At 72.8% G+C, this 56195-nt stretch carries 54 protein-coding genes (2 of these 54 only partly in view); 23 read left to right on the top strand and 31 right to left on the bottom strand.

Annotated elements, in window-relative coordinates; genetic code table 11:
* Together ACGH2B_RS28580 and ACGH2B_RS28585 are read right to left on the bottom strand one after the other, a co-directional pair.
* A protein-coding gene (locus tag ACGH2B_RS28580) for an SGNH/GDSL hydrolase family protein (protein WP_399096053.1) crosses the window boundary here: on the bottom strand, positions 1-60 show its 5' end (the start). 603 nt of this gene lie to the left of the window's left edge; only the first 60 of its 663 coding nucleotides appear in the window; its start codon is at positions 58-60; its stop codon lies beyond the left edge, outside the window.
* A 10-nt stretch (positions 61-70) separates the two neighbouring features.
* Positions 71-511: a hypothetical protein gene (locus ACGH2B_RS28585; protein WP_399096056.1), complete on the bottom strand. Its 441-nt coding sequence runs from the start codon at positions 509-511 to the stop codon at positions 71-73.
* Positions 512-605: 94 nt separating this feature from the next.
* Here ACGH2B_RS28585 and ACGH2B_RS28590 point away from each other — a divergent pair, with 94 nt between their 5' ends.
* Positions 606-992 carry a hypothetical protein gene (locus tag ACGH2B_RS28590; RefSeq protein WP_399096059.1) on the top strand — a complete coding sequence of 129 codons (387 nt, stop codon included), beginning with the start codon at positions 606-608 and terminating at the stop codon, positions 990-992.
* On the opposite strand, the gene cynR is transcribed toward ACGH2B_RS28590, so the two are convergent.
* From cynR to ACGH2B_RS28610, 4 genes are all read right to left on the bottom strand, one after another.
* Positions 946-1854 carry a transcriptional regulator CynR gene (gene cynR, locus ACGH2B_RS28595; RefSeq protein WP_399096062.1) on the bottom strand — a complete coding sequence of 303 codons (909 nt, stop codon included), beginning with the start codon at positions 1852-1854 and terminating at the stop codon, positions 946-948. The genes ACGH2B_RS28590 and cynR overlap by 47 nt on opposite strands.
* 123 nt (positions 1855-1977) lie before the next feature.
* Positions 1978-3156: a GDSL-type esterase/lipase family protein gene (locus ACGH2B_RS28600; protein WP_399096065.1), complete on the bottom strand. Its 1179-nt coding sequence runs from the start codon at positions 3154-3156 to the stop codon at positions 1978-1980.
* A gap of 92 nt (positions 3157-3248) precedes the next feature.
* Positions 3249-3818, bottom strand: coding sequence for a TetR/AcrR family transcriptional regulator (locus ACGH2B_RS28605; protein WP_399096068.1), 570 nt, complete (start codon positions 3816-3818; stop codon positions 3249-3251).
* Between the two features lie 188 nt (positions 3819-4006).
* Entirely contained in the window at positions 4007-5497 is a 1491-nt protein-coding gene (locus ACGH2B_RS28610) for a class I adenylate-forming enzyme family protein (protein WP_399096071.1), read from the bottom strand.
* A 640-nt stretch (positions 5498-6137) separates the two neighbouring features.
* Here ACGH2B_RS28610 and ACGH2B_RS28615 point away from each other — a divergent pair.
* Complete coding sequence (locus tag ACGH2B_RS28615) at positions 6138-7712, top strand: FMN-binding glutamate synthase family protein (protein WP_399096074.1); 1575 nt, start codon at positions 6138-6140, stop codon at positions 7710-7712.
* 136 nt (positions 7713-7848) lie between these two features.
* On the opposite strand, the gene ACGH2B_RS28620 is transcribed toward ACGH2B_RS28615, so the two are convergent.
* Positions 7849-8175 (bottom strand): plasmid stabilization protein, encoded by a 327-nt coding sequence (locus tag ACGH2B_RS28620; protein WP_399096077.1) that lies wholly within the window; start codon positions 8173-8175, stop codon positions 7849-7851.
* A 675-nt stretch (positions 8176-8850) separates the two neighbouring features.
* On the opposite strand from ACGH2B_RS28620, the gene ACGH2B_RS28625 reads away from it, so the two are divergent.
* The 3 genes from ACGH2B_RS28625 to ACGH2B_RS28635 are packed head-to-tail and all read left to right on the top strand — an operon-like array spanning position 8851 to position 10824.
* A complete protein-coding gene (locus ACGH2B_RS28625; RefSeq protein WP_399096080.1) occupies positions 8851-9525 on the top strand; it encodes a HemK2/MTQ2 family protein methyltransferase in 675 nt (224 codons plus the stop codon).
* A complete protein-coding gene (locus tag ACGH2B_RS28630) occupies positions 9509-9760 on the top strand; it encodes a CDGSH iron-sulfur domain-containing protein (RefSeq protein WP_399096083.1) in 252 nt (83 codons plus the stop codon). The genes ACGH2B_RS28625 and ACGH2B_RS28630 overlap by 17 nt, the downstream gene beginning before the upstream one ends.
* On the top strand, positions 9757-10824 hold the full coding sequence (locus tag ACGH2B_RS28635; RefSeq protein ID WP_399096086.1) for an iron-containing redox enzyme family protein: 1068 nt from the start codon (positions 9757-9759) through the stop codon (positions 10822-10824). Before ACGH2B_RS28630 ends, ACGH2B_RS28635 begins: the two co-directional genes overlap by 4 nt.
* Here the strand turns inward: ACGH2B_RS28635 and ACGH2B_RS28640 are convergent.
* From ACGH2B_RS28640 to ACGH2B_RS28690, 11 genes are all read right to left on the bottom strand, one after another.
* Positions 10770-11702: an SRPBCC family protein gene (locus ACGH2B_RS28640; RefSeq protein ID WP_399096089.1), complete on the bottom strand. Its 933-nt coding sequence runs from the start codon at positions 11700-11702 to the stop codon at positions 10770-10772. The two genes, ACGH2B_RS28635 and ACGH2B_RS28640, sit on opposite strands and share 55 nt — an antisense overlap.
* Before the next feature lie 5 nt (positions 11703-11707).
* On the bottom strand, positions 11708-12292 hold the full coding sequence (locus tag ACGH2B_RS28645) for a hypothetical protein (protein ID WP_399096092.1): 585 nt from the start codon (positions 12290-12292) through the stop codon (positions 11708-11710).
* A gap of 105 nt (positions 12293-12397) precedes the next feature.
* Complete coding sequence (locus ACGH2B_RS28650; RefSeq protein ID WP_399096095.1) at positions 12398-12802, bottom strand: gas vesicle protein K; 405 nt, start codon at positions 12800-12802, stop codon at positions 12398-12400.
* Positions 12792-13037, bottom strand: a complete 246-nt coding sequence (locus tag ACGH2B_RS28655) for a gas vesicle protein (protein WP_399096098.1) — start codon at positions 13035-13037, stop codon at positions 12792-12794. The genes ACGH2B_RS28650 and ACGH2B_RS28655 overlap by 11 nt, the downstream gene beginning before the upstream one ends.
* Positions 13034-13849 (bottom strand): GvpL/GvpF family gas vesicle protein, encoded by an 816-nt coding sequence (locus ACGH2B_RS28660; protein ID WP_399096101.1) that lies wholly within the window; start codon positions 13847-13849, stop codon positions 13034-13036. The genes ACGH2B_RS28655 and ACGH2B_RS28660 overlap by 4 nt, the downstream gene beginning before the upstream one ends.
* Complete coding sequence (locus ACGH2B_RS28665; RefSeq protein WP_399096104.1) at positions 13846-14286, bottom strand: gas vesicle protein; 441 nt, start codon at positions 14284-14286, stop codon at positions 13846-13848. Before ACGH2B_RS28665 ends, ACGH2B_RS28660 begins: the two co-directional genes overlap by 4 nt.
* 31 nt (positions 14287-14317) lie before the next feature.
* The gene (locus ACGH2B_RS28670) at positions 14318-14581 is read right to left on the bottom strand and encodes a gas vesicle protein GvpG (protein ID WP_399096107.1); all 264 of its coding nucleotides are present in this window, start codon (positions 14579-14581) and stop codon (positions 14318-14320) included.
* Between the two features lie 9 nt (positions 14582-14590).
* Positions 14591-15304, bottom strand: a complete 714-nt coding sequence (locus ACGH2B_RS28675; RefSeq protein WP_399096110.1) for a GvpL/GvpF family gas vesicle protein — start codon at positions 15302-15304, stop codon at positions 14591-14593.
* A gap of 3 nt (positions 15305-15307) precedes the next feature.
* Positions 15308-15769, bottom strand: a complete 462-nt coding sequence (locus ACGH2B_RS28680) for a gas vesicle structural protein GvpA (RefSeq protein WP_399096113.1) — start codon at positions 15767-15769, stop codon at positions 15308-15310.
* Between the two features lie 106 nt (positions 15770-15875).
* Complete coding sequence (locus ACGH2B_RS28685; protein ID WP_399096116.1) at positions 15876-16265, bottom strand: gas vesicle protein; 390 nt, start codon at positions 16263-16265, stop codon at positions 15876-15878.
* Between the two features lie 354 nt (positions 16266-16619).
* Positions 16620-17651 carry an isopenicillin N synthase family dioxygenase gene (locus ACGH2B_RS28690; RefSeq protein ID WP_399096119.1) on the bottom strand — a complete coding sequence of 344 codons (1032 nt, stop codon included), beginning with the start codon at positions 17649-17651 and terminating at the stop codon, positions 16620-16622.
* A gap of 369 nt (positions 17652-18020) precedes the next feature.
* Between ACGH2B_RS28690 and ACGH2B_RS28695 the strand changes: the two genes are divergently transcribed.
* From ACGH2B_RS28695 to ACGH2B_RS28705, 3 genes are all read left to right on the top strand, one after another.
* The gene (locus ACGH2B_RS28695) at positions 18021-18593 is read left to right on the top strand and encodes a GNAT family N-acetyltransferase (RefSeq protein WP_399096122.1); all 573 of its coding nucleotides are present in this window, start codon (positions 18021-18023) and stop codon (positions 18591-18593) included.
* Between the two features lie 400 nt (positions 18594-18993).
* Positions 18994-24057, top strand: a complete 5064-nt coding sequence (locus tag ACGH2B_RS28700) for a DUF6531 domain-containing protein (RefSeq protein WP_399096125.1) — start codon at positions 18994-18996, stop codon at positions 24055-24057.
* Between the two features lie 41 nt (positions 24058-24098).
* Entirely contained in the window at positions 24099-24896 is a 798-nt protein-coding gene (locus ACGH2B_RS28705; protein WP_399096128.1) for a DUF4253 domain-containing protein, read from the top strand.
* A 231-nt stretch (positions 24897-25127) separates the two neighbouring features.
* On the opposite strand, the gene ACGH2B_RS28710 is transcribed toward ACGH2B_RS28705, so the two are convergent.
* The gene (locus ACGH2B_RS28710) at positions 25128-26246 is read right to left on the bottom strand and encodes an FAD-dependent oxidoreductase (protein WP_399096131.1); all 1119 of its coding nucleotides are present in this window, start codon (positions 26244-26246) and stop codon (positions 25128-25130) included.
* Positions 26247-26297: 51 nt separating this feature from the next.
* On the opposite strand from ACGH2B_RS28710, the gene ACGH2B_RS28715 reads away from it, so the two are divergent.
* Complete coding sequence (locus ACGH2B_RS28715) at positions 26298-26984, top strand: TetR/AcrR family transcriptional regulator (protein WP_399096134.1); 687 nt, start codon at positions 26298-26300, stop codon at positions 26982-26984.
* A gap of 178 nt (positions 26985-27162) precedes the next feature.
* On the opposite strand, the gene ACGH2B_RS28720 is transcribed toward ACGH2B_RS28715, so the two are convergent.
* Entirely contained in the window at positions 27163-27492 is a 330-nt protein-coding gene (locus ACGH2B_RS28720) for a hypothetical protein (protein ID WP_399096137.1), read from the bottom strand.
* Between the two features lie 179 nt (positions 27493-27671).
* Between ACGH2B_RS28720 and ACGH2B_RS28725 the strand changes: the two genes are divergently transcribed.
* The gene (locus ACGH2B_RS28725) at positions 27672-27848 is read left to right on the top strand and encodes a hypothetical protein (protein ID WP_399096140.1); all 177 of its coding nucleotides are present in this window, start codon (positions 27672-27674) and stop codon (positions 27846-27848) included.
* A gap of 174 nt (positions 27849-28022) precedes the next feature.
* On the opposite strand, the gene ACGH2B_RS28730 is transcribed toward ACGH2B_RS28725, so the two are convergent.
* The 3 genes from ACGH2B_RS28730 to ACGH2B_RS28740 form a co-directional block, all read right to left on the bottom strand.
* Entirely contained in the window at positions 28023-30266 is a 2244-nt protein-coding gene (locus tag ACGH2B_RS28730) for a molybdopterin-dependent oxidoreductase (RefSeq protein ID WP_399096143.1), read from the bottom strand.
* 88 nt (positions 30267-30354) lie between these two features.
* Positions 30355-31026: an enoyl-CoA hydratase-related protein gene (locus ACGH2B_RS28735; protein WP_399096146.1), complete on the bottom strand. Its 672-nt coding sequence runs from the start codon at positions 31024-31026 to the stop codon at positions 30355-30357.
* Between the two features lie 60 nt (positions 31027-31086).
* Entirely contained in the window at positions 31087-31704 is a 618-nt protein-coding gene (locus ACGH2B_RS28740; protein ID WP_399096149.1) for a TetR/AcrR family transcriptional regulator, read from the bottom strand.
* A 728-nt stretch (positions 31705-32432) separates the two neighbouring features.
* Between ACGH2B_RS28740 and ACGH2B_RS28745 the strand changes: the two genes are divergently transcribed.
* Positions 32433-33509, top strand: coding sequence for a family 43 glycosylhydrolase (locus ACGH2B_RS28745; protein ID WP_399096152.1), 1077 nt, complete (start codon positions 32433-32435; stop codon positions 33507-33509).
* A 109-nt stretch (positions 33510-33618) separates the two neighbouring features.
* Entirely contained in the window at positions 33619-34626 is a 1008-nt protein-coding gene (locus tag ACGH2B_RS28750) for an arabinan endo-1,5-alpha-L-arabinosidase (RefSeq protein WP_399096155.1), read from the top strand.
* 331 nt (positions 34627-34957) lie between these two features.
* Here ACGH2B_RS28750 and mmsB read toward each other — a convergent pair whose 3' ends face one another.
* The 6 genes from mmsB to ACGH2B_RS28780 all read right to left on the bottom strand — a co-directional run bounded on the left by mmsB (position 34958) and on the right by ACGH2B_RS28780 (position 42345).
* On the bottom strand, positions 34958-36256 hold the full coding sequence (gene mmsB / locus ACGH2B_RS28755; protein ID WP_399096158.1) for a multiple monosaccharide ABC transporter permease: 1299 nt from the start codon (positions 36254-36256) through the stop codon (positions 34958-34960).
* Between the two features lie 8 nt (positions 36257-36264).
* Entirely contained in the window at positions 36265-37800 is a 1536-nt protein-coding gene (gene mmsA / locus ACGH2B_RS28760; RefSeq protein ID WP_399097392.1) for a multiple monosaccharide ABC transporter ATP-binding protein, read from the bottom strand.
* 50 nt (positions 37801-37850) lie between these two features.
* Positions 37851-38975, bottom strand: a complete 1125-nt coding sequence (gene chvE / locus ACGH2B_RS28765; RefSeq protein WP_399096161.1) for a multiple monosaccharide ABC transporter substrate-binding protein — start codon at positions 38973-38975, stop codon at positions 37851-37853.
* Position 38976: 1 nt separating this feature from the next.
* Entirely contained in the window at positions 38977-39945 is a 969-nt protein-coding gene (locus ACGH2B_RS28770) for a hypothetical protein (RefSeq protein ID WP_399096164.1), read from the bottom strand.
* Positions 39946-40162: 217 nt separating this feature from the next.
* On the bottom strand, positions 40163-41194 hold the full coding sequence (locus ACGH2B_RS28775) for a zinc-binding dehydrogenase (RefSeq protein ID WP_399096167.1): 1032 nt from the start codon (positions 41192-41194) through the stop codon (positions 40163-40165).
* Entirely contained in the window at positions 41191-42345 is a 1155-nt protein-coding gene (locus tag ACGH2B_RS28780; protein WP_399096170.1) for a mandelate racemase/muconate lactonizing enzyme family protein, read from the bottom strand. Before ACGH2B_RS28780 ends, ACGH2B_RS28775 begins: the two co-directional genes overlap by 4 nt.
* Before the next feature lie 211 nt (positions 42346-42556).
* Here ACGH2B_RS28780 and ACGH2B_RS28785 point away from each other — a divergent pair, with 211 nt between their 5' ends.
* On the top strand, positions 42557-43330 hold the full coding sequence (locus tag ACGH2B_RS28785) for an IclR family transcriptional regulator (protein ID WP_399096173.1): 774 nt from the start codon (positions 42557-42559) through the stop codon (positions 43328-43330).
* Positions 43327-44175, top strand: coding sequence for an SMP-30/gluconolactonase/LRE family protein (locus ACGH2B_RS28790; protein ID WP_399096176.1), 849 nt, complete (start codon positions 43327-43329; stop codon positions 44173-44175). Before ACGH2B_RS28785 ends, ACGH2B_RS28790 begins: the two co-directional genes overlap by 4 nt.
* Positions 44176-44208: 33 nt before the next feature.
* Here ACGH2B_RS28790 and ACGH2B_RS28795 read toward each other — a convergent pair whose 3' ends face one another.
* A complete protein-coding gene (locus ACGH2B_RS28795; RefSeq protein WP_399096179.1) occupies positions 44209-44664 on the bottom strand; it encodes an SRPBCC family protein in 456 nt (151 codons plus the stop codon).
* 180 nt (positions 44665-44844) lie between these two features.
* Positions 44845-46335 carry an alpha/beta hydrolase gene (locus ACGH2B_RS28800; protein ID WP_399096182.1) on the bottom strand — a complete coding sequence of 497 codons (1491 nt, stop codon included), beginning with the start codon at positions 46333-46335 and terminating at the stop codon, positions 44845-44847.
* A gap of 166 nt (positions 46336-46501) precedes the next feature.
* Here ACGH2B_RS28800 and ACGH2B_RS28805 point away from each other — a divergent pair, with 166 nt between their 5' ends.
* The 9 genes in view from ACGH2B_RS28805 to ACGH2B_RS28845 are tightly spaced (at most 26 nt apart) and all read left to right on the top strand, a layout consistent with a single transcriptional unit that may run on beyond the window.
* The gene (locus tag ACGH2B_RS28805; RefSeq protein WP_399096185.1) at positions 46502-47758 is read left to right on the top strand and encodes an ATP-grasp domain-containing protein; all 1257 of its coding nucleotides are present in this window, start codon (positions 46502-46504) and stop codon (positions 47756-47758) included.
* Positions 47755-48630, top strand: a complete 876-nt coding sequence (locus ACGH2B_RS28810; protein ID WP_399096188.1) for a Rossmann-like domain-containing protein — start codon at positions 47755-47757, stop codon at positions 48628-48630. Before ACGH2B_RS28805 ends, ACGH2B_RS28810 begins: the two co-directional genes overlap by 4 nt.
* Positions 48627-49724: a PLP-dependent cysteine synthase family protein gene (locus ACGH2B_RS28815; protein WP_399096191.1), complete on the top strand. Its 1098-nt coding sequence runs from the start codon at positions 48627-48629 to the stop codon at positions 49722-49724. The genes ACGH2B_RS28810 and ACGH2B_RS28815 overlap by 4 nt, the downstream gene beginning before the upstream one ends.
* Complete coding sequence (locus tag ACGH2B_RS28820) at positions 49721-50779, top strand: mandelate racemase/muconate lactonizing enzyme family protein (RefSeq protein WP_399096194.1); 1059 nt, start codon at positions 49721-49723, stop codon at positions 50777-50779. Before ACGH2B_RS28815 ends, ACGH2B_RS28820 begins: the two co-directional genes overlap by 4 nt.
* Entirely contained in the window at positions 50776-52035 is a 1260-nt protein-coding gene (locus ACGH2B_RS28825) for an MFS transporter (protein ID WP_399096197.1), read from the top strand. The genes ACGH2B_RS28820 and ACGH2B_RS28825 overlap by 4 nt, the downstream gene beginning before the upstream one ends.
* 14 nt (positions 52036-52049) lie before the next feature.
* Positions 52050-52862 (top strand): class I SAM-dependent methyltransferase, encoded by an 813-nt coding sequence (locus ACGH2B_RS28830; protein WP_399096200.1) that lies wholly within the window; start codon positions 52050-52052, stop codon positions 52860-52862.
* Positions 52863-52888: 26 nt separating this feature from the next.
* Complete coding sequence (locus tag ACGH2B_RS28835; protein WP_399096203.1) at positions 52889-54496, top strand: ABC transporter substrate-binding protein; 1608 nt, start codon at positions 52889-52891, stop codon at positions 54494-54496.
* Complete coding sequence (locus ACGH2B_RS28840) at positions 54493-55446, top strand: ABC transporter permease (RefSeq protein ID WP_399096206.1); 954 nt, start codon at positions 54493-54495, stop codon at positions 55444-55446. Before ACGH2B_RS28835 ends, ACGH2B_RS28840 begins: the two co-directional genes overlap by 4 nt.
* Positions 55443-56195: the 5' portion of an ABC transporter permease gene (locus tag ACGH2B_RS28845; protein WP_399096209.1), read on the top strand. Its footprint extends 105 nt past the window's final position; 753 of the gene's 858 nt are visible here — the first part of the coding sequence; it begins with the start codon at positions 55443-55445; its stop codon lies off the right edge, out of view. Before ACGH2B_RS28840 ends, ACGH2B_RS28845 begins: the two co-directional genes overlap by 4 nt.

Genomic DNA, 56195 nt, shown 5'->3' on the forward strand with positions numbered 1-56195 from the left:
GTCGGTTATCGAATCGCCGGTGAACATCACGGTGGTTCCCGGGCGGAGGGTGAGCGTCATCGGTACTCCTTCAGATATGAGGTGAGGTGGGGAAAGGGAGTGCGGGGTGTTCAGCGCTCCGCCGGGCCGAACCACGTCGTGGCGGCCCGCTCGCACGCCTCCGGGTCGCACCGGGGCCGTCCGCCCGGGCGACGACGGAGTCCGGCCGGACGAGTACGGCGCCCGGCCCCAGGCCGTTCCGGGCGGTCCCCACCGCGTACCGCAGCCGCCCGGACCGGCCCGCCGCAGTATCCCGCAGCCGGTGCCCGGCGCCGAGATCGAGGCGGACGCCCTGCACGCCGCGCAGCAGACCGGCGAGGCGGACGCCGTCCGTCAGACGGAACTCCGCGGCGGTGCGGCCGACCCCGATCGGCATACGGGACCTGACCGCCGCCACGTCACCGCGCCGCCCGCCCGCCGGGACCCGCTGCTGCGCGGCCCGGAGCGGCTCGCCGCGCTCCGCGTGCCGCACGCCGAGTACGACAACGGCCTCACCGCGCTGCGCCAGTTGACCGCCACCGCCACCGCCACCGCCAGGCGAAGCCGATCGCGCGACCGTGCTCGCGGTGCACCTGATCCGGTGCCGGCGCGTACTCGGCCGGCACGCCGACGCGGTCCACCGGCCCGGCGAGGTGATCGCGCTGCCGGACGGGCGGCCGGGCGTGGCCCGCGACATCGCCGAGGGCGTGCTGCTGCTGAACTTCTTCGGCACCCCGAGCGACCCGGCAGGCGACGCCCCGCGGGAGCGCCACGCGGAGCTGCGCGCGCTCACCGACCGCCGGGGGAGCCGCCCCGGACTGCCGGGCTCCGGCCGCGCACTGCTCGCGAGCGGGCCGGCCTCCCTGGAGGGCGGCGGTGCGCCGAGGGCGGTCCTCCAGGCCCTGACCTGCGCCGATCCCCGGTGCGCTACGGAGCGGGCGCGTAGCCGCGGACCCGGACGAGGTCGTGGGTGAGCCGGGTGAAGGCGTGGGCGGCGGCGCTGCGGTAGGCGCCCTCACGGTGCAGGAGGGTGACCGTCCGGGCGGGCAGGGGCGGGTCGAGGGGGACGGGGGTGAGGTGAGGGTGGTCGTGGGTGATGGCGTCGGGCAGGACGGTGGCCAGGCCGGTGCGCCGGACGATCTCGGTGAGCGCCTGGACGGAGTTGGCCTCGACCGCGATGCGCGGGGTCGCCCGGTGGCGGGCGAAGTAGGAGTCGATATGGCCGCGGGTGGCGAAGTCGGCGCTGAGCAGGGCGAGTTGCTCCTCGCTCAGGGCGTGGACCGGCACGGGCCCGGACGCGGCCCGGGTGTGCGGGGCGCCGGTGACGAGGCTGAGGGTCTCGGTGAACAGCGCGGTCGCGGTGACACCGGGCAGGTGGGTACCGGCGAAGGCGATGCCCAGGTCCAGTTCGTCGGCGAGCAGCGCCGCCTCGATCCGGTCCTGGGTCAGCTCCGCCAGGGTCAGGCGGACGCCGGGGTGACGGGCGTGCAGTTCGGCGGTGAGCGGGCCCACCAGATAGGCGGAGAAGGTGGGGGTGACGCCCAGGCGCAGATGGCCGCGGGAGAGGTCCTGGACGTCGTGGACGGCGCGTTCGGCGGCGGCCAGGTCGCGCAGGGCGCGCCGGGCGTGGTCGGTGTAGACGGCCCCGGCGTCGGTGAGCCGCACCGTACGGCCGGTACGGTCCAGCAACTGCACGCCCAGGGTCCGCTCCAACTGTTTGATCTGCTGGGAGAGCGTGGGCTGCGAGATGTGCAGTTCCTCGGCGGCGCGGGTGAAGTTGCCCTGCTCGGCCACGGCGAGCAGATAACGCAGATGACGCAGTTCGACGAGGGCCATGAGACCAAGCATAGGCACGGGCGATGAAACCCGGGCCCCACCCCTCGTGCGCGCTATAGGCGCAGGTCACGCACGAGGTGCCGGGTTGCGGGCGGCGCCCCCGGCCGGGTCGGGGGCGGCCGGTCAGGCGGTCGTGGCGGCGAAGGGCCCGTTGTCCGCGAACGCGAGCCGGGCGAAGTTCTCGCCGATGCGCCGGTGCGCCTCGGGGCTGGGGTGGATGCCGTCCGGCAGGGGAATCTCGTCGTGGTCGCGCTCGCCGTACAGGTCCAGGCCGTCCACGTAGTGCAGATGCGGGTCCTCGGCGGACCGCTGCTCGACGATGTCGGCCAGGATCTCGCGGATGATCGTGAGCGTCAGCCGTCCGGCGGCGGTTTCGGCCGGGTCGCCGGTGGCCTTGAACCGGAGCGTTCCGCCGGAGAAGTCCGGCATCAGGGGGCCGGGGGTGTGCTCCTGCGTCGGGCACAGGAGGGGGGAGACGACGAGCAGCGGGGCCGTCGGGTGGCCGTCGCGGATCGTGTCGAGGAAGCCGTGGACGGCGGGGGCGAAGGTGCGCCGGCGCATGGCGTCGCTGTTGGCGACGTTGAGGCCGAGTTTGACGCTGATCAGGTCGGCGGGGGTGTCACGCATCGCGCGTGCGGTGAACGGATCCACCAGGGAGCTGCCGCCGAACCCGAGGTTGATCAGCTCCGCACCGCCCGCGGACGCTGCCAGGGCGGGCCAGGTCGCGCTGGGGGAGGCGGCGTTGGAGCCCTGGCTGGCGGAACTGCCGTGGTGCAGCCACACCCGGCGTCCGCCGGCCGGCGCCGGCTCGACGGGGGCGTCGGTGCGCAGGGCTATGACCTCGGTGATCTCCGTGTGCGGGAGCCAGATCTCGATGTTCTTCCCACCCGCCGGGAGGCCGGTGAAGTGCGCGGTGCCCGCCGGTCCCGGAACGAACTCTGCGGCCTGGGTCCGCATGTCGGTGATCGTGCGGAGGTTCCCGCCGTCCACGGTGGCCTGGGCGGTGAGCCGGCCGTCGACCAGCAGGTCGTACACGCCGTCCGGAAGGGGCGGCACGCCCACGTAGGCGCGCTTGGTGGCCAGGGCGTCCAACGCGATGGTGGTGGCGCTGGTACGGAAGGCCAGCCGCACCCCGGAGGGCTGGGCCTCGGCCACGGCCAGCAGGTCGTCGGGGATCTGGCGGCGCGCCCGCGGCGGCAGCCGGTGCGGCAGCAGACCGTGCGCGGTCTCCTCCACGTCGAGGTGTCCGCGCAGGAAATCGGCGGTGATCGGGGTGGTGATCAGGTTCTGTTCGGTGCTCATGACCTGAAGCCTCTGGTCCGTTCGGGGGCGGAAATGGGTGCGGGGGAGCGGGGGCGGTACGGGGATGCGCCGGTCCGGTGGCACGCGGAGGGTCAGGAGGCGGACCGGCTCCGCAGTGCGAGGTCGAGGGAGTCCAGGGTCCAGGCCCAGGACTGCTCGGTGGCGACGTCCGTGTGGTCGAAGGCGCCGGACGCCTCCAGAGCGGCATAGCCGTGGAAGACGCTGCCCAGCATGCGGACCGCGTGCGTCTGGTCGGGCCCCGCCAGGTCGTAGCCGCGCAGGATCGCCCGTGTCATCTGCGCGTGCCGGACGCCGGCACTGGCCGCGGCGGTCTCCGGATCGAGCCGGTACCGGGCCGCTTCGTACCGGCCGGGATGTGCGCGGGCGTAGTCCCGGTAGGCGTTGGCGAAGGCCGTCAGGGCGTCCTTGCCCGCGCGGCCGGCCACGGCGTCGGCGACCCGGTCGGCGAGTTCCTCCAGCGCGAACAGTGCGATCCGGGTCTTCAGCTCGTGGGAGTTCCTCAGGTGCGAGTACAGGCTCGCGGGCTTCACCTCGAAGCGCCGGGCGAGCGCCGACAGGGTCACCTCGTCGAAGCCGGTCTCGTCGGCGAGTTCCGCACCGGCGAGCGTCAGCCGCTCCGGGTTCAGTCCTGCCCGGACCACAACCATCACCTACTCTCGATTGCCCTATCGGGAGTATGTATCTGCCTACGACCTATAGGCAAATCGGCAGGTGGGTAAGGTGCGGTCCGCGGCGCCTCCGCTTCCGGACCTCGCTTCGCGCCCGGCCGGCGGTGAGGCGCTTCCCGCCGTGCCGCGGCTCACCGCAGCTCCGAGGTGATCAGGGCTGGTCAGGCGTATTGACCGCCGTCCGCGCGGAGCTTTCGGCGAAGGACCTTTCCGTTGCCGTTCCGGGGGAGCGCGTCCAGCCAGACGACGTCGTGGGGGACCTTGTACCAGGACAGGTGCGAGCGGGTGAGGCCGATGAGTTCGCCGGCCAGCTCTTCGGGGTCCGTGGCGCCGTCCGGGCCGTCGTCGGCGATGCGGACCACGTAGGCGCGCAGGTTCGTGTCCCCGGCCGGGCGCCGGACCGCGCTGACGGCTGCTTCGAGGACGCGCGGATGGCTTTCCAGGAGCCGTTCGATCTCGCCCGGCACCACGTTCTGCCCGCCGATCACCTCGATGTCGTCGAGGCGGCCGTGGACGTGCACGGTCCCTTGTCCGTCGAGCGAGGCCAGGTCCCCGGTCGGCCACCAGGTACCGGCCAGCGGCGCGGGCCCGAGGCCGCCCCGGGCGACGCCACGCGTGGCGAAGGGAACCCGTATGTGCAGTTCGCCCCGCCCGCCCTCGGGCACCTCGCGGCCTTCGGGGTCGACGACGCGCACCCTCAGACCCGTGATCGGCACGCCGACGGCCGCGGGGGCGTCGTGAACCACCGGCCGGCCGACGAGGGCGAAGCCGCAGATCTCGGTGATGCCGTAGGTGTTGAACAGCCGGTCGCCGAGGACCGGCAGCAGCTTGGCGCGCAGCCCCGACGTGAGGACCTCCCCGGCGCTCATCGCCCGGCGCAGTTGTCCGAGCGCCTCGGCGTGCCCGGGCTCCAGGAGCAGCCGCGCCAGAAAGCTGGGCTGGGCGAAAAGGGTGGTGACCTCGTGCCGGCGCATCAACGCGATCGCCGCTGCCGGGGTGGCACGCGGCCGGGAGAGCACGGCGGTCCGCCCGGTTTCGAGCGTGGCGAACAGCGTGATGCTCAGCCCGCCCAGGAAGTACATCCGTGAGACCGACATACAGACGTCGCCCCAGGTGTCGAGCCCCTCGGGGAGGCGCATCGCGACGAGGTCGCCGTGGCGGAAGAAGCACAGCTTCGGCGCGCCTGTCGTACCGGAGGTGAACAGCGCGAGTGCCGGCGCGTCCCCGCCCTCGCCGAAACGGGTGTCGGGCTCCGCCGCGACCAGCGTCCCGGCTCCGGTGGTCGGCGCGAGCCCCGCGTCGTCGAGCCAGCCGGCGGTGCCGGGGTCCACCACGATCAGCGCCGGCTCGGCGGTCGCCACGTCCCGCGTCAGGTCCTCGCGGCTCATCTGCACGTTGACCGGCACCGCGACGAGTCCGGCCTGCCAGGCGCCCAGCAGACACCAGACCAGCTCGACGCTGTCGGGCAGTGCGAGCAGCACCCGGTCGCCGGTCCGCAGACCCGCCGACCGGTATCCGCTCGCGGCGCGCGCCGCACCGTCGAAGACCTGGTCGTACGTCCAGGCGTCCGCATCCGCGAGGAAGGCGACACGATCGCCCCACCTCTGCTCACGGACCCGCTCGGCCCAGCGTCGGGTCAGGTTGATGGGCATAGGGGTGAGTCCCTTCGTCGTGGCGGCGATATGGCGGAGGCGGGGACGCGGAAGGGGAAAGGCTTTGCGGCCCCCCGGCCTGCTCGACGGTGGGGCCTTTTCGGCTGTCGGGAGGTGTTTCAGCGATCCGGCGGGCGGCGCGATCCGCGGCCGTGACCGGCGGAACGCGCTACGTTCGCGGATGGGGCTCTTTCCTCGTGAGGGTTCCCCGGAGCTGTCCGCGTATCAGGTGCGTGGTGTGTGGTCAGGACGCTCTTTCCCGTGCGTACATCATTTCTATCGCGGGGCCGGTCACAGCCAGTTCGATGGAATGTCCGGTTCCTGTCACGATCCCCTTCCGCGCGACCTGAATAATTGTCAATACCGGGAAATCTGCAGGGAGTTCAGTACAAGCCCCTTGACGGGCTATCCGCTCGATGCCTGGCCAGGGGGAAACAGGCCCCCTGGGTCACGGGCTTCTCGTAGGGGCACCTCACCCGACGGGAGCGGATTCCCCTCGCCGCCTGCTCGCGTACCGGCGCCGGATTCGGTCCCTGTGGCGGAGCCGACGGGCCGTCTCACCGACCGGCACGGCAGGCCGAAGGGGCGAGAATTACGCCACCCGGTGACTGGAATGCGATTGACTCGGCGGGTGTTCAGAATGATGAGCGTCGCAATGACCGTGCTGGCCGCGGTGGCGTCCGGGATCCTGGCTCTGGTGTCCTCGCCCTGGTGGTGGGTGCCGGCCGGGCTGCTGCTGCCGCCCGCGCTGCTCGGGGTGGGAGATGTCGTGCAGCGCAAGCATTCGGTGCTGCGCAACTATCCGGTGCTGGGACATCTGCGCTATCTGATGGAGTACATCCGCCCGGAAATGCAGCAGTACTTCATCGAGCGGAACTTCGACGGCCGCCCCTTCGACCGCGATGTCCGCAGCATCGTCTATCAGCGCGCCAAAGGCACCGAAGCCGAGGAGGCATTCGGCACCGAACGTGACGTCTACCTCGCCGGATACGAATTCCTCGTCCCGTCGATGGCCCCGGTACCCGTACCGGAGGAGAAGCCGGTGGTGCGGATCGGAGGTCCGGACTGCACCCGCCCGTACGACATGGCGCTGCTCAACGTCTCCGCGATGAGCTTCGGTTTGCTCTCCTCGAAGGCGATCCTCGCCCTCAACCGCGGCGCGGCACAGGGAGGATTCGCCCACGACACCGGCGAGGGCGGGCTGTCGGAATACCACTTGCGGCACGGCGGCGACCTGGTCTGGGAGATCGGCACCGGATATTTCGGCTGCCGCACCCCGGAAGGCGACTTCGACGAACGGGACTTCGCCGGTAAAGCGGCGCACACCCAGGTGAAATGCGTGTCGCTGAAACTGTCACAGGGCGCTAAACCCGGCATCGGCGGAGTGCTCCCCGGCGGCAAGGTCAACGCCGAGATCGCCCGGGTACGCGAGGTCCCCGAAGGCCGCACCGTCATCTCGCCCCCCTACCACCGGGTCTTTCGCACACCCCGTGAACTTGTCCGGTTCATCGCGCGGATGCGGCGGCTGGCGGACGGCAAACCCACCGGATTCAAACTCTGCGTGGGCTCCCGGCGGGAATTCCTCGCGGTCTGCAAGGCGATGTGCGAGGAGGGAGTCACCCCCGATTTCATCGTCGTGGACGGCGCCGAGGGCGGCACCGGCGCGGCCCCTCTGGAGTACGCCGACCATCTGGGGACCCCGCTCACCGAAGGGCTGATCACCGTCCACAACGCCCTGGTGGGCACCGGGCTGCGCGAGCGCATCAGGATCGGCGCGAGCGGAAAGGTCGCCACCGGCGCCGATCTGGTCAAGCGGCTGCTCCAGGGCGCCGACTACACCAACGCGGCGCGCGCCATGATGTTCGCCCTCGGGTGCATCCAGGCCCAGCGCTGCCACACCAACACCTGCCCCGTCGGCGTCACCACCCAGGATCCGTGGCGCACCCGGGCCCTCGACGTCGACGACAAGTCCGCACGGGTCCGCCGCTACCAGGAGGCCACCGTGCGCAGCGCCCTGCAGATCATGGCGTCCATGGGCGTGCGGCACCCCGGCGAACTCGCCCCGCACCAACTCCGCCGCCGTCTGGACCCGCGCACCGTCCTGTCGTACGGCGAGCTGTACACCTGGCTCGAACCCGGGCAGTTGCTGACCGGGCCGCCGTCCGCATGGCGCCGCGACTGGGAGGCGGCGGACCCGGACAGCTTCCGGGGGTGACGCGCCGCGGCGGCCCGCCCGAACCCCGCGGTGCGGGAGAAGGGCGTACCGCGTTCAGGGCGCTCCGGGGCGCGGGACGTACGGCGAAGCGGCGCCCGGCCCCGCGCTCCCGGCGGCGGGCCCTTCCCCGGGGAAGCTACTTACCGACGGCCTTGCGCAGTTCGGCCTTGTTCATGTTCGAGCGGCCCTCGATGTTCTTGCGTTTCGCTTCCTCGTAGAGCTGGTCGCGGGTGGGCCCCTGCGGGCCCTTGTGCGACCGTTCGCCGCCGCGTTGCGGTGCGGACTTCGGGTCCTGGGTGGAGACCTTGCTCGCGGACTTCGCCTCGCCGGAGCGGGCGCGTTCCTTGTTGACGGTGCGCGCGGCGATCTCCTTGGCGCGCCGCGTCGAGGTGCCGCGTTCCTCGGCCTGTTCCTTGATGTGCTCGTACTGCCGCTCGCGCTTCTTGCTGGAACCTGCGGGCATGGGTCCTCCTCGGTCAGGGGCGGGATCTCCTTCGCGCCGTCGTCCGCGCGGGGCGACGGCCGTGCGCCGGGCGCTGCGGCCGGTCAGGCGCCGGGGCCGTACGGGCTGCCGGGCGAGCGGCACCGTCCGTGTGCCGTGCCGGAGTCCGGCGGCGCGTCCCCACGGTCGGGCCCGGGCGGCCGGGGCGCCTCCGGGTCGGGCGGGAAGAGCGGGCGCCGGGGCGGTGGCGGCGTGTCCGGCGGCGGAGGCCGTGGCGCCTCGGGGTCCGGTGGGAACGGCGGCTCACGCGGGGGCGCGGGCCGGGAGGGCGGTTTCGGCCCGATGCCGCGCGCGGTCGGGCCGGGCGAGCCGAAACGCATGCGCTTTCCTGTCCCTCGGGGGCGGTGGCAGGTACCGGACCGTGTCCGGCGTGCGGAATGTCCGGGGGCGACGGCGGAGCGCCGATCACGGCGGCTCCCGGGCTCCCGGCGGTGTCTTCCACGGCGGGAGCCGGCCCCTCTTCCACTGTGCGGCATACGGCGGGTGGGCGCGACGGGGCCCGGGCCGGGCCCCGGCGCCCGCACGGACGGCCGAGTGGCCCGGGAGCGCTGCCTTCCGCACCATGGGAGGAGTGTGACCGCCGGACCGGCAGCCCTCCGGCGCAACTCTCCCCGGTCGCAGGACGCGGAGGTGCAGATGAGCGCGGAGATCCGGCTTCCCGGCCTTCCCCTGGTGGCGCTGCCCGGCGTCTACACGCCCCAGGACGACACCCGCCTGCTGCTGCGGGCCCTGGAGCGGGAAGGGGTACGCGCCGGGAGCACGGTGCTGGACCTGGGGTCGGGCACGGGGGCGCTCGCGGTGGCGGCGGCGCGGTACGGCGCCCAGGTCACCGCCGTCGACATCGCCTGGCCCGCGGTCCTCTCCACCCGCCTCAACGCCTGGCTGTGCCGCCGCCGGGTCCGCGTCCACCGCGGCGATCTGGCCACCGCACTCGACGGCCGCACCTTCGACGTCCTCGTGACCAACCCGCCCTATGTGCCCGCGCCCGGCAGCCGGCCCGCCCGTGCCGCGGCCCGTGCCTGGGACGCCGGACGCGACGGGCGGCTGCACATCGACCGCATCTGCGACGCGGCCCCCCGCGCGCTGCGCCCCGGAGGCGTCCTGCTGATGGTGCACTCCGCCCTCTGCGGCACCCCCGCGACACTCGCCCGCCTGACCTCGGCGGGCCTCCGGGCCACGGCGATCGACCGGACGGCGGTCCCGCTCGGCCCGGTGCTGCGCTCCCGGTACGCCTGGCTGCGCCGCGAAGGGCTGCTGAGCCCCGCGCAGGAGACGGAGGAGTTGGTGATCATCCGTGCCGAACAGCGCTGAACGCCCCCGCCGCGTCACCCTCACCCGCAACGGCCCGGTCCTGGTGGAGGGCCCGGTCGAGGTGACCGGCGACGACGGGGAGGTGGCCGTCTCCGACCGCTTCACCGTCGCCCTGTGCACCTGCCGCCGCAGCCGCGACTACCCGTGGTGCGACACCAGCCACCGGCGGCAGCCGAAGCCGCCACCCGGCACGGACCGCACACCACCGGCGGCGCCCGGGAGCGGCCCCCGATGACCACGGACCCCGCCGCCCCGCCCCTGCCCCGGCCGCGCGGACCGCTGTCGGCCGCGGTCATCTCCCGGCTGCGCGAGGGACGCGGCCGCCTCCCCTCCGACGACGAGATCCGCCGCGCCGACCCCTACGGCGCCGACCCGCAGACCGCCCTGTACGTCCTCTACGAACTCCACTACCGGGGCTTCGACGGCGTCGACGACGACCTCGAATGGGAACCGGAACTCCTCGCCGTGCGGCGCCCGCTGGAGGAGACCTTCCTCGCGGCCCTGCGTGCCGACGTCCCCACGACCGGCCTGGCCGCCGCACTGTCCGCCCTGCTGACCGAACCGTCCGCCGACGACGGCACCGACGTCTCCCGCCACCTCCACCACCGGGGCGGCCTCGGCCAGTTGCGGGAGTACGCGGCGCTGCGGTCGCTGTACCACCTCAAGGAGGCGGACCCGCACGCCTGGGCCCTGCCGCGGCTGCGCGGGCAGGCCAAAGCCGGCCTGGCGGCCATCGAGTTCGACGAGTTCGGCGCCGGCCGCGCCGAGGACATCCACGCCCGGCTCTTCGCCGGCCTCATGACCGACCTCGGCCTGGAGACCCGCTACGGCCACTACGTCGACCTGGCCCCGGCCGCCGCGCTCACCACCGTCAACCTGATGTCCCTGCTGGGCCTGCACCGGTCGCTGCGCGGGGCGCTCGTCGGCCACTTCGCCACCGTGGAGATCACCTCACCGCCCGGCGCCCGCCGCCTGGCCGAGGCCATGCGCCGCACCGGCGCCGGACCCGCCGCCGAACACTTCTACGCCGAACACGTCCTGGCCGACGCCGTCCACGAGCAGGTGGTCCGCCGCGAGGTGATCGGCGGCCTGCTGCGGGACGAACCCGCGCTCGAAGCCGATGTCGCCTTCGGCATCCACGCCACCGGACACGTCGAGGACCGGCTCGCCCGCCATCTCCTCACCGCCTGGCGGGCGGGCCGCAGCGCCTTGCGCGAGCCGCTGCCGCCCGCCGCGCGGCCGCGTCACGACTCCTCGGGCCCGTCCCCGGCGTCGCGCTCCTCGTCGTCGGCCTCGTAGTCGTCGTCCGCCTCGGGCGGCTCACCCTCCTCCTCCGTCCCGCCGGCCTCGTCCTCATCGTCCCGGAGCCCTTCCTCGTGGGTGCGGACGACCTCCCCGTCACGGATCTCACCGCGCCAGCCCTCGGCCTCCCCGTCCTCGGCGAAGGTCACGTACCGCTGGAAGTGCTTGAGGTCCAGACGCAGACGACGGCCCTGTGCGCGCCAGATGTTGCCGGTCTTCTCGAAGAATCCGGCGGGGGTGTATTCGACGACGGCGATGACCCTGGTCAAGGTCGGCGCGAGTTCATGGAAGCTGACCGCGCCGTGGGTCGTCCCTTTGGCACCCTCGGAGGTCCACACGATCCGGTCATCGGGTATCTGCTCCGTGACCGTGGCCCGCCAACTGCGCTGGGAGAAAGCGATTTTGGCTTTCCAGTCGCTGTCGGTCTCGTCCTTCCGCGAAACGCCGGTGACCCCCTTGGTGAAGGAACTGAACTCCTCGATCTCGGTCCACCGGTCATACACCGTCCGCAGCGGAACACCGATATCCACGGACTCCACGATATTGGTCACCTTCGCCTTCCCGGACTTTCCGCCACCGCCCCCGAAGGCGTTCTTGACCGAGTCCACCACCTTGTCCTTGACCGTGCCGGCCTTCTCACCCACGAATGCCTTGACCGGATTCTCGCCGCCGAGCACCCGTTTTCCGATCTCGACGAGATCGCCCCCGCCGCCTTCGGCCGTGTTCTCAAGCCCTTGCGTGAGATCGGTCAGCTTCCCGGCGGCCGAATCGATCATCCGCCGGCCCTGCGCCGTGAGGTAGGCGGACAACTGCTCCTTGACCTGGTCCAGACCGGATGCGTTCCCGTCCGCCGGATCGCGCTCGTTCTTCGTCATGAGAGCTACCTCCTACGGCTGTGACGGGCCGGAGCCTTCTTCGCGGCCGCTTTTTTCGCGGCGGGCTTCCTGTCCGTGGACTTCTGTGCCGCCCCCTTCTTCGCAGCGGCCTTCCCCGCCTCATCAAATTCGGCCCGCCTCTTCTCCGAACGGCCTCCTTGCGCCCCCTCCGCCTTCTTCTCCTTTTCTCCGGCCTTTTCTCCGGCCTCCTCCTCGCCTTCCTCGGCCGTGACTTCCGCCGCCGCGTCCTCCTGCTCCGCACCGTCGTCCTCCACCGGCTCCCGCAGGGCGTTGGTGCGCTGTTCCAGCGCGCCGGCGAGGGATTCGAGGCTGCGGTTGGCGGTGGCCGACAGAGCGGTGCGCCCGGCGTCCAGCACTTCGCCCCGGGCCTGTTCGATCAGGGGCGCGAACTGCGGATTCTGTGCCAGCTTCCGCATACCCAGACCGACGGCCTCCCGTGGGCTGAGCGGAATGTGCCGGCCCGCCACCAACGAGGCGAGGCCGATGGCCAGCTTTCCCTTCCTGGTCCTGCCCAGGAGGTATCCGGCCGCCATGGCGGCGGTGAGAGAGACTTTCGTGCCGTTGTCCATGAGTGCCTCTCAAGAATGGAGGGAAACGGTCCCGGGACCTGGCGCACGCATATGCTCCGTCCGGCCCCGGCCCGGCTTCTGTGTCTTCCGGCCCTCCTTTCCCCGCTATTCCTGCGGCGGCAGCAACGGTCCGAGAGGCCCCAGATCCACATTGAGGTCCCGCATCGACAGGCCGTACCGGTCGCAGAGTTCCACCATGCGGCTGTGCAGGATCATCAGCGTCGAGCCCAGCCGCTCCTCCTGCTCCTCGGTGAGGTCCCCGGCGTCCACCCGCCGCAGCGCCTGGCGCTCCATGAGCTGCCGCAGCAGTTCGACGAGGGTGAGGACGAGCCGGATCAGATCCCGTTCGACGGTGTCGGGGTCGGCGGTGACCCGGTGGGCCGCGCGGTGCGCCCGGTCACCGGCGGGGGCGGTGTCCCCGGGTGCCGCGGGCAGCAGCCGGAACGCGCGGGTCGCCGCGTCGGCGACGTCGTCGAAGCGTTCACGCGGGTCGCGTCCTTCACCCCTCATGGCCGTCACGTACGGGTGGGAGGGACGCCCACGGAACGGGCGCCTGTTCGCTGACGGAGGCGATCAGCGCGTTGAGCGAGACGCGGACCAGATCGATGTCGGCGATCGAGAGCACCAGATCGCCGGTGAGGACCACACCGCCGCTGAGCAGCCGGTCCAGCAGATCGATCAGCGCGACCTGCCGGTCGGGCAACGGCCCTTCCGCCGCGGCCGGTGTCCCGTCCACCGCTCTCATGGCCCGGCCCCCGTCTCCGGCCCGGCGCCGGGGGAGGTGGCGAAGGAGTACGGGGCCCACGGCCCGGTGACCTCGACGCGGACGCCGGGCGCGCCTTCCGCGGCCCGCAGCACGTCGGCGCGGAAGGCGTCGGCGGCCCGCCGGGGGACGAGATAGGCGTCGTTGACGACGTTCTCCCCGGGGCCGCGGGCCAACTCGCCCTGTTGCGGCCGGTGCCGGGCCCGGCCGGCCGCGTGGCGGTGCGCCGCGCTCTCCACGTCGCGCGCCACCCGCCCGGCCTCCCGGTACGCGTCCTCGCGGGCGTGCCGCTGTGCTCTGCGGTGGCTGAGGTAGGCGCGCCCCGGGCTCAGCTCCGCCCCGGCGGACGGCGTGGGCGGGGCCGTGGTATCCGGGGACCCTTCGACGTAGATCTTGACGCCCCACTCGACCTGACCGGTCAGTTCGGACAGCCGGGCGGCGAACGCCTCCCGGCCGGCCGCGAGCATCCGCCGTACGCGTTCCTCGTCGAGGTAGACCGTGGCCAGCCGGAGCGGCAGGACGGTGCCGCGGCAGGCCAGCGCCTCGATGACGCGGTGGTGGGCGCGGGCGACCTCCGCCAGCCACTCCAGATCCTCCAGACGGTCCCGGAGCGCCTCCTCGCGGAAGTCCCGCGCCGGCACCGGACTCACCGCGACCACGGTGTCATCGCCCCGCGCCGCCCGCACCAGCCGCACCGGCGCGCCCGCCACCCCGGTCACCCCGGCCAGTTCCGTCGCCGGCGTGCCGTCGGGGTCCCGCGCGACGGCATACGCGTACAGGAGGTCCCCGGTCATGCCTCATCCCGCCTTCTGCCGCGGGGCTCGGGTGCGGCCGCCCGTCCGCCGCGCGGGGCCCGGGACGGGAGGGCGCCGCGCTGCCGGGCCCGGCTGCTCCGAGCGGGCTCGTCCGGCGGCAGCTCGGTCCGCTCCCGCAACGCCTCGACCTCGGCACGCAGCCGCGCGTTCTCGTCGGCGAGCGCCCGGGAGCCGTCGGACGCCCGTGAGGAGAGCGCGGGATCGTGCTCCCACCAGTCGATGCCCATCTCCTTCGCCTTGTCCACCGAGGCGACCAGCAGGCGCAGTTTGATGGTGAGCAGTTCGATGTCGAGAAGATTGATCTGGATGTCGCCCGCGATGACGATGCCCTTGTCGAGAACCCGCTCCAGGATGTCGGCGAGATTGGCCGACGACCCCTGTCCGTACGGGGCGGCCCTGGACGGGGATTCGCTCATTCTGCGGGGGACGGGTGCGGTCACGGCGGCATCACCCTGTATCGCGGTACGGGTCGGGCTGGAAATGGGCCCGGATTTCTTCGAGCCGGTCCAGCAGGTCGTCCTCACGCCGGTCGAATTCCGCCTCGTCGATATCGCCGGCCAAGAGCCGTTGCTCCAGGGCGGCGAGTTCCCGCTCGACGGGCTCGGGGTCGTAGTAATGCTCCTCCGCGGCCTCGACCGCGCGTTCCACGACCCACACCACGCCGCGCACCGGCGCCAGCGGAAGGGTGGCGATCTGCGTCAGCAGGCCCATGGGTGCTCCCTAGACGAAACTGTAGGCGGGCAGCGGGCCACGGAGCCGGAGATCGACGTCGTCGCCCATGTCGGCCGAGAGTTTCCGCACCGCACTACGGAGTTCCTCTTCGTTCTCCCGGTCCACCAGGAAGGACACATTCAGGAAGTCGTCGCCGGCCGGCGGTGAGACGCTCTCCTCACGGGCGAGGGGGCGCAGCGCCTCGGTCACGGTGGCGGCGAGCCGGTCCTTGCGTATCTGCACCTCCCGGGCGACCAGTTCACCGAGGGCGAGCGGCAGGTCCGGCCCGCCCGTGCCGTTTCTGATGCGCTCGTTGAGCGCCCGCGCCTCGTCGGATTCCGCGAGCACCTCACGCAGCAGCGCGTCCTCCTCCCGGGCGGCCTTGAGGTGGTACTCGGCACGGCCCGCCACCACCCGCAGCCGTTCGGCGAACGTCTCGGCGTGCTCCTGGAGCACCGCGCGGACGGCTTCGTCGTCCTCGGCCGTGAAGCCGAACTGCAGGGGCAGGACCGGGCCTTCGGCCCTCAGGTGTTCCTGGACGTCCTGGTGCGCGGCGAGGTCGCGGCGTTTGGGGCGCAGACCTTCCGGGGCGTCGCTGACCACGGCCGACAGCTCGCCGCCGCGCACCGTGCGCAGCGTGGCCGGCGGGTCGCCCACCCCCGGCAGACCGTCCAGGCGCTGCGGATGCGCGGCCGGAACGACGGAGTAGACGTAGACGGTCATGGCTCAGCCCCCTCGGCGCGGGCTCGGCCGAGGCGCCGGCCGGGACCGCTTCCGTACGGGTTCCCTCTCCGGCTCCTCCTCGGGCTCGTCCCCGCGGTCCGAGCCGCCTTCCTTGAGAGCCCCGGTGATCGCTTCCGCGGCTCCGCTCAGGGCGCCCTTGGCCTTGCCGCGCGAGCCGCCCTCCGTGATGTCGCCGACGAGATCCGTCAGCTCCTCGGGCTTCTTGGCTCCGGCTTCCAGATCGAGGCGGTTGCAGGCTTCGGCGAAGCGCAGATAGGTGTCGACGCTGGAGACGACGATCCGGGCGTCGATCTTGAGGATTTCGATGCCCACCAGCGAGACACGGACAAAGGCGTCGATGACCAGGCCACGGTCGAGAATCAGATCGAGAATGTCGTAGAGATTTCCGGAATTCGCCCCACCTCCTCGCGCCACGGCTCCTCCGCTTTGCGGCACCACAGTCACGGTGGCTCCCTTCAGGGGCCGCTCCCGGTCGCCCGGCGGCGCGGGGCCGCTCGGCGGCGAACGCCGCCCGTAGGCGTACGGACCGCCGCGGTGACCAGGTCAGGTCCTACATTCGCGGATCGATTTGTCCTCGGGTGTAGCGGCGGACGCGCTCGTAGGCGACCAGTCCGCCCTCCTCGTCCAGCGCCACCCGGTAGCTCGCCATCACGCTGGTGGTGTCGGGAACCCGCGCCACCTCCACGACCTCCACGGCCGCCTCCCAGCCCTCCTCGGTCGGCTTGACCGTGGAGACGCTTTCGGGGGCCCGCCCCAGCAGTTCCCGCAACTGCTCGACCGCGTACCGCATGGCACGCGCGGCCGTGACGCGGTTCTCCGCGTGGTTCCCGCCGGCGTCGTCCGCCCGGTGGCTGTCCGGGGCGTCGCCGGGCTCTTCGGCGGTCCGCCCGCCGGAGGAGCGCCGGGCCCGCTCCGTCTCGTCCTCTTCTTCTGCGCCCATACTTTCCGCTCCGCTGTCGGGGACGGCAGGATATTTCTCCCGAAATACGCAAAGCGCCATTCCATCGTACTCCGGCGCACGCCGCGGTTCTCCGGCGGTTCGAGGCCGCGGATCGGGAGCGATCTCCGGTGATTCACCGGTCAGTTCGGCACGGGTGACCCCCGCGCCGCGCACAGCGACCGTGATCGTCCCCGGTGCCTCGGGTACCGGCAGGACCGTCCGCCCGGAGAGGCACCTCACACCGGTACGGGCCGGAGCGCCGCCGCGTGGCCGCGCCCCCGCGCGACCCTGCTGGGACGGCCTCCGCCTCACCCGCCGGGCGGGACGAAGGCCGTCACCCCAGGAGAACGCTCCTCACGCCGGTGTCAGAAGCTCCGCGTGGTGCCGCCGGGCGACCAGGGGGTGGGCCCGGAGCTTGCCCTTCAGCTCGTTGTAGCCGTACTCGGCGAAGAGCGGGTTGTCCGGCGCCTCCACGACGCCGGGAGCCGCCGCGGCGTACGGGAAGACGAGGGGCCGGACATGGGCGTCCAGCCGGGGGTTGTAGAAGAACGGCACGGAGAACCGCTCGGTGGTGCCGGGAGGCGAGACGACCCGGTGGTTGGTCGCCCGCAGGTAGCCGTTGGTGGCGACCTCCAGCAGCTCACCGAGGTTGACGACGAAGGCGCCGGGGAGCGGCGGCACGTCGTGGAAGAGTCCGTCCTCGCGCTGCACCTGGAGACCCCCGATCCGGTCCTGGAGCAGCAGCGTCAAAAAGCCGTAGTCCTTGTGGGCGCCAACCCCCTGACCTGCGCCGTCACCGGCGCCGCCCGGGTAGCGGACGAGTTTCAGATGGGGGTGGGCGTGCGCGCCGAAGATGCCGTCGTAGAAGGCGGGGTCGGCGCCGATCGCGGTGAGCAGTTCGCGCAGCAGCTTCTCGGCGACACCGCTGAGCCGCTCGACCCAGCGGAGGGCGGCCGTCCGCAGCTCCGGCAGCGCGGCGGGCCACTGGTTGGGCCCCTGGAGCCACCAGTACGCGGGCTCGCCGGGCCCCGGTGCGCGGGCCGGACGTTCGGCGCCGATGTCCAGCTGATCCCGCCAGTCCTGCCGGCCGCCGGTGCGCTCGTCGCCGGTCCGGGTGTAGCCGCGGAAGTGCGGCGAGTGCACGTTGTCGATCGCCAGCCGCTGCTCCTCGGGCAGCGCGAAGAACCGCCGCATGGCGGTGAGCAGCCGCCGCGTCTCGTCGTCGGTGACCCCGTGCCCGGTCAGTTGGAAGAACCCCACGTCATGCGCGGCACCGTGCAACTGCGCGTGCAGCCGGGCCCGCGCCCGGGGGCCGCGGTCGGCGGCGGAGAGGTCGATGACCGGCAGTTGCCGGTCCGGTGCGTGGGGCGTCGATACGTTCGTCATGATGCGTCCGCAGGGTGTACGGGGCGCCCGTACGCCGCCGGGGTGTGGCGGGCACAGGTGCCTGAGGGAGGTGAGACGTACGGCTGAGAAGCGGCCGGAACGGCGCGGAAGAAAGGCGGGCCGGACCGCTCAGAAGGAGCGTCGACAGCCCGTGCTCGTGACGCGGACGTAGTCCACGTGGCGGCGGCGAACGAGCGGGATCATGCGTTCAGCGTACTGCGCGGCACGGATTCCGGACATGACGCAGGTCACCGGCGTCCTGCCACCCCGTAGGGGATCGCCGCCCCCTGCGCCCCCGGCCCTCGCGGCATCACCCCGGGACCGGATATCCGGTGTCTGCCCGCCTCTTGAGGACGCAAGATGGCGGGCATGACTTCGGCCACCCCTGTACTGCACACCTCCCGCCTGCGGCTGCGCCCCTTCACCAACGCCGACGCGGACCCTCTCTTCGCGCTGCACAGCAGTAGCTCCGTGATGCGCTACTGGGATTCCCCTCCGTGGAGCGAGCGGGCCCGCGCCACTCGCTTCATCGACAGGTGCCGGGAGGCGGCGGACGAAGGCGCCGGGGTGCGGGTGGCCATCGACCGTGCCCGTGACGGGGCCTTCGTCGGCTGGTGCGGGCTGACCGAACGGAACCCGGACTACCGCAGCGCGTCGTTGGGCTACTGCCTCGACGAGACGATGTGGGGCCACGGCTACGCGACGGAGAGCGCGCACGCCTTGCTGCGATGGGCGTTCGGCACACTGGACCTGAACCGGGTCCAGGCCGAGACCGATACACGCAACCTGGCCTCCGCCCGGGTCCTGGAGAAGACCGGATTCGTGCGGGAAGGGACGCTGCGGGAAGAGTGCGTCGTGAACGGTGAGGTGTCCGACACGTGGGTTTTCGGATTGCTCAGGCGCGAGTGGCGGCCGTCGCCCCTCCCGGCTCCGGCCCGGTGAGCGGGTGTTGAGCCCCCGCGGGTGACGGCCCGTCCACTCGGGCCGCGATCCGGCCGATGCGTGGCTCCCCGCCGGGACCGGCATCTCGCGGCAACGGGCCGGGGACGCTCCGCTCCCCGGCCGAGGGAGCCGCCCAAAGGCCCGTATCAGCCACGGCCGGCCCGCCCGCCGCGCGCCCTCCACGGGGCTTCCGGATGCCGGACGCCGGGCAGGCCGTACGCGCCGGCGTCCGTTCCGGCCGACCGCCGTGTGCCCGGTCCGCGAGGCTCCGGACAGGCCCCGGCATGGCTCGCAGGAGTCTTGCGGCCGCGGTGGCGCGCTGGTGTCATGCGGGGGATCAACTCCAGCCACGGGGGCACTGCCGGCGGAGCGTGGCCCCTCGGCCGAAGAGGGGGCATCGATGACCGCACCGACGGGAGCACCGTTGGCCAGGCCCGTTCGTGAACTGCTGGGCCGGACGCCCGGCTACGGCTTCGGCGGTGACAACGTCGCCACCGCGACCGGCAACTACACCGAAGAGGCGACGGACCTGACCTTCCCCGCCACGCTGCTCGGGCTGCTGGACTGGTCCCGCAGATACAACTCGCTCGGCACGTCCGGCGGCCCGTTCGGCCGCGGCTGGACCACCTCGCTCGGCACCCGCCTGGAGGAGCAGCGGAGCGGGAACGTCGAACTCCACAGCGAGGACGGGCGGGTACTGCTCTTCCTCCGCCGTCCGGACGGCGGCTACCGGCGCCCGCAGGACCTGGACGCGGACCTCACCCGGGACGACGAGGGCGGCTGGACGCTCCGCGCCAACAACGGCGCCCGTCGGCACTTCGACGGAGACGGACGGCTGACCGCCCTGGAGCGGGAAGGCCGGCGCGTCACCCTCACCTACGGCGCCGAGGGCCGGCTCCAGCACGCCGCACACTCCTTCGGCCGCGGCCTGTCCTTCTCCTACGACGGCGCCGGGCGCCTGACCAGGGCCGAGGCCGACGACGGGCGCGCGGTGGCGTACGACCACGACGGTGAGGGCAGGCTGACCGCCGTCACCGGCCCGGCGGCGGGCGCCACCACGCGGTACGCCTACGCCGCGAACGGCAGGCTGAGCCAGGAGACGGACCCCGACGGCACCGTGGCCGTGACCAACGTCTACGACGACGCGGGCCGGGTGATCCGCCAGGAACACCCGGCGGGCAGCAGGACGGTGTTCGCCTACGGCACGGGCGTCACCACGGTCACCACCGAGCCCTCCGGCGCCCGCACCACCCACCGCAGCGACGCCCGGGGCCGGCTGGTCGAACTGACCGACCCGCACGAGCGGACCGCCACCTTCGGCTACGACGAGAACGGCCGGTTCGTCGCCGGGACCTCCCCGGGCGGCACGGACGTCACCCAGCGCTTCGACGACCGCGGCAACCTCACCCGGTCCACCGTCGCCGGCGCGACCACGGCGTACCGCTACGACGGCCACGACCGCCTCACCGGCGTGACGGACGCGGAAGGCACGACCACCCGCTACGCGTACACCGGCGACAGCCATGTGCCGTCCCGCATCACGGAGCCCGGCGACGCCGTCACCGAGCGGACGATCGAGAACGGCCTGGTCACCGTCGTGACCGACCCGGACGCGCACACCACCCGCTACCACTACGGCGAGCGCGGCGAACTCACCTCCGTCACCCACCCCGACGAGAAGGTCACCCGCTACGCCTACGACCGGGCGGGCAACGTCACCGAGGCGACCCTGCCCAGCGGCAGCCCGCTGCGCTGGACCTACGACGCCCAGGGCCGCACCACCTCGTACACCGGACCGCTCGGCGAGGAGAGCCGCCAGGAGTGGTCGCCGGGCGGCCGGCTGCTGCGGCAGACCGATCCGGCCGGTGGGGAGACGACGTTCGGCTACGACGCCGCCGGCCGGCAGACCTCCGTCACCGACGTCATGGGCAGCACCACCACACACGAGTACGACGCCGACGGAAACCTGGTCAAAACCACCGACCCGGAGGGCGGCGTCACCACCTACGCCCACGACTCCCTCGGCCAGGTCGTCCGCACCACCGACCCGGTCGGCACCGAGACGCACTTCCGCTACGACGCGGACGGCAACGCCACGGAGACGGAGGACCCCAACGGCATCACCCGCACCGGGTACGACGCCGTCGGCCGCGTCACGTCCGTCACCACCCCGGAGGGCGGCACCACCCGCTACCGCTACGACCGGGCCGGGCGCCCCACCGGCGTCACCGACGCGGAGGGCGGCCGGTGGAAGATCGAGCACGACGCGTCCGGCAATCCGGTGCGCGTCCTCGACCCGACCGGCTCACTGGCCAGGCAGCACTGGACGCGGAGCGGCTACCTCGACGAACTCGTCGACCCCGCGGGCGAGTCGGCGAAGATCCGGCGGGACCGCCGCGGCCAGGTGGTCGAGGTCGAGGACCGCCAGGGCGGCATCACCCGCACCGCCTACGACGCCGACGGCCGCCCCCTCGCCGTCACCACCCCGGCGGGCTTGACCACCCGCAGCGAGTACGACGCCTCCGGCCGGCTCATCACCCGCACCGACCCGCGCGGCTGGGTCACCCGCTTCGCCTACGACGAACTCGGCCGGAGGACCGCACAGACCAGCCCGTCGGGCATCACCACCCGCTACCGCTACGACCGCGCCGGCCGGCTGACGGCCGTCATCAACGGCGAGGGCAACCAGTCCCAGTACGGCTACGACCGGACCGGCCGGCTGATCTCGGTCACCGACGAGAAAGGCGCCGTCACCCGCTACGAGTACGACAAGGCGGGCCGGGTCACCGCCGTGACCGACCCGCTGGGACGGACCACCCGCCGGGCGTACGACCGCGCCGGCAACCTCAGCAGGGTCACCGGCCCGGACGGCGACTCCGAGCACTACAGCTACGACAAGGACGGCCGGCTCACCCGCCGGCGGGCGGACGACGGCACCGAGGTGACCTACGCCTACGACAAGGCCGGACGCCGGACCGGTATGACCGATGCCACCGGCACCACCCGCTTCGACCACGACAAGGTCGGCAACCTCACCCGCGTCACCGAGCCCGACGGCAGCGTGATCAAAGCCGCCTACAGCAAGGCCGGCCACCTGTCACAGCTCGGCTACCCGGACGGCCTGCGGGTCGACTACCGCCACAACCCCAACGGCCGGCTCATCGCCATGAAGGACTCCAAGGCCGGCAGCGCCCAGTACGCACTCGACCCGGACGGCCGGCTGCTCACCGAACAACTCCCGGAGCGGACGGCACGCCGGTACGCCTACGACCAGGACCGGCTGCGGCAGTACGAGGTCTTCCAGGACGGCAGGCCGGTGGCCCGAACCGACCTCACCCACGATCCGGACGGCCGGATCCTCACCCAACGGGACACCACCCCGGCCACCAGCACGTTCCGCTCCTTCCGCTACGACCGGCTCGGACAACTGGCCGCCGCCCGCCGCTGGGACATGACCCCGTGGCCCTGGCAGCCCCGCCACGGCCACGGCGACAACCACCCCGAGCCCACCGTCCACCAGCCGAACGAGACCCACGGCCCGTGGACAAAGAACCCGGGCGGAGCCCTCGACCACACCTACGACGCGGTCGGCAACCGCACGGTGATGCGCCACGGCGACAGCGAGACGCACTACCGCTACGACGCCGCGGACCAACTGCTCTCCTCCAGCTCGCACGGCCTGCACACCCGCTACGCGTACGACTCCTCCGGCCGCCTCACCGAGATCCGTACGGGTGACTGCCGCAGGCGCCTCACGTACGACGGCTTCGGACGGCCGGTCAGGGCGGTCACCGACGACGGGGCTCCGCGGGAGGAGGCCGTGGCCACCTACAACGGCGACGGACTGCTCACCCGGCTGGTGCTCACCCACACCGACCGGCGGCGCGACGAGGTGCGCTCGGCGTCGGTGCGCTACTGGTGGAGCCCGGAGCAGGTACCGCAGATCCTCAGCCAGCGCGCCGACCCGGAGCTGGCCGACACCGAACGCGGACACCCGAGCCCGTTCAACGCGGACTTCAGCTACGGATACGGCCGCACGTTCGCCACCTGGCGGGGCGGCAGCGAGAACTTCCACCGCGACATCCACGGTTCGACGATCCGCACACACCGCACGCGCGCCTGGGCGCAGGCCGAGAGCTACGGGCTCTTCGGGGAGCCCGGCGGGGACGGCCACGGCCACCCGGGCTGCTGCGGCCGGTCGCACTGGCAGCACGGCGACCACGGCGACCACGGACACGGCCACGATCACGGTGACGGCCACCACGACCACGGCGAGCACGGCCACGACGGTGACGGCCACCACGACCACGGCGAGCACCACCACGACCACCACGACCACGACCGTTGCCCGCACCACGCCCCCTGCGACCGCGGGCGCTCCCCGCTGCCCGCGCCGCGGCTCCCGCGCTTCGGCTACCGCGGTGAGCAGGCACTCGGCGGCATCCTCAACCTCCGGGCCCGGCTGTACTACACCGGCCTGGGCCGCTACACCTCCCGCGACCCGGTCACCACCGAGAAGGCCGGACCGGGAGGCGCGGAGAACCCGTACGCCTACACCCGGAACGACCCGCTGAACCGCACCGACCCGCGCGGGCTGCTCTCCAGCCCCGGGGCGGCGCTCCAGATGCGTGCCTGGGCGGTGCGGTCCGGCGGCACGGCGGCGGAGAGCGCGGTCGCCCAACGGCTGCAGAGTTCGCGCCGGCAGGTCTACGGATCCGTCACCCGGCTCGCGGCGGGCCCCGGCATCAACTGGCGTGAGCCGCACGACAACGCCCAACACGTCGCCGCCAAGGCGCTGCGCGCCCAGGTGTCGGGCGGCGCCATCCGCGAGACGGTCCACCTCCCCGGCGGCAGCTACAAGCGGGCGGAGGACCGGTACCCGGCCAACCCCGACCCCAGCAAGAACGCCGGCGAGATCGACATCCTGCACGAGAACACGGGCACCAGGACCGCCAAGATCTGGGACGTGAAGGCGATCGGGCAGGCGCCCACGGCCAAGGCCCAGGTGCTCCACTACAGCAAACGGTTCGAGCAGTGGAAGACGGCCCAGGGCGAAACCGGCTGGAAAGCGGGGCCCGGCCAGGCCATGACCGGGGTGTACCCGGTGCCCGGATCGAACAACGTCGTCTTCTCGCCCAACGGGAATCAGGACGGCCTGATCGTCTATCAGAACAAGGACAAACCCAGGGACCCGACACCGCACCCCGTGCCGGTACCCCAACCGCAACCGCGGCACCAGCCACAGGAGAAGCCCCGGCCCTGGTGGGACCCGCGGGGCTGGGAGCCGCCGTGGGAGTGGGACCTGCCCTGGAAAGGCATCCTGGAGGGCACTCTCGTCGTGCTGGGCGCGGCGGCCCTCATCGCCCTCGCGATCGTCGCGCTGCCGGCGGAGGTCCTCGCGGGCGCGGCCGCGGCCGTCGTCGCGGGCGTCGTCGGCCTGGCGGGCGCCCTCGCCTCCGGATGAGGTACGGAACGCCGCCCGCCGCCGGAAGTTAGCCTCCCGCCATGACGCTCACCACGCAGCAGCTCCCCGGCGGCCTGCCGCCGGGGAGGCTGATCGTCCCCGACCCGCGGTACGCCTGGCCCGGTACGGAAAGCCCGGCCGACCCGGTGCTGTGGGTCTCCGACGAGCCCCTGCCGGCGGCGGAGGCCGGGCACCGCTGGGGCGAGTTGTACGCGCACCGCCGCGAGAGCGGCCTGTGGCCGCTGCTGCTCGGCGCGCTCCCCGACGCCGACGGGGAGCCGCTGAGGCCCTGGCACAACGGCCAGTTGCACACCGCCGGGACGGACGAGGCGGACGAGGCGGACCTCGCCCGGCTCGGCGCCGACGGCTGGGCGGAGCTGGGACGGTACACGCGGCTGCCGTACCGGACGTGGCCCGGAATGGCCCCGGCGGCAGGCCCGGCGGACGATCCCGACACCGGCGCCCTGGCACTGACCGGCAGTGCCGACGGCGTCCGGGCGCTGTTCTCCGGCGCCGGCCGGGGCCCGTACCTCGGCCTCACCGACGCCACGGACGGCGCCCGCGCGATCCTGGCCTGCGGCTGGCAGCCGGAGATCGGCCCCGATACCGTCGCGGCGCTGGTACGAAGCTGGGACCGGCGCTTCGGCGCGCGTCTGTGCGCCCTCGAAGCCCAGTCCCTCGGCCTGTCGGTCGCCCGGCCTCCCCGCACCCCGGGCCACGCCCGCCAAGTCGCCGCGGAACACTTCGCCTTCTGCCCGGACCTGGCGGAGGCCGTCGGCTTCGACACGTACGCGGCAGCCCTCGTCGACGCGCCGGTCTGGGCCCTCGGGTGGCTCTGAGCAGGGAGAACGGTCCGCGCCACGGCGGCGGACACCCGGCCCCGCGGGCTCTCGGCGCCGTCCCCGCCCGGCCACGCCGACGCCGCCGGTGCGGCCGGGCGCGGCCCTACGGCAGCGCTTCCTCCGTCACTTCGATGACCCTGGCCGGGGTCATGACGCCGCCGAGGGGAGCGGCCACGGAAGCGGTCGAGGTGTTGCAGGAGCCGGTTCGCTGGCTCTCGCGCCCGGCGGTCAGGAGGGCTGGACTTCGTCGAAGAGGGCGAGGGCTTCGGCGGGGTCCGGGCTGACGAGGCGTTCCAGACCGGCCGTCGTGATCTTCGCCCACCTGCCGGCCCGCGCCCACATCTGTTCCTCGAAGGCGCGGACGGCCTCGTCCGGATCTCCCGGGGCGCCGGCGACGGCCTCGGCGAGCTCGGCGCCTTCCAGCATCGCGAGATTCGCGCCCGCCCCCAGCGGAGGCATCAGGTGGGCGGCGTCGCCCAGGAGCGTCACCCCGGGGACGTGGGTCCAGCGGTGCGAAACGGGCAGGACGTGGAGGGGGCGGTGGACGAAACCGGTGCCGCGGCGGAGCAGGTCGAGGAGGGGAGCGGCCCAGCCGCCGAACAGGTCCAGCAGGCTCGCCCGCACGGCCTCGGCGTCGGCGGGATCCGGATGCGTGTGCCGGTCCAGCGGCGCGCGGAACTGGGCGTACACCTTGATGTGGCCGCCGCTGTTGCGCTGGGCGACGAGGGAGCGGTTCACCCCGTACACCGCCATGGAACCGTCGCCGACCAGTTGGGCGAGGTCAGGGTGGCGGGTGCCGACGTCGTCCAGGGAGGTCTCGACCGCGGTGACGCCGGTGTAGTGCGGTCTCACCGGCGAGACGGCCGCGCGGGTCCGTGACCAGGCGCCGTCCGCGCCGACCACGAGGTCGAACGTTTCCTGCCGCCCGTCCGCGAAATGGACCCGTACGCCGTCCCGGGCCCCCGGCACCACCCGCGTCACGCCCCGGCCCCACTGGACGTCGAGCGGGCCGAGCAGCAGGTCGCGGAGGTGCCCGCGGTCGATCTCGGGATGGGCCCGGTCATCCGGGCGGGGGCGCCAGTCGCGCAGGACGGTCCCGTCCGTGTCCAGGATGCGCATGGCCTGCCCCTCGGGGCGGGACAGCGCCTGGAACTCCGTCAGCAGCCCCGCCTTCTCCAGCGCGCGCTGGCCCAGCCCCTCGTGCAGGTCCAGCGCGCCGCCCGGAGGGCGCGCGTCCGGAGCGGAATCCCGTTCGAGGATCGTGACGGGGTGGCCATGGCGGTGCAGGACACGGGCGAAGGCAAGGCCGCCGGGGCCGCCCCCGACCACTGCGATACGGCGTCTCATAGCGATACACTGTATTTCTCCACGACGGAGCACCGCAAGGAGGGCGTGACCATGACCGTGTGGGACCGGCCGGAGCCGCCGGCGCGACCCGTGCCGCTCGACCGGGAGCGGATCGTCGCCGCCGCCATCGCGCTGGCCGACGAAGGCGGGCTGGAGGCGGTGTCCGTGCGCAAGGTCGCCGCTCGGCTGAACGCCGGCCCGATGCGGCTGTACGGATTCCTCTCCACCAAGGAGGAGCTGTTCGACCTCATGGTGGACGAGGTCCAGGCCGAGATCCTCCCCGGGAAACGGTCCGGCGACTGGCGGGAGGCGCTGCGCACCCTCGCCCACCGCACCAGGCGGACCGCTCTCCGCCACGAATGGCTGGCCGACCTGCTCGGCGGCCGCCCGGCCCTGGGTCCGAACGGCCTCGCCCTGACCGAGGCCAAGCTGGCCGCCCTCGACGGCCGCGCCGACATCGACACCGTCCTGCGCGCCGTGGAAACCGTCAGCGCCTACGTCATCGGCGCGCTCAGGCGCGAGATCGCCACCCTGCGTGCCGAACGCGCCACGGGCCTGTCCGAACGCGACTGGCAGCGCGCATCCGGCCCGCACGTGACGAAAATGCTGGCCACAGGCCGTTTCCCGGCACTGAGCAAGGCCGTGCGCGACGGCACGGACGCGGACGCGGAAACCTCCTTCACGACCGGCCTGGACTGGGTCCTCGACGGAGTGGCCGCCAAGCTCACCCGGCCTTGAGGATTCTCCTGCCCGGGGAAAGCGCCGCTGGATCGCTGCCCGACGGGCCCGGCCCGGCCGAACCGAACCCCACCACCCGTCGGGGAACGGGAAGAGCGCGCCAGGTCTCCGGAAGGTCCGGGCGCGGGTGATCACTGAACGCCGCCTCGTGCGCCGGCTTGTCGTCGTGCGGGGGTGTTCAACGGGCGAGGTCCTGCCACCACCAGGCGATCGTCGGCAGCCGGCGGGGGTCGTGGGCGCCGGTGAGCGGGGTCTGCGACCAGTGGTGCGGGTCGAGGGGCGCGGCGCCGGTGGGGGCGGGGTGCGGGACGTGGTAGCGCGGGGTGCGCAGGCCCCATTCGATGTTGCCGCGGATGCCGTGGCCGAGGTCGTCGAGGTAGCGCCGCAGTCCGGCACCGGCGTGGCGGGTGACCTCGGCGCGCAGCGTCAGGAACCGTTCCAGGACGCTGTCGCGCAGCGCGACGGCCTCGTGGAGGGCCTGCCGCGGGGTGAGGGACTCGTCCGCCATGAGGACGGTGACGACGTTCTGGTCGGTCTGGCCGCGCGGTGATGATCTCCAGCGCCGAGCGGACCGCCTGCTGCGGGGAGAGGGATTCCTTGACGAGTTCGGTGACGATGCCGACGAGTTCCTGGGAGAACACGTCGATCAGGGAGGTCTCGGGGCACAGGTGCCGGATGGAGCCCTCGATGTTGGCGAACGACTTGCCCAGGACGGAGACCATCGGACTGGTGCGGATCCCGCGCCGGGTGGAGTGCTGGAGGACCGCCGTGAGGGTCCGACCTCGTCGACTTCGGGAACACCGGTACCTGTGGCTCTCCCAGGAATGCGGCAAGCAGCTCTACCTCAAGCGGTACACCCCCTGAGCGCTTCCACCGGATCCGGGACGTCCGCCGCCGCCCGCCCCGGGGGGCGAGAGCGGTGACGCGCGGTCGGACGCTCCCACGCCCTTCCGAACCGACGCCGCGTCAGCGGTCCGCAGCCCTGACGCCGTTGTCCTCGTGCTGCCGGGGCGGCCTCGTGCGGGGCGGGGAGCCCCGTCAGGCGGGCAGAGGTTCGATGCGGGCGGGGACGTGTTTGTGCCAGGGGGTGCCGGCGATGGGATCGCGCCAGGTGAGGTCGGTGAGGGTGTTCAGGGCGACGCCGGTGCGTTCGGTGCCGCCGCCCTCGGTGGGCAGGTCGAGGCCGAAGCCGTTCGGCAGCGCCGCGTGGCCGGGCTGCAGGCGGTCGTCGATCTCGACGAGTGCCTGAGCCGTGCCGCGGCTCGTGGTGATCCGGGCGGGGGCGCCGTCGGACAGTCCGAGCTGTTCGGCGTCGTGGGGGCTGACGCGCAGTGCGCCCTGGGCGTCGCGCTTGCGCCAGGCGTTGTCGCGGAAGATCGTGTTCGCGGTGAAGGCCCGGCGCTGGCCGGCGGCCAGGACGATCGGGAAGTCCTCCGTGGTGTGGACGGCAGGAGTGGAGTCCAACTCCGCAAGGAGGCCGAGGAGTTCGGGGATGGGCAGCGGGATGCGGTGGCCGGGGTGGGGGACGTAGTTCCAGGCGTCCGTGTACTCGTCCTCGGTGAATGTGATCCCGGACCGGCCCTCCAGCATCGCGTCGAACAGGGCGTCGGCGCTCGCGTGTCCGGCCCGGCGCATCGCGGCCGGGTACTCCTTGGCGATGCGCTGCGCGAGCGCCCACAGCACGGCGGCGGAGCGGGCGCCCGAGGGGAGGGTCGGGCCGAGGGTCTCGTACAGCAGGTGCGGGGCCATGGCGACGGTGGACCTGTCGAGGGCGGCCAGGGCGGCGAAGGCGAGCTTGTACGGCACGCGGCCCAGGCGGGCCGCCGTGCGCAGCACGGTGAGCCTGCTGCGCGGGACGGCGTCCAGTTCACGGACGAGACGGGCGTAGATCTCGGGCTCGGGCAGGGTGCCGGGCAGCGGGTCGAGGACCGGGGCGCGCAGGTGGAAGGTGTTGTGGGGGAACTCGAAGGTGAAGAAGGTCGCCTCCCACTTCTCGAACTGGGAGGCGGCCGGCAGCACGTAGTCGGCCTGGCGGCCGGTCTCGGTCAGGGCGATGTCGATGACGACGACCAGGTCGAGCGCGGCGAGTGCCCGCGCGAAGGCGGCGGAGTCGGCCAGGGAGTGCGCCGGGTTGGACGACTCGATGACCATCGCCCGGAACCGGTCCGGGTGGTCGGTGAGGATCTCCTCGGCGATGACGTTGCAGGGCACCAGGCCGCCGGGCATCCGGGCGCCGGTGACGGGGGTGCGGCGCGGCCCGGTGGAGTAGCGGGCCAGCGGCGCGATCCACGAGTGCGGCTGCATGGCGCCGGGCTTGGCGAAGTTCCCCGTCAGCAGCCAGGTCAGCTTGTTGAGGTAGGAGACCAGCGTGCTGTTGGGGCCCTGCTGTACGCCGAGGTCCTCGTACGTCGAGACGCTGGAGGCGGTGGCGATGACGCGGGCCGTCCGGCGCAGCAGGCTCTCGTCCACCCCGCAGGTGGCCGCGCAGCGGGCGACGTCCACGGTCTTGAGCTGCGCGATGACGGTTTCGGCGCCGGTGGTGCGGGAGTCGAGGAAGCCGTGGTCGATGAGGTCTTCCTGGACCAGGGTGCCGAGGAGGCTGGCCAGGCACCAGGCGTCGGTGCCGGGCTTGACCTGGAGGTGGATGTCGGCGAGGTCGGCCGTTTCGGTGCGGACCGGGTCGATGACGATCATCGTGCGGGCGGGGTCCTTGGCGATGTCCTTGAGGACGGTGCGGGCGCGTGGGACGCCGTGGGACTGCCAGGGGTTCTTACCGAGGAAGAGGGAGACCTCGGCGCGGGGGAAGTCGCCGGTGGTGTGGCCGCCGGTGAGGTGGGCGTCGACGTGTCCCTCACCGGTCTTCTCCTGCGCGAGGGGGTTGGAGCGGTAGCGGGCTCCGAGGGCGCGCAGGAGGGCGCCGCTGTAGGCGCCGCCGAGGTGGTTGCCCTGTCCGCCACCGCCGTAGAAGAAGATCGATTCGCCGCCGTGGGTGTCCCGTACGGTCTTCAGCCGGGCGGCGATCTCGCGTATCGCGGTGTCCCAGTCGAGGGGGGTGAAGCTGCCGTCCGCCTCCCGCCGCAGGGGAGTCGTCAGCCGGGCCCCGCCGTTCTGGTAGTGATCCAGGCGCAGGGCCTTGTTGCAGGTGTAGCCCGCGGTGGCGACGTGGTCCTTGTCGCCGCGGATCTTGGCGAAGCGGCGGCCGTCGGTCCGGATCTGGATACCGCAGTTGTTCTCGCACAGGATGCACGCGGTCTTGTGCCAGGCGGCGGTGTCGGCGGTCATCGGCCCTGTCTCCTCGTACGGTGAGCGGTTCGGGTGGCCCGCCCCGGGGAGAAGGCCCGGGGCGGGGGGCGGTCGGCGGGGCGGCGGCTCAGCCGAGCGGGGCGGTGGTGTCCCGCAGGGTGGCCAGGGCCGGGCCGTACATGCGGGCCTTGATGGTGCCCAGGGTGTCGCCGGCCTTGTTCACCTGCGCCCGGGCGATCTCGGTCGCGGTGGACCGCACGGCGTCCTCGGCGACGGCCCGGTCGACGATGCCGGCGGCCGCGGCGTCGGCGCCGCCGTAGCGGCGGGCGGTGAGCATCGCCTCGTGCGCGGTCTGCGGCGCCAGGCGGGACTGGATGAGCGCGGCCATGCCGGGGGTGAAGGGGATGTTGATGTCCGCTTCGGGCAGGCACCAGTAGCCGCGGTCGGCACGCATCACGCGGAAGTCGTGGGCCAGGGAGAACATGGCGCCGGCGGCGAAGGTGTGCCCCTGCAGCGCGGCCACCGTGACGACCGGCAGCGACAGCATCCGCGCGAACAGCCCGTGGACGGCGACGACGTAGTCCTGGTGCTGGTCGGCGTGGGCGAACAGCCATTCCAGGTCGAGCCCGTTGGACCAGAACTTGCCCGTGGCCGCGGTGACCAGGGCACGGGGCCCCTCCGCCTTCTCCACTTCGTCCAACGCGGCGCCGACGGCGGCGATCCAGTCGGGGTGGAAGCGGTTCTCCCCGTCCCCGAGGTCGAGGACGAAGACGTTGTCGTGACGGTCGAGCGAGGGCATGGTGACTCCTTCGGACTGAGCTGACATGGGGTGCGGGCGTGGGCCGGAAAGGGCGGCGGGCTACGCCCCGGGGCGAGGTCCGGGTCCGGCGCCGGGGCGCTCCCGCAGGGCGTGGCGGAGCAGGTCGTGGATCTCCGCGGCGGCGGCCTCGATCGGGGCGGTGCTCCGCTCGGCCCGGCACATGATCACCGCGCCTTCGACCGCCGCGATGATGAAGGCACCGAGCCGGCGGCTGCGGTCCTCGGCCAGACCGTGCCGCAGCAGGAGGCCCGCGAGGGCGTCCTGCCAGCGGGTGAAGACGGCGGCGGCGGAGCGGGCCAACTGCGGCGCGTCGTCGTTCGTCTCGACGGCCACCGCCACGATCGGGCAACCGGCCCGGAAACCGCTCTCCACGAGCCGGTCACGCCACAGCACGAAGAACGCGTCGACGGCCTCGACCGGATCGTCCGCCTGCATCGCGGCATCGATCAGACCCGCGATGAAGTCCCCCGCCAGCGCCACCGCCTCATCGATGAGCTGCGCCCGCCCGCCGGGGAAGTGGTGATACACCGAGCCCCGAGGGGCCCCGCTGTGCGCGAGCACCCGGTCCACGCTGGTCGCGCTCGCCCCGTACTCGCGCAGCAGAGCAGCGGCGCTGAGGATCATCCGGTCACGGCTGTCACTCCTGCGCGGACTCACACGCCACCACCCTCCCGTCGACAGGGCGACCCACCGAGCGGGCTACCTGTCAGTAACTTATGGGCTATGGCATAGAACATGCAAGCGGTTGTCGCGATCATTCCTTCGGCATCGGCATCGGCATCGGCGATCGCCGCTCGGGTGAGGCGGTGCGCCGCCGAATCGGACGCCACGGTCCGCTCGGTTCAACGCGCCGGACTCGGCGGAACCCTTCGGCGGCGGGCGTGGTGTGCGCGTCGGTCGTCGGCCGCCGCCGGGGTCGCCCGGTCCGGGGCCAGGGCCTTCCGCGGGCCCGCCGACCGCGGCATGGCGAACTGCTGGGCCTGCTCGGCGGGGTGGCCTGTTGTCTCCCGGTCGAGCGCGGCGGGCGCGTGATAGCCGGTGCCGAAGCCGTTCGGCGGTCGCCCGCGACGGCCATTCCCGCGTTCCGGTGCGTCGGCCGGGGTCGCGTACGCAAGGGCTGCCGTGGCCGGTGTGAAGGGTGCTGTCACGACCGTTGACGCGGCCGTGGTGCCCTCTTACGGTTTGGTCGTTCGGCATCACAGATAGCGTCCGAAATATCGAACGTCCCTGTTTCCGGGCCTCGGTTGCGAGTGCCCCTGCCACGCCGCACGGATCGGGAGAGCCCGGTCGCCCCGGACCCGAGCCGACCGGAGCGCCTGGACCCGGCCGTATCCGGCTCACGAACCGCGCGGAGCCCCTCACCCCCTCTCGCGAAAGGCAGCCCCATGCCCCCTGCCGATACCCCCAGCCGCCGCGCCCTCCTGCGCGGCGCACTCGCCGTGAGCGCCGTCGCCGCCACTCCCGGCCTCGCGCACGCGGCGACGCCCCGGACCACGGGCGCCTCCGTCGCCGGGTACCGCAATCCCCTGGTCGAGCAGCGCGCCGACCCGCACATCCACCGCGACCCGGCCGACGGGCGGTACTACTTCACGGCCACCGTCCCCGAGTACGACCGCATCGTGCTGCGCCGCTCCCGCACCCTGCGCGGTCTCGCCACCGCCGGGGAGTCGGTGATCTGGCGCAAGCACGGCAGCGGTGACATGGGCGCGCACATCTGGGCCCCGGAACTGCACCGCATCGACGGCAAGTGGTACGTCTACTTCGCGGCCGCGCCCGCCGAGGACGAGTGGAAGATCCGCATCTGGGTCCTGGAGAACGCCCACGCCGACCCGTTCGAGGGAAGCTGGACGGAGAAGGGACAGATCGTCACCGCCTGGGACACCTTCTCGCTCGATGCGACCACCTTCACGCACCGGGGTGACCGCTATCTCGCATGGGCCCAGCACGAGCCCGGCATGGACAACAACACCGGCCTCTTCCTGTCGCGGATGGCGAACCCGTGGACCCTGACCGGTCCCCAAGTGCGGCTCAGTACACCGGAGTTGCCGTGGGAGTGCGTCGGCTTCAAGGTCAACGAGGGCGCCTCGGTGATCCAGCGCAACGGCCGGGTGTTCCTCACCTACTCGGCGAGCGCCACCGACAGCAACTACTGCATGGGCCTGCTCACCGCCGACGCGGACAGTGACCTGCTCGACCCGGCGTCCTGGCGCAAGTCTTCCGAGCCGGTGTTCACCAGCGACGACACCACACGGCAGTACGGTCCGGGGCACAACTCCTTCACCGTCGCCGAGGACGGCCGCACCGACGTGCTCGTCTACCACGCACGGCAGTACAAGAAGATCACCGGCGATCCGCTGGACGACCCCAACCGGCACACCCGGATCCAGCCGTTCGGCTGGAAGCCGGACGGCACCCCGGACTTCGGCGTCCCGGTGGCGGACGGACCGGCGGGCGTGCGCTGAGGACCCGAACGCGACATCACGGCCCGGTGGCGGGGCTCAGGGAAGGGACGCCCGCGGCCCCGCCACCGGCGTGGATGTGAGACCCGAATCACCGAGCTGAGGAGTCCGTGTGAGCCGCACCTTGCGCCCCGCCCGTCGCCCCGCCTTCCGCGCGGCCCGGCGACGTGCGCTGATCACTGCCCCCGTCGCCGCGTTGCTCGCGCTCGCGCCGGGCACCGCCACCGCCTACCCCAACCCTGGCCGGGTCGTCGGTGCCGTCGTCGTGCACGACCCTACGATGGTGCGTACCGGCGCCGGGAAGTACCTGCTCTACGCCACCGGCGGCGGTCTCGGTCACCGCGCGTCCGCCGACCGGACCGCGTTCACCGCGGGCGCCGACGCCTTCCGCGCCAAGCCCGGCTGGTGGGCGCGGTACTCGCCGGTGCCGGAGGCCTGGGCGCCCGACATCTCGTACCACGGCGGCACGTACCTGATGTACTACTCCGTCTCGTCCTTCGGCTCCCACGACTCGGCGATCGGCCTGGCGACCTCCGCCACGGGTGAGCCGGAAAGCTGGGCCGACCAGGGCGTCGTCGTCACCTCCACCGCCTCCGACGACTTCAACGCCATCGACCCGAACCTGTTCGTGGACGACGACGGCACGTGGTGGCTGTCGTTCGGCTCCTGGTGGACCGGCATCAAACTGATCCGGCTCGATCCGTCGACCGGCAAGCCGCACCCCACGGACACCGCCCGCCACTCCCTCGCCTCCCGGCCCACCGGGACGAAGGCGGTGGAGGCGCCGTACCTCGTGAAGCGCGGCGGCCGCTACTACCTGTTCGCGTCGTACGACACGTGCTGCGCCGGGGCCAGTTCCACCTACAAGGTGAAGGTCGGCCGGGCGACGAGCGTCACGGGGCCGTACCTCGACCGGAACGGGGTGCCCATGACGGAGAACGGCGGCACGCCGGTCCTGGAGTCGCACGGCCGGTACATCGGTCCCGGCGGGCAGTCGATCATGTCCGACACCGACGGGGACCTGATCGTCTACCACTACTACGACCGCGACGACAACGGCACCCCGAAGCTCGGCATCAACCTCCTCGACTGGAGCACCGGTTGGCCCGTGGCCCACTGAGCTTCCGGGGAACGGGCGCGCGGTCCGTCGGGCGGCGGTGTGAACACCTCACCGAGGCGCGGGGTGCGCACGCCGCCGCCGGACGCGGTCGCCGGGCCGCGTATGCCGTCGGACGCCGGGCTGGTCGGGGGAGCCGGGGAGCCGGGGAGCCGGGAAACCGCAGGTCCGTGCCGAGGGCCTCGGCCCGCCGGAAAGCCGACCGGTGTCCCGGCCACGGGGCCGGTTCACCGGTCGGGGCGAGCGCGGCGTCCGCCGGCGTGAGCCGGGCGGCGGCGAGGGAGGGCCTGGTGCCCGTTCCCGTCGCCGCCGCCCTCGCCCGCGGGAGGAGGCGTCAGGATCCGGCCCTGCGCTTGTTCCACACGTCCAGGCCTACCGCCGCGAGCAGCACCAGCCCCTTGATGACCTGCTGCCAGTCGGTACCGACGCCCACCAGGTTCATGCCGTTGTTCAGCACACCGAGCACCAGGCCGCCGGTGATCGCGCCGAGCACCGTGCCGACGCCGCCGCTCATCGACGCCCCGCCGATGAACGCCGCCGCGATGGCCTCCAGCTCGAAGTTCAGACCCGCCTGCGGCGTACCGGAGTTGAGCCGGGCCGCGAACACACAGCCCGCGAGCGCCGCCAGCACGCCCATGGTGACGAAGACCAGGAAGGTGACGCGTTTGTCCTTGACGCCGGACAGCTTGGCCGCGGCCTTGTTGCCGCCGAGCGCGTACACATGCCGGCCGACCACCGCGTTGCGCATCACATGGCCGAGGGCGAGCAGGAGCCCGCACACGATCAGCATGATCACCGGCATGCCGTGCCAGCTCGCCAGGGTCAGCGTGCACGCGAGCACCGCGGCGACGAGGGCCACGCACTTCATGATCCAGATATTGCGGGGCAGCACGTCCAGTACGTACGCACGCTGACGCCGTCGGTCACGCACCTCACGGACCAGCAGGAACGCGATGACGACGAGCCCGAACAGGAGCGTGGGGTTGTGGTACGGGCCGATCGCCTCCGTACGCAGTTCGATGAAGCCCAGATCCAGATGGAACTCGAAGGGGAGCGGGATCGACCATCCCGGCCCCGCCTCCGGGAACACGCCCTTGGCGAGGTTCTGGAAACCCTCCGGGAAGGGGGACAGTGACTGCCCTGCGAGGGTGATCTGTGTGAGCCCGCGGAACAGCAGCATCCCGGCGAGCGTCACGATGAACGACGGGATGCCCAGATACGCGATGAAGAAGCCCTGCCAGGCGCCCGCGACCGCTCCGATGAGCAGGGACAGGGCCAGGGCGAGTGCCCATGGCAGATGGTGTTCGATCATCAGGACGGCCGATACCGCGCCGACGAACGCGGCGACCGAACCGACCGACAGGTCGATGTGCCCGGCGATGATGACGATCATCATGCCCATGGCAAGGATCAGGATGTAGCCGTTCTGCTGCAGCAGGTTGGAGATGTTGCCGGGGCGAAGGAGCGCGCCGTCCGTCCAGAACCCGAAGAGCAGCACGATCAGGACGAGTGCGGAGAGCATGCCGTACTGCCGCATGTTGGTGCGCAGCCCGTGCAGGAGCAGGGCGCCGGTGGACGGCGCGGGCGTCCCGGCGCCGGCCGCCTCCTCGGGCGGTGTGGTCGTGGTGGTCATGGCCGGCCTCAGCTTCTGTTCAGGGTCATGTGGCGCATCAGGACTTCTTGGGTGGCGTCGGCCCGCGCGACCTCACCGGTGAGGCGGCCCTCGGCCATCGTGTAGATCCGGTCGCACATCCCGAGCAGCTCGGGCAGCTCGGACGAGATGATCAGTACCGCCTTGCCCTCGGCGGCGAGCCGGTCGATGACGGTGTAGATCTCGAACTTCGCGCCCACGTCGATGCCGCGGGTCGGCTCGTCCAGGATCAGCACTTTCGGATCGGCGTGGATCCATTTGCTCAGGACGACCTTCTGCTGGTTGCCGCCGGAGAGCCGCCCCACCTGCTCATGGACCGTGGGGGCCTTGATCTTCATCGACCTGCGGTAGCGCTCGGCGACGGACCGCTCGTGGTGCGCGTCGACGGTGCCCCGGCGCACCATGCCCGGCAGGGAGGCCAGGGAGATGTTGCGGTTGATGTCGTCGATCAGGTTCAGGCCGTACTGCTTGCGGTCCTCGGTGACGTACGCGAGGCCGGCCGCGACCGCCGCCGGTACCGTCCTGGTCCGCACCGGCCGGCCGTCCACCTCGACCGTCCCCGCCACATATCTGCCGTAGCTGCGGCCGAAGACGGACATGGCCAGCTCGGTGCGGCCCGCGCCCATCAGGCCCGCGACGCCGACGATCTCGCCGCGCCGTACGGTCAGGGACACGTCGTCCACCACCGTGCGGTGCTGGTCGACGGGGTGCCGCACGGTCCAGCCCGCGATGCCGAGGACGGTGACGCCCGCGTCCTCGCCGGCGTAGCGGGTGCGCTCCGGGTAACGGTGGTCGAGATCGCGGCCGACCATGCCGCGGATGATCCGGTCCTCACTCAACTCCGGTTCCATGCCCCGCGATTCACGTACCGGCAGGGTCTCGATGGTCTGTCCGTCGCGCAGGATCGTGACCGAGTCGGCGACGGCCCGGATCTCGTTCAGCTTGTGCGAGATGACGATGCACGCGATGCCCTGCTCGCGCAGCTCCAGGATCAGACCGAGGAGCTTCGCGCTGTCCTCGTCGTTGAGCGCCGCGGTCGGCTCGTCCAGGATGAGCAGCTTCACCTCCTTCGCGAGCGCCTTGGCGATCTCCACCAACTGCTGCTTGCCGACGCCCAGTTCGCTGACCGGTGTCTGCGGCTTCTCGCGCAGGCCGACCCGGGAGAGCAGTTGAGCGGCGCGCCGCAGGGTGCCGTTCCAGTCGATGACGCCGCGCCGTGCCCGCTCGTTGCCCAGGAAGATGTTCTCCGCGATCGACAGGTACGGGACGAGCGTCAGCTCCTGATGGATGATGACGATGCCGTGCCGTTCGCTCGCGCGGATGTCCTTGAACGCGACCGGTTCGCCCTCGAAGTCGATCCCGCCCTCGTAGCTGCCGTGCGGATGCACGCCGCTGAGCACCTTCATCAGGGTCGACTTGCCCGCGCCGTTCTCCCCGCAGATCGCGTGGATCTCACCGGCGCGCACCGTCAGGTTGACGTCGCTCAGCGCTGTGACGCCGGGGAAGGTCTTGGTGATGCCGCGCATCCGCAGCACCGGCGCGGGGCTCTGCGCACCCTCACGGGACCCGGACGCCGTCACTTCAACTGTCCCGCCGTGAAGTACCCCTCGTCGACGAGGAGGTGGGTGTTCTTACGGTCGACGCTCACCGGGTCGAGCAGATACGACGGCACGGTCTTCACACCGTTGTTGTAGTCGGAGGTGTTGTTGACCTCGACCTTCTTGCCGGTCAGCGCGGCGTCGCCCATCTGCACGGCCCGCTTCGCGAGCTTGCGGGTGTCCTTGAAGACGGTCTGCGTCTGCTCGCCCCGGATGATCGACTTCACCGACGCCAGCTCCGCGTCCTGCCCCGTCACCACCGGCAGCGGCTGGCTCTTCGTGCCGTAACCCGCGCTCTGCAGCGCCGAGATGACGCCGATCGAGATCCCGTCGTACGGCGAAAGCACCGCGTCCAGACGCTCCTGGCCGTAGCTCTTGGTGAGGATGTCGTCCATGCGCTTCTGCGCGGTCTCACCGCTCCAGAGCTGTGTCGCCGCCTTCGCCATGGTGGTCTGCTTGCTGCCCACGACGAGCTGCCCGCTGTCGAGGTAGGGGCGCAGCACCTTCATGGCGCCGTTCCAGAAGTACTGGGTGTTGTTGTCGTCCGGGGACCCCGCGAACAGTTCGATGCGATGAGCCTTGCCGCCCTTGGCGGGCTTACGCGGTGCGCCGAGGCCGAGGCGGTCCACGAGGTACTGCGCCTGGAGCCGCCCGACCCGCTCGTTGTCGAACGACGCGTAGTAGTCGACCGCGTCGGTGCCCAGGATGAGCCGGTCGTACGCGATCACGGGGATGCCCGCCTCTTCGGCCTGCTCCAGGACGTCGGAGAGCGCCGATCCGTTGATCGCGGCGACGACGAGCAGCCCGACCCCCTTGGTGATCATGCTCTCGATCTGCGCGACCTGGTTCTCCACCTTGTTGTCGCCGTACTGCAGATCCGTCTTGTACCCGGCCGTCCGGAACTGCTTCGCCATGTTCTCGCCGTCGGCGATCCAGCGTTCCGAGGACTTGGTGGGCATCGCCAGGCCGACGGTGACGACCTCACCGTGCTTCGGCTTGTAGCGGCTGCCGCCGAGTGCCTCCTGGCCGCACCCGGCCAGGGACAGGGCGAGCAGCCCGGCCACGGTCGTCACGACCGCGGCTCGGCGCGTGCGGGTGCGCATATCAGTCTCCTTCCGGTACGGGGAAGCGCCGCAGCTCGCCCGGGTCGCGGGCGCCGAGCGGCGACATCCCGCCGTCCGCGCCGAGCCGGGCCAGCAGATCGAGGACGAGCCGGCCGCGCCGCACCCGTTCCCGGGCACCGGCGAGAGCGATCTCGCGCAACTGGGCGCCGTAGGGATAGATCCCGGGCGACTTGCTGAGCCCGAACTTCAGGTACAGCGGGGCACCGCGCCGGATCAGCTCGGCGGCCTCGTACATCCGGACGTAGCCGCCGAGGTCGTCGGGCGCCTCGACGTACAGGTCCATCGGGGCGCGGCTGACCCGGCGGATCTCGGTGACGTGGGCGAGCGTGAGATCGGACGGCACGTTCAGGGAGTCGGCGCCGAGCCGCTCGAAGACGCTGTACGAGGCCGGATTGACCGGACCGATCAGTGCGGACACCTTGAACGTCGTACCGGCGGGCAGCACCCCGGCGGCACGCATCCGGTGCAGCGTCCACAGCACGCCCTCGTCGGCGACGAGCAGGCAGGTGACGCCCAACCCGGTGGCGCGCACGGCGTCTTCGACACAGCCCGCGAACGCGTCGTGGCCGCGGGCCCGCAGCCCCGCGCCCCCCGAGTCGGTGCGGGTCGCGGCACCGGTGTCCCAGGTGCCGCGCGGCCCGGTGAACAGGCACAGCTCGATGTCCCGTTCGGCACAGGACTCCACCATCTCGGTGATCTCGGCGTCGGTGAGCATCCACACGCCGCTGCCCTGGCTGATCCGGTGGATCGGCACGTCGAGCCGCGCGCTCTCCTCGAGCACGGCGGCCAGCGCCTCCGGGCCCTCCACCGAGGGGATCTCGGTACGCCAGGTGCCCCCGTCCGGGAACGCGTGCGGCGAGGCGTCGGCCGGGTCGGTGCCGGGGGAGGGATGTCCGATGCGAGCGAGGGCCGCGGCACCGGGGCTGCGAGGAACGGAAGGGTCGGTCACGGAACTCCAATGTTCGATATGTCGGATGGCGTTCGGGGTGATGGGGGTGCGGTGGGCATCGGGCGGGACGCCCGGCCCGCCCGATGCCTGCGGCGGGGCGCCTCCCGGCCCGTCCGGCGGGCGGGCACGGGGCCGCAGACCGATGGGGCGGGGGCCGGGGCACATCCCCGGGCGCGGCACGCCGCCGGAGGCGCGGACACAGGCGCCGCGAGCCGGGCTAAGGCCGGAGCACCACCTTCCCGACGTTCGCGTCCCCGCTGCCGACCAGCGCGATCGCCTCCTCGAACCTCTCCAGCGGAAACTCGTGCGTGATCAGCGTCGCGGGCCGCAGCAGGCCGAGCGAGAACGCCCGTACCGCCTCCGACCACGCCGCCGAGGGTGCGCCGAACACGCTGCGCACCTCCAGTTGGCTGAGCGACAGATGGACCGGGTCGATGCCCTCGGCGCCGGGCGTGAACATCCCGGTGAGCACCACCCGGCCACCGCGCCGGGCGAGCCGGCAGGAGGCCGCGGCCGTCGACGGCGCGCCGGCCGTCTCCACCACCAGGTCGAAGCGGCCCTCCAGACCGGCGGCCTCCTCGGGCGTGTGCGCCGCGGTCGCGCCGAAGCCGAGCGCCTGCTCGCCGCGCGCCGCCCGCGGGTCGATCACGGTCAGCTCACCCGGTGACGACGCGGCGAGCAGTTGCACCGCGAGCTGGCCGAGGGTGCCCGCGCCGACCACGGCGATCCGCTCGCCGGGAGCGGGACGCCCGGTGCGCACGGCGGCGGCGACGACGGCGGAGGGTTCGAGGAGGGCGGCGGCGCGCAGGTCCGCGTCGTCCGGCAACAGGTGCAACAGCCGGGCGGGCAGCACCAGGTGGTCGGCGAACGCGCCCGGTTCGGTGAACCCGGTCTCCGCGTACCCGCCGCCGCACAGACTGGTCTCCCCGCACCGGCAGCGCGCGCAGACCCCGCAGGCCCGGAAGCCCTCGGCGACCGTGCGGCGCCCGACGAGCCCCGCGTCCACGCCCTCGCCCACGGCCTCGACGGTGCCGGACCACTCATGGCCGGGCACCACCGGATAACGGACGTACGCGGCGTCGCGGTGGCCGTCGTACACCTCGCGGTCGCTCAGGCAGATCCCGGCTGCGGCGACCCGCACGCGGACCTCGCCCGGGCCCGGCCGGGGCACGTCACCGGAGATGAGGCGGTGGGTGCCCGGCCGGTCGACGACGAGGGACCGGCCGGCGGCGCGGTGACCGGCGGTCATGCGGGCTTCCTCCGCTCCCAGCCGTCCGCCCACAGGTCGAAGCGGGCCTGCTGCTGAGGGAACTCGGCCGCCGCGTCGACGTCGAGTTCGACGCCGAGGCCCGGCGCGTGCGACACCTCGAAGCAGCCGGTCTCCGGGTCCACCTGGGGCGCGCCGCGCACCACTTTCTTGATCTCCGCGTCCGCGAAGTCGTTGAAGTGCTCCAGGATCTTGAAGTTCGGTGTGCAGGCGGCGAGTTGGAGCGAGGCCGCGGTGAGCGCCGATCCGCCGACGTTGTGCGGGGCCACCAGCGTGTAGTGCGTCTCGGCGGTGGCGGCGAGCTTGCGGGCCTCCAGGATGCCGCCGATGTGCCCGACGTCCGGCTGGATGATGTCCGCCGACCGGTCCTCGAACAGCTCGCGGAACTCGATCCGGTCGTGGATGCGCTCACCCGTCGCCACCGGCAGGTCCACCCGCTCGGCGACCTTCTTCAGCGCCTTGAGGTTCTCCGGCGGAACCGGCTCCTCCAGCCACGCCGGGTGGAACGGAGCCAATTCGCGGGCGAGCCGGATCGCGGTGGCCGGACTGAACCGGCCGTGCATCTCCAGCATCAGCTCGGTGTCCGGCCCGATCGCGTCCCGTACGGCCTCGATCAGGGAGACCGCGTACCGGGACCGCTCCGCGTCCAGCTCGAAGTGGCCGGTCCCGAACGGGTCGATCTTCAGGGCCCGGTAGCCGCGCGCCACGACCTCCCGTGCGGCCTTGTGGTACGCCTCGGGGGTGCGCTCCGTCGTGTACCAGCCGTTCGCGTAGGCGGTGACGCGGTCGGTGACCTTGCCGCCGAGGAGCTGCCAGACGGGCACGCCGAGCGCCTTGCCCTTGATGTCCCAGCAGGCCATTTCGACCACGGCGATGCCGGACATCACGATCTCGCCCGCCCGTCCGTAGTCGCCGTACTTCATGCGGCGGACCAGGTCCTCGACGGCGAAGGGGTCGGAGCCGGCGATGTGGTTGGCCTCGGCCTCCCGCAGGTAGCCGATCAGGGCGTCGGTGTGGCCGAGCATGCGGGTCTCGCCGACGCCGGTCAGGCCCTCGTCGGTGTGGACGCGTACATAGGTCAGATTGCGCCAGGGGGTTCCGACGACATGGGTACTGATTCCGGTGATGCGCAAGGCAGTTGCCCTCTCGCGTGTTCGGTATTTCGTCAACCGTTCGGGATCGTGGCGTGAACGTAAACAGGCAGCCCAAGGGGTGTCAACGGGTTGCGCACGGAGGGATCGCCGGCCGGACGATTGCCCACCGAAGTGACCTGCGCTTAGCCTGTGTTCGTCATCCCGGCAATGTGCCGGAATGACGAACGAGCTAAGGGGTGGGTGAGCGGTCATGGGCCGACTCGTTCCGGCGGTGACCCGGGCGCTGGACATCATGGAACTCTTCCTGGAGGGCGACGGCACGCTCTCGGCGCCCGACATCGTGCGCAGACTGCGGCTGCCCCGCACCACGGTGCACGAACTCGTCACCACGCTCGTGGCCCGGTCGTACCTGATCCCGGTGCCCGAACAGCCCGGCCGCTACCGCCTCGGCGTACGCACCTACCAGCTCGGCAGCCGGTACGCGGAGCAGCTCGACATCGCCGCCGAAGGGCAGCGGGTCGCCCGCGAGGTCGCCGAGACCTGCGACGAGACCGTGCACGTGGCGATCCTGGAGGACGTCGACGTCATCTACGTCGCCAAGGTCGACTCCATCCATGCCGTCCGCATGGTCTCCGCCGCCGGCCGGCGGCTGCCCGCGCACTGCACCTCCGTCGGCAAGATGCTGCTCGCCTCGCTGCCCGAGGAGGAGTTGGAGGCCCGTCTGGAGGAGTGCGGGGAACTGGTCGCGCTCACCCCGAACAGCATCACCGGCCCGGACGCGCTGCGCGAGGAGCTCGCCACGGTCAGGGTCATGGGCGTCGCCGTCGAGCACCGTGAGGCCAACCCCGACGTCAGTTGTGTCGCCGCGCCCGTGCGGGACGGCTCCGGCACCGTCGTCGCGGCCCTGTCCATCTCCGTGCCGATGGTCCGCTGGAGTGAGGACCGGGAGCGCGAGCTGACCGAACTGGCCGCCAAGGGCGCCGCCGACCTCTCGTTCAGCCTGGGCCACCGGGGCGACCGGTGAGGGCCGAACTCGCGGTCCGCGCCGAGGCCGAGCTGGGCGAGGGCCCCACCTGGGATGCGGCCGCGCGGCGACTGATCTGGGTGGACATCCTCGGCTCCCGCGTGCACACCTTCGACCCGGCCACCGGCCGCCGTACCGTCCTGGCCACCGAACAGCACGTCGGCGCCGCCAAGCCCCGCGCGGGCGGCGGCCTGGTCGTCAACCTCCGCGACGGCATCGGCCGGTACGGCCCTGACGGCGCGTTCTCCTGGCTGCACCGCGACCCGGTGCCGGGCCGCCGCGGCAACGACGCCGCCGTCGCCCCCGACGGCTCCCTGTGGGCGGGCACCATGCGGTACGACGAGGCACGAGGCGGCGGCAGTCTCACCCGGATCGCGCCCGACGGCACCGCGACCCTGCTCCTCGGGGACCTGACGGTCAGCAACGGCACCGGCTGGAGCCCCGACGGCAGCCGCGTCCACCACGTCGACAGCCCCACCCGCCGCATCGATGTGCTCCGCACCGACGCGCAGGGCCGGCGCATCGTGGAGCGGAAGGCGCTGACGGACATCGAACCCGGCGCCGGATTTCCCGACGGGCTCACCGTCGACGCCGACGGCTGCGTCTGGGTGGCCCTCTGGGACGGTGGGCAGATCCGCCGCTACACCCCCGACGGCCGCCTCGACCGTACGGTGCCGCTGCCCGTCGCCCGCCCCACCGCGTGCGCGTTCGGCGGCCCCGGACTGCGGGACCTCTACATCACGACGGCCCGCACCGGCCTCGACCGGCCCCGCCCACCGGCCGGTTCGGTACTGGTCCTGCCCGACGCGGGCCAGGGCATCGAAACTCCGCCCTTCGCCGGGTGAGCCGGGGGCCGCAGGGGTCCGCCGGGCCGCGGGTCAGCGCCGGTCGGCGGTCTCCGGCGGGCACTCTTCGACGACCGCGGCGAGCCGGGCCAGCATGGGGCGGTGGCGCAACTGGATGCAGGCGTCGACGGCGGCGTTGTGCAGGAGGCCGCCGGGCCCTGCCAGGGGATGTTCGTCGACGATGACGAGGGTGTCCTCGCCCCACGGGCGGACGTCGACCGCGATCCGGGCGGTCCCCAGCATGCCGCTGTCCACCTCCAGCTCCAGCTCCCGCGGCGGCACACAGCGGCGCACGGTGGTCCGGCCGCTCAGGGTCCACGGCCCCAGCCGGACGGTGTAGGCGAGGCTGGCCCCCTCCTCGGGCCAGTTGCCCGACTCGGGTCGTGACGTGTCCGTCCCGACGACCCAGTCCGCGTACCGGTCCCGGTCCGAGAGGACCGCCCAGACCGTCTCCGGGGCCCGTCTGATCAGCCGGTGCCGTACCGCCATGCGTCTCGCCTCCGTGATCGGGCGTCGAGGGAGCCGTTCGTCAGCCGCCGCGTCCAGCGTAGGGCGGTCGGCCGGACCCGGCCGCCCGGGAAGGGCGGCGGCACCACTCGCGGTCCGGCGTGTCGCGGCGTGCGGGGCCCCGCGTCGGCGGATTTTCAGGAAGCTGTTCTGCTGTCGTGCTCACGGCACGTCCGGCAGCCCGGGGCCGTGGCAGTTGACGTCCGCCTCCGGTGTCGTGCCGTTGACGAGATAGGCGGCGGCGGTGTCGTCCACACAGGCGTTGCCCCGGCTGGCGAACACGCCGTGCGTGTAGTCGTCGCCGAGCGTGATCAGGCGGGAGCCGGGCAGCAGCCGGCGCAGTCGGCGTGCGCCCTCGATGGGCGTGACGGGGTCGTGCGCGGAGGCCACCAGCAGGACGGGCGGGGCGTCGGGGCTGCCGAGCGGGGTGCGGCGGGCGGGCTCGTGGCGCCAGTAGGCACAGGTGGACGCCTCCATGCCGGTCAGGACCGGCTGCGGGTCGAGCCGGCGGACGCGGTGGATGTCCGCCAGGATCCGGCGAGGCGTGGGGGCGGGGGAGTCGGCGCACTTGACGACGCGGTTCGCCGCTTCGTAGTTGCGGGCGTCCGGGCCGTCGGAGGGGGTGGCGGGGCGGAGTCCGTCGGGGCGCCCGGTGTCCAGATGGTGGCGCAGGCCCTCGGCGAGGCCGGTCCAGCGTTCGGTGCGGCCCAGTGCGCGGTAGACGGCGCGGTCGAACTCGGCGGGCCCGAAGCCGTCCACGGGGTGCCGGGTGAGTCCGTTGCGCACGCGCAGATAGGCCCGGCGTACGGCGGTCGCGCTCCCGCCGAGGCGGAAGTGGTCCGCGTGCGCGGCGGTCCAGGTGAAGAAGGTGTCGCGCTGCCGCAGCAGCGCGCGGCTCTGGATGACATCGAAGTCGTACCAGTCCCACGGGCCCACGACGCTGTCGAGCACCATGCGGCCGACGCGGTGCGGGAAGCGCGCGGCGTACGCGGCGCCGAGGTAGCTGCCGTAGGAGACGCCGAGGAAACTCGTCCGGCGTTCGCCGAGTGCGGCGCGGATCGCGTCCATGTCCCGCACCGTCTGCTCCGTGGACAGGTGGGGCAGTGCCGCGCCGGCGCCCGTGGCGCAGTCGCCGGCCATCTCCCGCAGCGAGGCGAGGTAGTTCCTCTCCGCCGGCCCGCCCACGGGGACGGGGTCCGTGCCCGGGCTGGTGAAGAGGCCGCCCATCCGGCCGCAGTTCACGGGGGCGCTCCGTCCGACTCCGCGAGGGTCGAAGCCGATGACGTCGTACGCCCGTTGCACGCTCCGCGGCAGCTTGGCCCGCTTGGTGACCGCGTAGGCGAGTCCGGAGCCGCCCGGTCCGCCCGGGTTCACCAGCAGGATGCCGCGCCGCTCCCCGGGGGAGCCCGACGCGCGTATCCGTGAGACGGCCACCTCGATGTGCGGCCCCCGCGGGTGGTCCCGGTCGAGCGGAACCCGGAGCCGCCCGCACGCGAGGTGTTCCGGGGCGGGCGGTTGCGGCAGGGAGGCGGGGCAGGCGCCGAAGCGCAGAAGGGGCGTCGGGGTGGCGGCCCGGGCCGGGGCGGCGGGGATGAGGCCGACGGTGGTCAGCAGCGCGCACAGCACGGCGGTGCGGCGTAGGGGAGAGGTCACGGGGGCCTTCCGGAGGGGTTCGGTGAACAAGGGGGCGGCATGGGGCCGGCCGCAATATGACAATGAAAATGATTATCGTTAAAGTGTGCGACGGGCAAGCCCGCCACCCTCCTCCGGAGGGGCGCCCGGCTGCCCGTACCCGAAGTCCGAGCCCGGAAGGGGAGTTGTGGCTCATCTGCTGGTGGTCGAGAGCTGGGTCGGAGCGATGAGCCGGCTGCTGCCGCGGGCGATACGGGAGGGCGGACACACGTTCACCTTCCTCACCCGCGACCTGCACCACTACCTGCGCTCCGCGCCCGAGGGGACGACGCACCCGCTGCTCGGGGCCCGCAACGTCATCACCGCCGAAACCAACGACATCGAGGCCCTGTTGCCCGAAGTCGAGCGTCTGCACGCGGTATGGGGATTCGACGGGGTGATCACGTCCTGCGACTACTACCTGCCGGCCGTGGCGCGGATCGCCGGACGGCTCGGTCTGCCGGGCCCCGGGCCCGAAGCGGTGGCGAACGCCTGCCGTAAGGACGCCACCCGCCGCGTCCTCCGCGACGCCGGAGTGCCCGGCCCGCGGTTCGCCGTGCACGAGGAGTGGGCCGACATCGCGGGAGCCGCCCGGGAGATCGGCTACCCGCTGGTGGCCAAGCCCGTCGACCTGTGCGCCGGCATGTACGTACGGCGGGTGGACGACGAGGCGCAACTCGCCGGTCTCCACCGGACGCTGGCGGACGTCCCGGTCAATGCGCGCGGGCAGCGGCGCGCGCCCGTGATCCTGCTCGAAGAGCTGCTGGACGGTCCCGAGGTGAGTGTCGAGACCGTCTCGTACGAGGGAACGGTCCACGTGGTCGGCGTGACCGACAAGAGCGTCGGCGGGGCGCCCGCCTTCATCGAGACCGGCCATATGTTCCCCGCCGCCCTGACGCCCGACGACGCCGAGGCCGCCGAACGGACCGCGCGGCACGCCCTGAAGGCACTCGGGCTCGCCGACGGCGTCGTGGCGCACACCGAGATCAAGCTGACCTCCGGCGGACCGCGCGTGGTCGAGGTCAACCCGCGCCCCGCCGGGAACCGCATCACCGAACTGATCCGCCACGTCACCGGCGTCGACCTCGCGGCCATCTGCGTGGAGGTCGCGCTGGGCCGCCGGCCCGAATTGCGGCGCGCGGACACCGGACTGCGCAGCGCCGCCATCGGCTTTCTGGTGCCGCAGACCGCCGGGACGCTTCAAGCGCTGGACGGCGGCGGACTGCGGGACGCCCCCGGCGTACTGGAGGTGCAGTTCGCCGATCCCGGCAAGACGGTGAAGGCGGCGGGCAGCAACAACGAGTACCTCGGGCACGTCATGGCCGGTGACGCCGACGGGCCAGGGGCCCGCGACCGCGTCGAGGCCCTGCTGGCCGGGGTGCGCGCGGGGCTGGTGATCCGATGACCGCCGTCACCGGCGCGGCCGGCGCGCCTGCGTACGAGACGTATCCGACGTACGCGGACCTCGTCGGCGGTGTCCGCGCCGGAGGGCTGGGTCCCGACCCGGCCACCCAGCGGATCACCGTGGCCTTCACCACCCGGCAGGCCGTACGCCACGACGGGCGCGGCACCGGATACCGCAACGAAGTGCTCAGCCTGCGTCTGGGCGAGGCGGTCGGCTCCTGCGCGGTCGAGCCCGGCACACTGCCCGACAGCGCGCTCGACGACTGCGTGGGCGCGGACGTGGCCCGGCTCCTGGAGCATCCGCTGCCGCCGGTGCGAGTGGCCGCCCTGGACGCCTATCTGATGCACGCCGCCCCGCACGGCCCGGAGAGCGGGGCGTGTCCCTTCCCGCTGCCCGCCGGATCGTCGCTGGAGAAGTCCCGGGCGCGGTCGCACGCGGTCGCCGAGCTGATCGACCTGCCGCCCGGAGCCACCGTGCTGGTGATCGGGGTCGTCAACTCCCTCCTGGAGGCGCTGCGCGCCCGCGGCCTCCGGTACGTCCCGTGCGACCTCAAGGGCGGCACCACCGAGTGGGGCGAGCCGGTCGTCACGGACGCGCTCGCGGCGGCCGGCCGCTGCGCGGCGCTGCTCGTCTCCGGGATGACGCTGGGCAACGGCACCTTCGAACCGCTGCGGCGGCATGCGCGGCGGCACGGCAAGCAGTTGGTGATGTTCGCGCAGACCGGCAGCGCCGTGCTGCCCCGCTTCCTCGGCCACGGCGTGAGCGCGGTGTGCGCCGAGCCGTACCCCTTCTTCTGGCTCGACGGCGGTGCCGGAGTCGTCCACCGTTACAGGGGGCCGCACGGCAACTCCTGTCAAGGAGTCCACATATGATCGCGACCGCCGCCCGGCCCACCGCCCGCCCGGAGCTGCTCGCCCTGCTCGGCCGTACGCCACTGGTGCGCATCACCGCCGATCTGCCGGGGCCCCACCCCGGTTTCTGGGCCAAGCTCGAAGGGCTCGCGGCCGGCGGGATGAAGGCGCGGGCCGCCGAGTCGATGCTGAGGGGCGCCCGGGCACGCGGCGAACTGCGGCCCGGCGCACCGGTGGTGGAGTCCACCTCCGGCACCCTCGGCGTCGGCCTGGCCTTCGCCGGGCAGGCCCTCGGCCACCCGGTCGTGCTCGTCGGCGACCAGGAACTGGAGCCGTCCATGCGGCAGTTGCTGTGCGCCCACGGGGTGCGCCTCGAACTCGTCGACCGGCCCGCACCCGAGGGCGGCTGGCAGGCCGCTCGCCTCGCCCGGCTGCGCGAGCTGCTCACCGAACTGCCCGACGCCTACTGGCCGGACCAGTACAACAACCCCGACAACACCGCCGGTTACGCCTCACTCGCCGCCGAACTCACCACCCAGCTCGACCACCTCGACGTCCTGGTGTGCAGCGTCGGCACCGGCGGCCACAGCGCGGGGGTCATCGCTCCGCTGCGGCGGCACTGGCCCGCCCTGCGTCTCATCGGCGTCGACGCCACCGGTTCCACGATCTTCGGCCAGGCCGCCCGCCCCCGGCTGATGCGCGGCCTGGGCAGCAGCATCCATCCGCGCAACGTCGCCTACGACGCCTTCGACGAGGTCCACTGGGTCGGCCCGGCCGAGGCCGTGGACAGTTGCCGGCGGCTCGCCCGGGGCAGCTTCGTGAGCGGCGGCTGGAGCACCGGCGCGGTCGCCCGCGTCGCCGCCTGGGCGGCCCGCACCCACCCCGGGGCGCAGGTCGCCACCGTCTTCCCCGACGGCCCGCACCGCTATCTCGGCACCGTCTACGACGACGACTTCATCGCCGCCCACGGCCTCGCCCCGTCCGCCGCGGCCACCCGGCCCCTGGAGATACCGCACCCCCGTGCGGCCGAGGCCGAAGGGTGGGTCCGCTGCACCCGCGTCACCGATCCGCTCCGGGCCCCCGCACCCCCGCGTCCTCAGGAAGAAGCACTGTGAAGGCCACCCAGCGCACCGTACGTCTCGACCTCGCCGAGCCGCTGCGCATCTCCCGCTCCACCATGGCCACCCGCGACGCCGTGTGGCTGACCGTCGAACACGGCGGTTCACGCGGCCACGGCGAGGCCGTCACCAGCGTCTACTACGGCCTCGACGCCCCCACCCTCGGACGCCTCCTCGCGGACGCGGCCACGGACCTGCTGCGCTTCGGCGACCCCGAAAGCGCGCTGGACGCCCTGCGGGCCGGCGCACTCGCGGGAGAGGAGAACCCGCCGGCCGTGACCGCCGCCGTCGAGGCCGCGCTCCTCGACCTCGTCGGCAAGCGCGCCGGCAGCCCCGTCCACCGGCTCCTCGGCGCCGCCACCGCCCCGGTGGCCGCCACCGCCCGCACCATCGGCATCACCTCGCCGGTACGCGCCGCGGCCGAGGCACGCCGCCTCACCGCGAGCGGATTCGAGATCATCAAGGTCAAGGCCGGGACGCCCGACCCCGAGGAGGATGTGGAGCGGGTGCGCGTCATCCGCGACGCCGCGCCCCGGGCGCGGCTGCTCCTCGACCCCAACGGCGCCTGGACCGCGGACCAGGCCGGAGCCCTGCTGCCCCGGTTCGCGGAACTCGGCGTCGAGGCCGTCGAACAGCCCCTCGCGCCCGGCGACCCGGAGGCGCTCGCCGCACTCGCCGCACGCTCACCCCTACCGGTCATCGCCGACGAGGACGCCGTGAGCCTTGAGGACGCCCGCCGCCTGGCCGGACGGGTGCACGGCGTCAACGTCAAGCTCGCCAAGTGCGGCGGCGTCCACGCGGCCCTGCGCATCGCCGAAGCGGTCGAAGGCAGCGGCACCGCGCTGATGCTCGGCTGCCTCACCGCCAGCAGCCTCGGCCTCGCACCCGCCGTCCACCTTCTCGACCGCGCCCGCTGGGCCGACCTCGACGGACACCTGCTGCTCGCCCACGACCCGTGGACCGGGATCGGCGGCACCGACGGCTTCGTACGGGCGAGTGAGCTGCCGGGGCTGGGAGTCCGGCGGCGCGGTCCGGAGGAGGAGACGGCATGAGGATCTGGCACGAGATGCGCCGATTCCCGCTGGCCGTCCGCGTCCTGCTGGCCAACCAGCTCGGAGTCAACACCGGCTTCTACCTCCTCGTCCCCTACCTCGCCACCCACCTGAGCCAGAACCTGGGCATGTCGGCGGCAGCCGTGGGGATCGTCCTCGGCGTCCGCAACCTCAGCCAGCAGGGCCTGTTCCTCATCGGCGGCTCCGCCTCCGACCGGCTCGGCGCACGCGGCGTCATCATCGCCGGCTGCGCCCTGCGCACCGTGGGGTTCGCACTGTTCTCGCTGGGCGACGGGCCGGCCGTGCTGCTCGCCGCCTCCGTGCTCAGCGGGCTCGCCGGTGCCCTGTTCAACCCCGCCGTGCGCGCCTACCTCGCTCAGGAGGCGGGGGAGCGCAAGGCGGAGGCGTTCGCCCTCTTCAACGTCTTCGCCACCGCCGGCGCGTTGATCGGCCCGCTGCTGGGCGGCGCACTGCTGCTCGTCGACTTCCGCACCTCCGCGCTCACCGCCGCCGGGATCTTCGCCGTCCTCACCGTCGCCCAGGCCGTCGTTCTGCCCGCGCGCGAGGTGGAGCCGGGCGGAGGCGGCGTCCTCGCGGACTGGCGGGAGGTCGTCGGCAACCGCGCCTTCCTGGCCTTCGCGCTCGCCATGGTCGGCATGTTCACCCTGCAGAACCAGCTCTACCTGCTGCTGCCGGACGGAGCCCGGCGGGCCACCGGCTGGGACGGCGCGGCGGGCCTCGTCTTCCTCGTCGGCACCGTCACCAACCTCACCCTGCAACTGCGCCTCACCCGCGCCCTCAAACGCCGTGGGTCCCGGGCGCGCTGGATCTCCACCGGACTCGTGGTGATGGCGCTGTCCTTCCTGCCGCCGGCGCTGGCGGCGGACGGCCCCGGCGCCCCGGACGGCACCACCGACGCGGTGCTGCGCGCGCTGCCCGTCCTGCTCGGCGCCCTCCTGCTCTACCTCGGCGTCATGATCGCCCAGCCGTTCGTGCTGGAGCTCATCCCCGGCTTCGGCCGCACGGAGCTGACCGGCACCTACTACGGGATCTTCTACGCGGTCTCCGGCGTCGCCGCCGCGGCCGGCAACACCGCCGTCGGCTGGGCCATGGACACCGGGGAACGCGGCGCCCCCTGGCTGCCCTGGGCGTGCTGCGCCCTGTTCGGTCTCGCCTCCGCGTGCGGCGTGGCCTGGCTGCACCGGCGCGACGCGCTCCCGGCGACACCACGGCGGGCCCTGACGGCGGCGGCCTGAAATAAGGAGACGACATGACCCGCACCACCACCGAGGACACGCACAACCTGCTCACCGACAACCCCGAGCTGTACGAGGCCCGTTTCCCCGACGCCGACCGGCTGGCGGCCCGCTGGACGGAGGACCGCCTGCGGCGGTACGGCGCGGGCCCACGCGTGCTGGACATGGGCTGCGGCACCGGCCGCGACGCCGCCCACCTGCACGGCAGCGGCCGGACGGTGACCGGCGCCGACCTCTCCGAGGCGATGCTCACCCACGCCCGCGCCCACCACCCCGGACCCGCGTACGTCCGTGCCGACCTGCACGGGTTCGACCTGGGCCCGAGCGCCTTCGACGCGGTCGTCTGCCTGGACAGCTCCCTGCTGTACTGCCACACCGACGCCCAGCTCGACGGCTTTCTGGCGTCCTGCCGCCGCGCGCTGGCCCCGGGCGGCCTGCTCGTCGCGGAGATGCGCAACGGCGCCTACTTCCTGGGCCGTACCGACCAGCTCGACACCCCCGCCGTCCACGAGTTCACCTGGCACGGCACCGCCTACCGGTCCACCACCACGCTCACCGTGGACCGCACCGCCCAACTGCTGCGCCGCACCCGCGTATGGACCGCGGACGACGGATCCCCGCCCGTCGGACAGCGCTCCGCCTGGCGGCTGCTCTTCCCGCTGGAACTGCGCCGTCTCCTCGCGGCGCACGGCTTCGCGGTCCTCGACCTGCACGACGGTCCGGGCCCGCGCACCGAGCCGCCCTGGCGAGAAGGCATGGCCCCGGGCGAGGCGACGGACGCCGACCGGCTGCACGTCGTCGCCCGGCTCACCGAGCCGGCACCGTGACACCTCCACACCACGAGGACACCCGCATGAACGAAGAATCCGCCCGCCACCTCCCCGCACCGGCCGCAGGCCCCTTCCCGGGCCTGCGCCGCCGCGGCTTCCTCGCCGCCACGGGCGCCGCCTCGCTCGGCGCACTCGCGCTCACCGGCTGCGGCGGACCCGGCTCCGACGACGGCACGGGCACGGGCGACGGCCGGCCCCGGCGGGGCGGGCGGCTGCGCGCCGCCTTCGCCGGGGGCGGCGCGAGCGAGACCCTCGACCCCCATCTGGCCAACCTCTTCGCCGATGTCGCCCGCGCCAAGGCGCTCTTCGACAAGCTCGCCGACCACGGCGCCGACCTGTCCGCGCGACCCCGCCTCGCCGCGAAGTGGCAGCCGAACAAGGCCCTGGACCGCTGGCAGGTCACCCTGCGCGAGGCCACCTTCCACAACGGCGAGCCGGTCACCGCCCAGGACGTCCTGTACAGCTACCGCCGGATCGCCGACCCCAAGAAGGCGTTCCGCGCCAGGGCCTCCCTGGAACCCATCGACCTCGACGCGAGCAGCGCCACCGGCGAGCGCACCATCGAATTCGTCCTCAAGCGCCCCACCGCCGAATTCCCCAACATCCTGGCCGCGTCCGGCGCGTACATCGTCCCCGGGAACGCCACCGATTTCGACCAAAGGCCGATCGGCTCCGGCCCCTTCCGCTTCGTCTCCTTCACCCCCGGACGCTCAGCCGTCTTCCGCCGCCACGACGACTACTGGGAGGGCGCCCCGCACCTCGACGAGATCGAATTCGTCATCGCCAACGACGAGTCCGCACGCGTCAACGCCCTCCTCGGCGGACAGGTCGAATACGCCCACGAACTCGCCCCCACCACCGCCCGCGCGCACGAAGGCAGGGGACAGATCGAGATCGTCCGGCTGCGCAACAGCGCCATGCAGGGCTTCGCGATGAAGACCGACCGGGCCCCGTTCGACGACAAGCGGGTGCGCCAGGCGTTCTTCCTCATCGCCGACCGCGAGGAGCTCGTCGCCGGCGCCCTGTCCGGCGCCGGCGAGATCGGCAACGACCTGTTCGGCAAGGGCTACGAGTACTACGCCGACGGCCTCCCCCAGCGCGAGCAGGATCTGCGCCGCGCCCGCGCCCTGCTGAAGCAGGCCGGAGCCGAGAATCTCAAGGTCACCCTCGACACCTCGGCCATCGCCGCCGGATTCACCGAGGCCGCCAGCATCTTCCGCGACCAGGCCGCCGGGGCGGGCGTCACCATCGACGTCAGGACGGGCAGCAAGGACACGTACTGGAGCGACATCCTCGACTCCGGCACCCTGTGCTGCTACCGCTCCGGAGCCATGCCCATCGAGGCCCACCTCTCCCAACGGCTGCTGACCGGCTCCACCACCAACGCCACCGCGTGGCACCACAAGGACTTCGACGCCCTCTACCAGCAGGCGCAGTCCACCCCCGACAGCAAGGACCGCGCGGCCGTGTACGCGCGCATGCAGCGCCGCCTGTACACCGAAGGCGGCTTCCTGATCTGGGGCTTCGCCGACTGGATCCTGGGAACGGCACGCACGGTGCGGGGGGTTGACCGCGAGGCACCCGCCAACACGCTCGACTGGGCCCGCTTCGACAAGGTGTGGCTCGCGTGAGGGGACTGCGCTCCTTCGTCATCCGGCGCGTGCTCCTCGGCGCCGTACAGACCGTGGCCGTGGTGCTGCTGGTCTTCGCGCTCACCGAGGCGCTGCCGGGCGACGCCGCCGTCGCCCTCGCCGGCGACCAGCCCGACCCCGCCCGTATCGCGGCCCTCCGCGAGGCCATGCACCTCGACCGGCCGGTGTACGAGCGACTGGGCGAGTGGGCGGCGGGCCTGCTCCACGGCGACCTCGGCACCTCCGTGACCTCCGGACGGCCCGTCAGCCAGTACCTCGCCGACGGCTTCGGGCCCACCCTGCTGCTGGCCGCCCTCACCGTGGCACTGCTCGTCCCGGCCGGTTTCGGCCTCGGCGTACTGGCCGCCCGCCACGAAGGGCGGCTCGTCGACCGGCTGATCAGTTCGCTGACGCTCGCGGTCTACGCCGTCCCGGAATTCGCCCTCGGAGTGCTGCTGGTGACCGTCTTCGCCCTCCGCCTGGGCTGGCTCCCGCCCACCGCCGTCGGCTACGGCACCGATCTGCTCGCGCACCCCGCGGCGCTGCTCCTGCCCGTCCTCGTCCTGCTCTCCCGCCCCGTGTGCTCGCTGGCCCGCCTGGTCCGCGCCGGCATGGCCGACGCCCTGGCCGCGCCGTACACGGTGCACGCCCGCCGCTACGGCGTCGGCGGCGTCCGCGTCCGCTACGGCCACGCCCTGCCCAACGCCCTCGCCCCGGCCGTCCAGCAACTCGCCCGCACCATCGACTGGCTGCTGTGCGGCGTCATCGTCGTGGAGGCCCTCTTCGTGATCCCCGGACTCGGCACCGTCCTGCTCAACGCCGTCGCCGAACGCGACGTACCGGTGGTGCAGGGCCTCGCCGTGGTGTTCGGCGTCCTGACCGTCTCACTCAACCTCGGCGCCGACCTGGCCGCCCACCGCCTCACGCCCCGGGCGGGGGTGGCCGCGTGACCCGCACACCCGTATCCCCTGTCCGCGGGGGCGTACGGCCGCGCCGCGCGGGCCGCTACGCCCTCGGGATCGCCGTCCTCTCCGTGCCCCTCGTCCTCGCCGTCCTGGGACCGGTGTTCGCGGGCGGGCCGGGCGCGCGGACCGCGTCCTTCGCACCCGGCGGCGGCCACGGGCTCGGCACCGACTTCGTCGGCCGTGACGTCTGGGACCAGGTCCTGCTCGGCGGCCGGCCGGTGGTGCTGACCGCGCTGGCCGCGACGGCGTTGGCCTACCTCGTGGCGCTGCCCCTCGGCCTGACCGCCGCGCTCACCCACCGGCGCTGGCTGGAGGAGACACTGATGCGGCCGCTGGACGTGGTGCTGGCGGTGCCGTCCCTGCTGCTGATCCTCCTCGTGGCGGCCGTGCTCACACCGGGCGCCGCCGGGCTCGCCCTGCTCGTCGCGCTGGTCAACGTCCCGGACGCGGCGCGGATCGTGCGGTCGGCCGCCGCCGGGGCCGCGGCGCGCCCGGCGGTCGAGGCCCTGCGCATGCAGGGCGAGACGTGGTGGCGTACGGCCGTCGGCCATGTCGGCCGCTCGATACTGCGCACCCTGGCCGCCGACGCCGGCATCCGGCTCACCGGCGTGCTGTACCTCGTGGCCACCGCCGCGTTCCTCGGCGTCGGCGTCGCGCCGGACGCCGCCGACTGGGCGGTGATGGCGGACCGCAACCGCACCGGACTGTTCGTGCAGCCCTGGGCCGTGGTGGTC

The sequence above is a fragment of the Streptomyces sp. BBFR2 genome (genome assembly GCF_044497305.1).
Classification (GTDB): Bacteria; Actinomycetota; Actinomycetes; order Streptomycetales; family Streptomycetaceae; genus Streptomyces.

Coding starts and splice junctions, on each gene's coding strand:
- ACGH2B_RS28645 (WP_399096092.1), bottom strand. CDS start 12,292: ATGGACAACGGCACGAAAGTCTCTCTCACCGCCGCCATGGCGGCCGGA.
- ACGH2B_RS28730 (WP_399096143.1), bottom strand. CDS start 30,266: ATGACCGCCGACACCGCCGCCTGGCACAAGACCGCGTGCATCCTGTGC.
- ACGH2B_RS28620 (WP_399096077.1), bottom strand. CDS start 8,175: ATGCCCGCAGGTTCCAGCAAGAAGCGCGAGCGGCAGTACGAGCACATC.
- ACGH2B_RS28610 (WP_399096071.1), bottom strand. CDS start 5,497: ATGCCCATCAACCTGACCCGACGCTGGGCCGAGCGGGTCCGTGAGCAG.
- ACGH2B_RS28665 (WP_399096104.1), bottom strand. CDS start 14,286: ATGAGCGAATCCCCGTCCAGGGCCGCCCCGTACGGACAGGGGTCGTCG.
- ACGH2B_RS28775 (WP_399096167.1), bottom strand. CDS start 41,194: ATGACCGCCGGTCACCGCGCCGCCGGCCGGTCCCTCGTCGTCGACCGG.
- ACGH2B_RS28690 (WP_399096119.1), bottom strand. CDS start 17,651: ATGACGAACGTATCGACGCCCCACGCACCGGACCGGCAACTGCCGGTC.
- mmsB (WP_399096158.1), bottom strand. CDS start 36,256: ATGACCACCACGACCACACCGCCCGAGGAGGCGGCCGGCGCCGGGACG.
- ACGH2B_RS28795 (WP_399096179.1), bottom strand. CDS start 44,664: ATGGCGGTACGGCACCGGCTGATCAGACGGGCCCCGGAGACGGTCTGG.
- ACGH2B_RS28745 (WP_399096152.1), top strand. CDS start 32,433: ATGCCCCCTGCCGATACCCCCAGCCGCCGCGCCCTCCTGCGCGGCGCA.
- ACGH2B_RS28700 (WP_399096125.1), top strand. CDS start 18,994: ATGACCGCACCGACGGGAGCACCGTTGGCCAGGCCCGTTCGTGAACTG.
- ACGH2B_RS28600 (WP_399096065.1), bottom strand. CDS start 3,156: ATGAGCACCGAACAGAACCTGATCACCACCCCGATCACCGCCGATTTC.
- ACGH2B_RS28715 (WP_399096134.1), top strand. CDS start 26,298: ATGACCGTGTGGGACCGGCCGGAGCCGCCGGCGCGACCCGTGCCGCTC.
- ACGH2B_RS28810 (WP_399096188.1), top strand. CDS start 47,755: ATGACCGCCGTCACCGGCGCGGCCGGCGCGCCTGCGTACGAGACGTAT.
- mmsA (WP_399097392.1), bottom strand. CDS start 37,800: ATGCGCGGCATCACCAAGACCTTCCCCGGCGTCACAGCGCTGAGCGAC.
- ACGH2B_RS28815 (WP_399096191.1), top strand. CDS start 48,627: ATGATCGCGACCGCCGCCCGGCCCACCGCCCGCCCGGAGCTGCTCGCC.
- ACGH2B_RS28835 (WP_399096203.1), top strand. CDS start 52,889: ATGAACGAAGAATCCGCCCGCCACCTCCCCGCACCGGCCGCAGGCCCC.
- ACGH2B_RS28705 (WP_399096128.1), top strand. CDS start 24,099: ATGACGCTCACCACGCAGCAGCTCCCCGGCGGCCTGCCGCCGGGGAGG.
- chvE (WP_399096161.1), bottom strand. CDS start 38,975: ATGCGCACCCGCACGCGCCGAGCCGCGGTCGTGACGACCGTGGCCGGG.
- ACGH2B_RS28720 (WP_399096137.1), bottom strand. CDS start 27,492: ATGGCGGACGAGTCCCTCACCCCGCGGCAGGCCCTCCACGAGGCCGTC.
- ACGH2B_RS28675 (WP_399096110.1), bottom strand. CDS start 15,304: ATGACCGTCTACGTCTACTCCGTCGTTCCGGCCGCGCATCCGCAGCGC.
- cynR (WP_399096062.1), bottom strand. CDS start 1,854: ATGGCCCTCGTCGAACTGCGTCATCTGCGTTATCTGCTCGCCGTGGCC.
- ACGH2B_RS28785 (WP_399096173.1), top strand. CDS start 42,557: ATGGGCCGACTCGTTCCGGCGGTGACCCGGGCGCTGGACATCATGGAA.
- ACGH2B_RS28710 (WP_399096131.1), bottom strand. CDS start 26,246: ATGAGACGCCGTATCGCAGTGGTCGGGGGCGGCCCCGGCGGCCTTGCC.
- ACGH2B_RS28660 (WP_399096101.1), bottom strand. CDS start 13,849: ATGACCGGGGACCTCCTGTACGCGTATGCCGTCGCGCGGGACCCCGAC.
- ACGH2B_RS28830 (WP_399096200.1), top strand. CDS start 52,050: ATGACCCGCACCACCACCGAGGACACGCACAACCTGCTCACCGACAAC.
- ACGH2B_RS28640 (WP_399096089.1), bottom strand. CDS start 11,702: ATGACGAAGAACGAGCGCGATCCGGCGGACGGGAACGCATCCGGTCTG.
- ACGH2B_RS28825 (WP_399096197.1), top strand. CDS start 50,776: ATGAGGATCTGGCACGAGATGCGCCGATTCCCGCTGGCCGTCCGCGTC.
- ACGH2B_RS28635 (WP_399096086.1), top strand. CDS start 9,757: ATGACCACGGACCCCGCCGCCCCGCCCCTGCCCCGGCCGCGCGGACCG.
- ACGH2B_RS28725 (WP_399096140.1), top strand. CDS start 27,672: ATGTTGGCGAACGACTTGCCCAGGACGGAGACCATCGGACTGGTGCGG.
- ACGH2B_RS28655 (WP_399096098.1), bottom strand. CDS start 13,037: ATGAGAGCGGTGGACGGGACACCGGCCGCGGCGGAAGGGCCGTTGCCC.
- ACGH2B_RS28670 (WP_399096107.1), bottom strand. CDS start 14,581: ATGGGCCTGCTGACGCAGATCGCCACCCTTCCGCTGGCGCCGGTGCGC.
- ACGH2B_RS28735 (WP_399096146.1), bottom strand. CDS start 31,026: ATGCCCTCGCTCGACCGTCACGACAACGTCTTCGTCCTCGACCTCGGG.
- ACGH2B_RS28695 (WP_399096122.1), top strand. CDS start 18,021: ATGACTTCGGCCACCCCTGTACTGCACACCTCCCGCCTGCGGCTGCGC.
- ACGH2B_RS28625 (WP_399096080.1), top strand. CDS start 8,851: ATGAGCGCGGAGATCCGGCTTCCCGGCCTTCCCCTGGTGGCGCTGCCC.
- ACGH2B_RS28650 (WP_399096095.1), bottom strand. CDS start 12,802: ATGAGGGGTGAAGGACGCGACCCGCGTGAACGCTTCGACGACGTCGCC.
- ACGH2B_RS28615 (WP_399096074.1), top strand. CDS start 6,138: ATGATGAGCGTCGCAATGACCGTGCTGGCCGCGGTGGCGTCCGGGATC.
- ACGH2B_RS28685 (WP_399096116.1), bottom strand. CDS start 16,265: ATGGGCGCAGAAGAAGAGGACGAGACGGAGCGGGCCCGGCGCTCCTCC.